The organism is Burkholderia arboris (assembly GCF_902499125.1).
In the GTDB taxonomy this organism is placed as follows: Bacteria; Pseudomonadota; Gammaproteobacteria; order Burkholderiales; family Burkholderiaceae; genus Burkholderia; species Burkholderia arboris.
On record NZ_CABVPX010000041.1, the window covers coordinates 1 to 56,695 of the forward strand.

The window sequence follows — 56,695 nt, forward strand, 5'->3', positions numbered from 1 at the left end:
GGCGGCGCGAATCCGCTGGCGCCGGTGCAAGGCGTGGTGAATCAGGTTACGGGTGCGCTCGGTGGCGGCAACCCGGCTGGAGCACTGACCGGCGCGCTGAATACGGCGACTGGCACGCTGAGTAACGCGCTCGGCACGGCGACGGGTGCGCTGGGTGGTATCGGTGGTGGTTCGAACCCGTTGGCGCCGGTGCAGGGTGTGGTGAATCAAGTCACGGGTGCGCTGGGTGGTATCGGTGGCGGCACGAATCCGCTGGCGCCTGTACAAGGCGTCGTGAATCAGGTCACGGGCGCGCTCGGTGGCGGTAATCCGGCTGGTGCACTGACGGGCGCGCTAGGCACGGTGACGGGCGCACTGGGTGGTATCGGTGGCGGCGCGAATCCGCTGGCGCCGGTGCAAGGCGTGGTGAATCAGGTCACGGGTGCGCTCGGTGGCGGCAACCCGGCCGGTGCGTTGACCGGCGCACTCGGCAGTGTGACGGGCGCACTGGGTGGCATCGGTGGCGGCTCGAACCCGCTCGCGCCGGTCCAGGGCGTCGTGAACGGGCTTATTGGCTCCATCGGCGGCGGCGATCCGGCCGGCGCACTGACCGGTGTCGTCGGCACGGTGACGGGCGCGCTGGGCAACCTCGGCAGCGGCTCGAACCCGCTCGCGCCGGTTCAAGGCGTGGTGAACGGTGTCGCGGGCGCACTTGGCAGCGGCAACCCGGCAGGCGCACTGACGGGGGCTCTCGGCACGGTAACGGGGGCACTGGGTGGTATCGGCGGTGGCGCGAACCCGCTGGCGCCGGTTCAGGGCGTAGTGAATCAGGTGACGGGTGCACTTGGCAGCGGCAACCCGGCAGGCGCACTGACGGGGGCACTCGGCACGGTAACGGGCGCACTGGGTGGCATCGGCGGGGGCTCGAACCCGTTGGCGCCGGTCCAGGGCGTCGTGAACCAGGTCACGGGCGCGCTCGGCGGCGGCAACCCGGCCGGCGCACTGACCGGTGCACTCGGTACGGTGACGGGGGCATTGGGCGGTCTCGGCGGCGGCAACCCGGCCGGCGCACTGACCGGCGCACTCGGTACGGTGACGGGTGCGCTGGGCGGCCTCGGCGGCGGCGCGAACCCGATCACGCCGATCCAGAACGTCGTGAACCAGGTCACGGGCACGCTCGGCAGCGGTAACCCGGCCGGCGCCCTGAGCAACGCGGTCAACACGATCACGGGCGCACTCGGCAACGTCGGCGGTGCAGGGAGCCCGCTCGCGCCGGTGCAAGGCGTCGTCACGCAGCTCGCCGGCACGCTCGGCAACGGCGATCCTGCCGGTGCGCTGACGAACGCGCTGAACTCCGTGACGGGCGCGCTCGGCGGGGCGAACCCGCTGGCGCCGGTGCAGGGCGTCGTGAACCAGGTCGTCGGCACGCTGTCGGGTGCAGGCGGCGGCAGCCCGATCACGCCGATCACGAACCTCGTCAACGGTCTGCAGAACGCGCTGCCGGGCGGCAATCCGGCCGGCGCGCTGACCGGCGCACTCGGTTCGGTGACGGGGGCGCTCGGCAACCTCGGCGGCTCGAACCCGCTGGCGCCGGTGCAAGGCGTCGTGAACCAGGTCGTCGGCGCGCTCGGCGGCAGCAACCCGGCCGGCACGCTGAGCAATGCGGTCGGTACGGCCACGGGCGCACTCGGCAACGCGGTCGGCTCGGTTGCAGGCGCGCTCGGCGCACTGGGCGGCACGAGCCCGCTGGCGCCGGTGCAGGGTGTCGTGAACCAGGTCGTCGGTACGCTCGGCAGCGGCAATCCGGCCGGTGCACTGACGGGCGCGCTGAACTCGGTGACGGGCGCCCTCGGCAATCTCGGCGGCTCCAACCCGCTGGCGCCGGTGCAGGGCGTCGTGAACCAGGTGGTCGGCACGTTGTCGGGCGCGGCGGGCAACAGCCCGATCGCACCGATCACGAACCTCGTGAATGGCCTGACGGGCGGCGGCAATCCGGCCGGCGCACTGACCGGCGCACTCGGTTCGGTGACGGGCGCACTCGGGAACGGGCCGGCGGCACTCGGCCAGGCGGCCGGCGCGCTGTCGGGCGCGGCCGGTTCGACGGCAGCGGCAGGCGGCAGCCTGCTCGGCGCGGGCGCGAACGCGGCCGGCGGCACGGCGGGCGCGGTCGGCTCGCTGCTGACGACGGGCGCCAACTCGACGGCGACGGTCGTCAATGCGGTCGGCACGTCGGTAGGGACGGCGCTCGGTTCCGCGCCGAGCCTGTCGGTGACGCCGCATTCGGGCAACAGCTCGCCGAACAACCCGCTCGCACCGGTGACGACGCTGCTTCAGTCGCTGACGGGCGCACTGCCGAAGTAACCGGCGGGAACGCACGGCGGCGCCGCATCGGCCGCCGTGCGAGAGGGTCGTGCAACACGGGTCGCGCAACGCGGCATGACATCGCTGTCATGCCGCGTTGTCTTTTTCGGGCTTCAGGCTTTCTTTCGTCCCATGAATGACCGCTGCCGATCGCCGCGGCGCAGCATGGAATAACCGGTCCCCGCCGTCCGTTTACATACCGAGTTCCGGCTCGGCCGGCCGGCGGGATAATGGCCGCAACGCAGCCGATCGCACCGTCCGGCCCCGCCGTGCCGTAACACCACGCCAAGGAGAACGGGAATGAAACGGATGCTATTCGCCGTCGCACTGACGGCGGCGATCGTGCGGCCGGCGGCCGCGGAACCGCCCCAGGCCGCCGACGGGAAACTGGTCGACGAAGCGCACATGACGCTGTACGTATTCGATCGCGACGCGCCCGGCAAGAGCGCGTGCGACAGCGCGTGCACGGCCAACTGGCCGCCTGCGCTCGCCGATGCATACGACAAGGCGGCGGGTGCGCTGAGCCTCGTCGCGCGCGACGATGGCAAGAAGCAATGGGCGTATCGCGGGCGTCCGCTGTATCGCTGGAAGATGGACCGCAAGGCCGGCGACGCGGGCGGCGACGGGATCGGCGGCATGTGGCACGTCGCGCGTCCGTGATCGCGCGGCGATGCGCGAGGCATCCCGATGAGCTACGAATCGGATCTGCTGGTGTGGCTGCCGCATCTCACGCGCTATGCGCGTGCGCTGACGGGCGAGCGCGCCTGGGCGGACGATCTCGTGCAGGACACGCTCGAGCGTGCGCTGAACCGGCCGCCGCGCGACGCCGGCAACCTGCGTGCCTGGCTGCTGACGCTGCTGCGGCACCGCTTCATCGACCAGTTGCGGGCACGGCACGAGATCGCGGTCGACGACGCGACGGCGCCGTGGCAGACGATGGCCGCGCCGGCCGGCGAGATCGGCGGGCTGGTGCTGCGCGACGTGCAGCGCGCGCTGTACCGGCTGCCGGTCGAACAGCGCGAGGTGCTGTTGCTCGTTGCGCTTGAAGAGTTGAGCTATCGCGATGCCGCGCAGGTGCTCGGCGTGCCGGTGGGCACGGTGATGTCGCGGCTCGCGCGCGCGCGGGCCCAGATGCGTGCACTGCTGTCGGACGAGCCGTCGGCGCACGGCACGGCCGCGTTACGAGTGATCGGGAAGCCATGATGGACGATTCGCACCAAGCTTCGAACCCGCGGGACGACGATGCGTCGGCTCAGCTGCTGTCCGCGTTGCTGGACGGCGAGCTGTCCGGGCGCGAGCAGCGCGAGATGCTCGAGCGCCTGCAGTCCGATCCGGAGGAGGCCGAACGATTCGCGCATTACCGCGCGCAGCGCGACGCGCTGAAAGCGCTGTTCCCGCTGCCGGGCGCGGCGCCCGCGTTGTTCGTGCAGCGTCGCGCGCCGCGCTGGCGCGCGTTCGCCTATGCATGCTCGGGGCTGGCGGCCGGGCTGCTGATCGGTGTCGCGCTGCATGCGGGCTGGGAGGCGTTCGGCAGCGCCCCGGCGTTCGCCGCGCGCGCGGATGTCGCGTATGCCCTGTACGCCGCCGATCGCGAGCATCCGGTCGAGGTCGGCGCGGGCGATCCCCGGCGTCTTGCCGCATGGCTGTCGGCGCGCGTGGGGCACCCGGTGCGCGCGCCTTCGCTTGAAGAATACGGTTATGCGCTGCTGGGCGGCCGGTTGCTCCCCGGCGAGCACGGGCCGGCTGCGCAGCTCATGTACCAGCGCGCGGACGGCGAGCGCGTGACGTTGTACGTGACGGCGTACGACGCACGGCATCTCGCGCCGCAGGCAATGTCGGCCGATGGCCGCTACACGTATTTCTGGTCGGATCGCGGAATGGGCTACGCGTTGTCGGGCCGAGGCGATGAGCGGCGCCTGCGCGAGCTCGCGATCGAAGCATGCGGCGCGCTCGGCGGCTCGACCGACGCGTGGAAGGGCTGACGCGCGACGCCGGCAGGGAGCAGGCGATGAAGATGACGAAGGGGCTCGTGCTGGCGGCACTCGCGGCGAGTGCGACCCTCGCGCGGGCGGACGGCGATGCGCCGGTGCGCGTGCCGGTCGGCGCCGACGGCGTGCAGCGGGTGGCGATCGTCGGCGGCAGCTATTTCTTCCGCCCGAACCACGTGATCGTGCGCGCGCACGTGCCGGTCGAGCTGACCGTGTCGTCCGAGCCCGGCGTGGTGCCGCACAGCTTCGAGATCGATGCGCCGCAGGCCGGTATTGCGGTGCACACCGAACTCGGCACGACGCCGAAGACGTTTCGTTTCACGCCGGCGCAGCCGGGCCGGTTCGCCTACTATTGCACGCATCGGCTGCTGTTTTTCAGGAGCCATCGCGAGCGCGGGATGGAAGGCGTGCTCGATGTCGAGGCGGCGCCGTGATCGCCGCGTTGCTGGCCGCGAGCCTGATAGGAGCGAGCATGACAGCCGACCCCGTGACCGTCGCCCAGGCGCATTTCGACCATGTCCACTCGTACCGCGCGACGATCCGCTCGTCGGCGCGCGGCGGCGAGCACACCGAAATCCGCTACGCCTACCTGAAACCGGGCTTCGTCCGGATGGATTTCGTGTCGCCGCATCACGGTGCCGTGCTGGCATACGATCCCGGCGACGGCAGGGTGCGGCTGCGCCCGTTCGGCGTGCACGCGCCGCCCGCGCTGACGCTGTCGCCGTCCAATCCGCTCGTGCGCGACCGCAGCGGCCACCGGGTCGACCGGTCGGACGTCGGCGAACTGCTGCGCAACGTTCATGCGCTGCAGCAGGGCGGCGCGACGGTGACCGAAGGCGAGGAGGCCGTCGGCGGCCGGAACGCGCTGCGCGTATCGGTCACCGGCGCGCCTGCGCACGTGGTCGATGGCGTGCATCGCTACCGGCTGTGGCTGGACGCCGAGGACGGCTTTCCGCTGAAGGTCGTCAGCTTCGCCGACGATGACGACGTACCGCTCGAAACCGTGACGCTCGACGACGTGGAGATCGACGTCGCATTTCCCGAGCGTTTCTTCGCGCCCTGACCGACACGCGGGTCTGTTCTCCTGACGTACTTGCCGGAGGCTGCATGGCGGAATACCGGTTCTCGACGACCTGGCACGTGGACGCCCCGCTCGCGGCGGTCTGGGACGCGATCTACCAGGTCGACCGCTGGCCCGACTGGTGGAAGGGGGCCGTGCGCACCGTCGAGCTCGAGCAGGGCGATGCGCGCGGCGTCGATGCGCTGCACCGGTATACGTGGAAGGGCGCCCTGCCGTACCGGCTGACCTTCGACATGCGCGTGCGGCGCGTCGAGCGGCCGCATGCACTCGAAGGCCGCGCGAGCGGTGCGATCGAAGGCGACGGACGCTGGTCGTTCGCTGCCGACGGCCCGCGCACGGTCGTGCGCTACGACTGGCACATCCGCACGCACGTGCGCTGGATGAACTGGCTCGAGCCGCTCGCGCGGCCGCTGTTCCGGTGGAATCACGACGTCGTGATGCGCGAAGGCGCGAAGGGGCTTGCGCGGCGGCTGGGCGCGACCGTCGAGACGGATGGGCGGACCTTCCGGCCGCTGTCGGACGCGGGCTGCGCCGACGCGTGACGACGATGCGCGCCGCTCAGCGCGCGTACGCCATCACCGCACCGTCGACGACGAGCGTGACGCGTTCGCCGACAGCCGGGCACCGGTGTCCCGGCACGCGGATGCGCACGAGCACGTCGCGATCGGCATCGAGGCGCGCGAGCACGTCGGCGTCCTGGCCTGCGAATTGCGCGGCTTCGACGCGCGCCGCATGACCGCGCGCGGCGTCGGCCTGGGTGACCGGCACGAGGCCGATCTGCTCGGGACGCAGCATCGCGTCGGCCGGCCCGTCGGGCAGTGGCGCGACGAGCGGTAACTCGCCGAGCGCACAGGCGATGCGCGCATCGCGCACGCGGCCCGCGAGCAGCACGGCCTGCCCGACGAACGACGCGACGTCGCGCGTGACGGGCTGCCGGTACAGCGTCTGCGGCGCGGCCGTCTGCACGAGCCTGCCTTGCCACATCACCGCCACTTCGTCGCCGAGCGTCATCGCCTCGGGCTGGTCGTGCGTGACGAGCACCGACGTTGCACCGGCCGCGGCGAGTGCGTCCGCCACCGCGCTGCGGGTTTCGTGCCGCAGCGACGTGTCGAGCGCGGAGAACGGTTCGTCGAGGATCACGAGCGACGGCTCGGGCGCCAGCGCCCGCGCGAGGGCGACGCGCTGCTGCTGGCCGCCGGACAGCTGCTGCGGCGCACGGCTCGCGTACGACGCGGGCAATCCGACCATCTCGAGCAGTTCGTCGACGCGGTGATGGCGCCGCCGCGCCGCGCGCGGCAGCCCGAACGCGATGTTGTCGGCCACCGACAGGTGCGGAAACAGCGCGCCTTCCTGCGGCACGTAGCCGATCCGGCGCTGTTCGGGCGGCAGGTGCACGTCGGGCGCGGCGACGCGACGTCCGTCGATCTCGACGGTGCCGCGCTCGGCGCGCTCGAAGCCGCACAGCACGCGCAGCAGCGTCGTCTTGCCGCTGCCGGACGGGCCGAGCAGCGCGAGGCGCGTGCCGCGCCGCACCGTGAGGTCGATGTCGTGCAGGACGGTATGCGATCCGAACGATTTGGACAGGCCGTGGATGCGTAGTTCGCTCATGGGCGGTTCCGGAGAAAAAGAGCGGTGCTCAGTTGCGCACCGACGCGCGGCCGAGCAGCAGGAACAGCAATCCCGACGCGCCGAGCGACAGCGCGATGAGCAGCGCCGCATAAGGCGCCGCGGCCGCGAACGCGAGCGTCGCCGTATCGCTCCACACCTGCGTCGCGAGCGTGCGCGTGCCGATGGGCGAGAGCAGCAGCGTCGCATTGAGTTCCGTGACGACCGAGATGAACACCATCGTCGCGGCCGCGCCGAGACCGGGCGCCGCGAGCGGCAGCACCACGCGCGTGAGCGTCGCGCGCCAGCCAAGGCCGAGCGCGCGCGCGGTTTCCTCGAGCCGGACCTGCACGTGCGACAGCGCCGCGCGCACGCTGACGACCGCGAGCGGCAAGAACAGGATCGCGTATGCGGCGACGAGCGCCGGCGCGCTCTGGTAGAGCGGCTGCAGCAGCCGCACCGTGATCGACACGATCGCGAGTGCGACGACGATGCCGGGCACGCCCTGCACGGTCATCGCGGTGCGTTCGAGGAACGTCGCGACGCGGCCCGGATGACGGACCAGCAGGAACGCGAGCGGCAGCGCGAGCAGCGTCGTGACGGCCGCGGCCGCGAGGCCGTAGCCGGACGAGGCGAGGGTAGCCTGCCACAGCAGCTCGGGCGAGACGTCGGCCGGCGTGACGGCGGCAGCACCTTGTTGCGTGAGCCAGTAGCCGATCATCGCGAGCGGCACGCCGAGCGTCGCGGCCGCGAGCGCAGCGAACGCGCCGGTGACGGGACCGCGCAGCGTGCCGAGCGGATAACGCATCGCGACGCGGCGCGCGGCGCGATGCGTATGGCCGTAGCGCGCATGGCCGCGCGCCCGTGCCTCGATCGCGAGACACAGCAGGCACAGCGCGATCAGCACGCAGCCGAGCAGCGACGCGCCGCCGCCGTCGAACGCGGTGCGGTATTCCGCGTAGATCTCGGTCGTGAACGTGCGAAAGCGCAGCAACTGGAACGCGCCGAATTCGGACAGCACGCCGAGCGCGACGAGCAGCATCCCGCCGCATAGCGCGGGGCGCAATTGCGGCAGCACGACGCGGAAGAACGTCTGCCACGGCGAGCAGCCGAGCGTGCGCGCGCTTTCCTCGAGTGCCGGGTCGAGTTCGCGAAGCGCCGCGGCCACCGGCAGGTAGACGAGCGGGAAATACGCGGAAGTCAGCACGATCAGCGCGCCGAGGAAATCCTGCAGGTCGAGGCTCAGCGACACCCACGCATAGCTCGTGATGAACGGCGGCACCGCGAGCGGGGCGGCGGCGAGCGCGGTCCACAGCGGCCGCGCGGGCAGGTCGGTGCGCTCGATGAACCAGGCGACCGCGGTGCCGAGCAGCGTGCACGCGAGCGTCGCGGCGAGCGTGATCGACAGCGTGTTGACGAGCAGTTCGCCGACGAGCGGGCGCCACAGCAACTCGATCGCGTCGTCGATGCCGAAGGTGGCTGCACGGTACAGCGTGAAGCCGAGCGGCAGCAGGATCGCGAGCGGCCCGCACGCGGCCGCGGCGACGAGCGCGCGCGACGGGCGGCGCCGCGTCGCGGTGCGCTCGCCGTCGCGCGCGGTGCGGGCCGTGCGGGACACGGCGTCGCTCATCGTCAGAGCAGGCCGGCCTGGCGCAGCAGCTTGCCGGCCTGGCTGTCGTCGCCGAGCTGTTCGAACGTCAGCGCCGGCGGGCTCAGTTCGTTGAACGGCTTCAGGATCGGATCGGGGGCGACGCCCGGATGCAGCGGATACTCGAAACTGATGTGGCCGTTCGCCATCAGTTTCTGCGCGCGCTCGCTGACGAGATACGCGACGAACTTCTGCGCTTCGGGCTGGTGCTTCGACGCCTTCAGCACCGCGGCGCCCGACACGTTCACGGCGGCCCCGACGTCGTGGTTGCCGAAGTGGTGGATCGCGCTGCGGGTCGACTTGTCGCCGAGTTCGGCGTGCAGGCGGTCCCAGTAGTAGTTGTTGATGATGCCGGTCAGCACGCCGCCGCGGTTGACGGCCGCGGTCACGCCTTCGTCGTCGTCGAACACTTGCGCGTTGGCCTTCAGGCCCTTCAGCCATTGCAGCGTCGCGGCTTCGCCGTGCAGCGCGAGCACCGCGCTCACGAGCGGCAGGAAGTCCGCATCGCTCGGCGCGACGCCGACCTTGCCTTTCCATTCCGGCTTCGCGAGATCGAGCAGCGACGCGGGCAGTTGCTGCGGCTGGAGCTTCGCGGTGTTGTAGACGAGCACGTTCTCGCGCGCGAGCACGCCGACCCAGTTGCCGTCGGCCGGGTTGAAGCGCGCGGGCACCGCCTGCAGCGCGGCGCCGTCGGTCTTCGCGAGCAGGCCCTTGCGGTCGAGCAGCACGAGCTCCGGCGAATTCTCGGTGAAGTACACGTCGGCCGGCGTGCGGTCGCCTTCCGCGACGATCTGCGCGGCGAGCGCGGGGCCTTCGCCCGAGCGCACCTTCACGGTGATGCCGCTTTGCGCTTCGAAGTCCTTGACGAGCTGGTTGACGACCTGCTCGTGCTGCGCGTTGTACAGCGTGAGCGTCGCGGCATGCGCGCGCGTGGCGTGCAGCGCGCCGGTCAGCATCAGCGCGGCGGCAGCCGCGGCGATCAGGTGCCGCAGCGGGCGGCTAACGGGAAAAGTGTTCATGTCGTCGTCGTGAGTTGCATCCGGACGGGCCGGAGAAAAAGGGGCGTGGCGTCGCGAGGCCGTTACGCTTCGAACAGCGCGGCGCCGATGTACGAACCGGGTTGCGCGCCCGGCGGACACGCGAAGATCGCGCTGCCGACGTGCGTGGTGAACTGGTTCATGATGTCCAGCTTCGCGAGCTTCTCGTTGATCGGGATGAAGCCGCGGCGCGGGTCGCGCTGGTGCGCGACGAACATCAGCCCCGCGTCGTACTCGGTCTGCTGGCGCCACGGCGGCCAGCGCTCGATGTAGAAGTTCGCGCTGTCGTTGTACGAGTACGCGCGGCGCAGGATCTGCGCGCCGTTGTTTACCTGCGGCGATGCGAGACGCGCGTGCGCGTTGTCGGGGATCACCGAATTGCCGTCCTTGTCGACCGCGTCGAGGTCGAGCGCTTCGAATTCCTGCTTGCCGCCGATCGGCGCGCCGCTGTACTTCTTGCGGCCGAACACCTGCTCCTGGAAACCGAGCTCGGTGTTGTCCCAGTGTTCGAGCGTGATGCGGATGCGGCGCACGACCGTGTAGGTGCCGCCGTTCATCCATGCCGGACCTTCGTTGCCGGCCCACACGAATTCGTTCATCGCGGCCGGATCGTCGCGCGACGGGTTCATCGTGCCGTCCTTGAAGCCCATCAGGTTGCGCGGCGTCTCGCCCGGCTTGCCGGACGTGAAGCCGGCCTGGCCCCAGCGCATCTGCACGGCGTTGCCGCCGAGGCGCACGAGCTGGCGCACCGCGTGGAACGCCACTTGCGCGTCGTTCGCGCACGCCTGGATGAACAGGTCGCCGCCCGTCTTCTCCGGAATCAGCTGGTCGCCGTTGAAGCGCGGCAGGTCGACGAGTGCGGCCGGGCGCTGCTTCGCGAGGCCGTAGCGGTCCTTGCCCGCGACCGCGAACAGGCCGGGCCCGAAGCCGAACGTGATCGTCAGCCGCGACGCGCCGATACCGAGCGCATCGCCCGAGTCGGCCGGCGCGACGTCGTCGCCGCCGGTCGCCGGCAGCGGCTGCGCGGTGTCGCCGCGCGTGAGGCGTGCGGCGGCGTCGGTCCAGGTCTTCAGCAGCGCGATCACGTCCGCGCGCCGGGTTGTCGCGAGGTCGAGTGCCGCGAAATACGCGTTGCGCTGCTGCGGCGTCGTGATGCCGCCCTGGTGCTTGCCGTAGAACGGTTCGATGTCGTCGTCGTGCGCGTGCGCACCCGGCGCGACGGCGGGCGCCGCATCGGCCGCGCGGGCGGCCGGCATCGTGCCCGCCGCGAGACCTGCGGCGACGGCTGCGCCGCCGGCCTTCAGGAAGCCGCGGCGCGCGGGGCGCGGCGGCGGGTTCAGATCGTCTGCCATGGTCGGTTCCGTTACTTCGCGAGCATCAGCGTGTTGACGTCGTCCTGGACGTAATAGAAGCCGTCGCCGGCCGGCGTCATCGCGATCCCGAACAGGTCGCCGTTACCGGGCGGCGATTGCGCCTTGTCGGTGTCGATCCAGCGCGCATAGAGCTGCTTGCCGGCGACCGGGTCGATCTCGACGACCTGGCCGTTCAGCGCGTTGGTCGCGAGCAGATGGCCGTTCGGCGCGGTCGCGAGCGCGAGCGGGCGGCGCAGGAAGCCGTCGGCGGTGACCTGGCGGCCGACCCCCGCGCTCGTGTCGCGCGTGAGCGGATCGTCGATCTCGACGATCCGGTTGCCGATCGCATCGGATACGTACAGCTTCTTCTGGTCGCCCGACAGCGCGAGGCCGGTCGGGCCGACCAGGAACACGCCCTTGTCGGCCTGCGCGCCGAGACCGCTCGCGACGACCGTTTCCTGCTTGATGACGGGCGGCTTGCCGGCCGGCACGTCGAGGTCGACGCGCAGCACGGTCGCCTGCTTGTAGACGGGCGGGTTGCCGTCCGCGCCGCCGACGCCGAAGCCGGCCATGCTGACGAACAGCGTCGCGCTGTCGCCGCGGTCGACCACGGCCATGTTGCCCCACGGGTCGTTGATGTTCGCGCTCGACCAGGTCGACGCGATCTTGCCTTGCGGATCGAGCACGATCAGACAGCCGGCGCCTTTCGTCGACGTCGTGCCGTCGTTGCTCGGCGTGCTGCCGACGATCACCCAGCCCGACTTCAGCATCGTCATCGCGGTCGACAGGCCGACGCCGCCCGGGCACGCCTTCAGGTCGCGCGGAATCGTCGCGAACAGGCTCATCTGCTTGGTCGACGGGCGATAGTTGACGATCGTGCTGCCGGTGCCCTGCAGGTTTGCCGCGTTGTTGAAGTTGTCGACGAGCACGTCGCCTGCCTGGATCGAGCCGGCCGATACCGGCGCGACCGCGATCGCGTACGGGTTCTGGTCGCCGTTGTCGGGCACCGTGTTGACGAGCAGCGTGTGACGATGCAGCGTCTCGAGGAAGCCTTGCGGCTCGGCGAACGCGCCGGCGGCGGCCGTCAGCGCGACGGCGGCCAGTGCGCCCGTCGCGAGGCGGCGAAGCGGGGCGGATTGAATCATCTGGATCTCCTGGGGGGCGCGCCGCGCCGGCGGCGCGCGAAAACGGGGGATGTGGGCGGGTGGCGTGCGCGCGGCGCTCAGAACGTGATCGTCGTGCGTGCGCCGAGCACGAAGGTGTTGCGCAGCGGCTGCGTCGCGTCGCTCGGGTTCTGGCCCGCGCCGGCGTTGAACGTGTACTGCGCATCGGCCGCGATCACCCACCACGGGTTGACCTGGTACTGGTAGGTCGCCTCGACGGTCGTCTCGCGGGTGCGCACGCCGTACGGGCCGGCGGCAAAGGTCCGTGCGGCCTGGTCGAGGTCGGTCACGTGGCTGCCGACCTGGATGTACGTGACGGCGAGGCCGACGCTGTCGTTGTCGCGGCCGTCGAACGGCGCCTTCAGCACGATGCCCGCGTTGGCCGCGAAGCTCACCAGGTTACGGTCGCCCGGCGCGCCCATCACGCGCGCGAACACGCCGAGGCTTTTCGCGCCGGTCGGGTCGGGGCGCCAGATCATCTGGTCGGCCACCGCGTAGAAGCTGTAGTCGCCGTGATGCTGTTGCGCGTTGCCGTTCGATGCGGGATCGGCGAGCGACAGCCCGTCGGTGCCGGTGCCCTGGTCCGCGAAGCGGCCGTTGTGATACCAGACGCCGATCTTGTAGGTGCCCGGCAGCCCGTTCGAGTGGCCGGTATCCATTTCGCCGTCGGACGGCTGGTTCAGCGCGTACTGCAGCTCGCCGATGTAGAGCGTGCCGTTGTGCAGGTTGAAGTTCGTGCCGCTCAGGTTGTTCGGGTTGTTGCCGAGCGGATCGCCGTCGAACACGCCCGCGAGCGCGGTGAGCTTCGGCGTGATCTGCGCGCGCACGCGCACGCCGAGGCCCGCGAGCGGATACGCGGGGCCGCCGTTCGGCAGGTCGTACGACGGCAGGGCGGGCCAGCCGAACATCGTGTTGACGAACGTGTTCGCATACGTGCTGACCATGAATTCCTGGTCCAGGCTCTGCTGGCCGATCTTCACGTCGACGCGCTTGTCGAGGAACGACTGCTGGTACCAGAGCTCCCACAGGCGCGTCGTGTCCTGCGCCTCGATGCCGCTTGCGGTGTTGAGCGTGCCGAGATTCCGCGCGCTGAGGTTGCTGCCGTGGATCTGCAGTGCGCTGACGTTGAAGGTGCCGCCGGGCAGGCCGATCGCCTTTTGCGTATCGACCGTCAGCGTCGCCGTCGTCAGCCCGTCGTACGTGCCGCCGCGGTTCAGGCCGCCGCGCAGGTTCGCGAGGTATTCGCTGGTTTCGGTGATCTGCAGCGTCGCGCCGTACTTGCCGAGCCACGGGCGGATGCCGCCCATGTCGCCGAGCAGGCTCTGGCGTGTCCAGATGCCGGTCCACATGTCGGTCGGCTTCGCCTGGATCGCGAGATCGGCCTCGGGCGCTTCGGGTTGCGCGTCGACCGGCGCGGCGGCGAATGCGGCGCTGCTCGTGAACGATGCGCACGCGAACGCGGCCGCACAGGCGGCGGGGCGCATCCGGGCGCGGATGCGGTCTCCATGGAACGATGCAACCTTCATATCAAATCCCGGGTTCTAATTGATTTGGAGTCCTGCTTGTTGGTCGCTGTCCCGACGCTCGGCACCGATCGGCCCGGGCATGAAGAAGAGCGCAACGCGGCGCATCGTAGGAGTGTCAAATGGGAAAGTCAATGTAAACGAGAATGATTCGCATCTAAATTACTGAATGTAATGGGCGGGCTTACGGGTGGGGTCCGACGGGGGTTTTTCAGGAGGAGAAACGTAAATATCGGCGTAATGCAAATGAATGATTCGGTGCGGAGCGATGGAACGCCGGGCAAGGGGGCGCGACGGTCGCCGGGCGGGGGAGCGGACGCGTTGCGGCGGACGGAATCGGCGCCTGCGCAGGTTTTTTGACGTGATGCCGGCGGGGGCAGGAACTCCGTGCTTACCCGGTGTCCAAACGGGGCTGGATGAGATTCGCGGGCTGCGCGGGCCCGTCTTCCGGGCCGGGTAGCGTAGGTAGGGTTTTGTTGTGAAAGGGTTTTTTGTAATTTTCGCGTGTTTTCCCCGCTGCCGCGCCGCGTTGAAAATTCGTCCGGCTCCCCTTCTTGAATTTGTCAAAACCCGTCCATATAATTAGCACTCGCTGCACGAGAGTGCTAACAATTCTCTGCCGGGCGATTTGCCGGGCAGATTCCCTAAGCGTTCTTCAATCTCAGTCAAGAGAGGAGTGAATATGAACCTTCGTCCTTTGCACGATCGCGTGATCGTCAAGCGCCTGGATCAGGAAACCAAGACCGCCTCGGGCATCGTCATCCCCGACGCCGCTGCTGAAAAGCCGGACCAGGGCGAAGTCCTGGCCATCGGCCCGGGCAAGCGTGACGACAAGGGCGCCCCGATCGCACTCGACGTGAAGGTCGGCGATCGCGTCCTGTTCGGCAAGTACGCAGGCCAGACCGTCAAGGTCGACGGCAACGAACTGCTGGTCATGCGCGAAGAAGACATCATGGCCGTGGTCAACGCCAAGTAAGCGTCCTCCGACGGTACATATTCCCAAGAATTCAAGGAGTTAGAAGATGGCAGCTAAAGACGTCGTATTCGGCGATTCCGCCCGTTCGAAGATGGTCGAAGGCGTGAACATTCTCGCCAACGCAGTCAAGGTCACGCTGGGTCCGAAGGGCCGCAACGTGGTGCTCGAGCGCAGCTTCGGCGGCCCGACGGTCACCAAGGACGGTGTGTCGGTCGCGAAGGAAATCGAGCTGAAGGACAAGCTCCAGAACATGGGCGCGCAAATGGTCAAGGAAGTGGCTTCCAAGACCAGCGACAACGCAGGCGACGGCACGACGACGGCAACCGTCCTCGCGCAATCGATCGTTCGCGAAGGCATGAAGTACGTCGCATCGGGCATGAACCCGATGGACCTGAAGCGCGGCATCGACAAGGCAGTCGCAGCGGCTGTCGAAGAGCTGAAGAAGATCAGCAAGCCGTGCACGACGAACAAGGAAATCGCACAGGTCGGCTCGATCTCGGCGAACAGCGACACGTCGATCGGCGATCGCATCGCTGAAGCGATGGACAAGGTCGGCAAGGAAGGCGTCATCACCGTCGAAGACGGCAAGTCGCTGGCCGACGAACTCGACGTCGTCGAAGGCATGCAATTCGACCGCGGCTACCTGTCGCCGTACTTCATCAACAACCCGGAAAAGCAAGTCGCCGTTCTCGACAACCCGTTCGTGCTGCTGCACGACAAGAAGGTGTCGAACATCCGCGATCTGCTGCCGGTGCTCGAGCAAGTCGCGAAGGCTGGCCGTCCGCTGCTGATCATCGCTGAAGACATCGAAGGCGAAGCGCTCGCGACGCTGGTCGTGAACAACATCCGCGGCATCCTGAAGACCGTTGCGGTCAAGGCGCCTGGCTTCGGCGATCGTCGCAAGGCGATGCTGGAAGACATCGCGATCCTGACGGGCGGCCAAGTGATCGCCGAGGAAACCGGCCTGACGCTCGAGAAGGCAACGCTGGCAGAACTGGGCCAGGCGAAGCGCATCGAAGTGGGCAAGGAAAACACGACGATCATCGACGGCGCAGGCGAAGCCGTGAACATCGAAGCACGTGTGAAGCAAGTGCGCGCGCAAATCGAAGAAGCGACGTCGGACTACGACCGTGAAAAGCTGCAAGAGCGCGTGGCCAAGCTGGCCGGCGGCGTTGCAGTGATCAAGGTCGGTGCTGCGACCGAAGTCGAAATGAAGGAAAAGAAGGCACGTGTCGAAGACGCACTGCACGCAACGCGCGCAGCTGTGGAAGAAGGCATCGTGGCAGGTGGCGGCGTTGCGCTGATCCGCGCTCGCACCGCGATCGCGGCCCTGACCGGCGCGAACGCCGACCAGAACGCCGGCATCAAGATCGTGCTGCGTGCAATGGAAGAGCCGCTGCGCCAGATCGTCACGAACGGCGGCGAAGAAGCCAGCGTCGTGGTGGCGGCAGTTGCTGCAGGTACGGGCAACTACGGCTACAACGCGGCAACGGGCGAGTACGTCGACATGGTTGAGGCCGGCGTCGTCGACCCGACCAAGGTCACGCGCACCGCACTGCAGAACGCAGCGTCGGTTGCAGGCCTGCTGCTGACGACGGACGCGGCTGTCGCAGAACTGCCGAAGGAAGACGCACCGATGCCGGGCGGCATGCCGGGCGGCATGGGCGGCATGGGCATGGACATGTAATCGACTTCGGTCGAGGTGTCCGGAGCGCGCAGCGATGCGCGTTCCAGCCAAAAGAAAAGACCCGCAGCGATGCGGGTCTTTTTTTATTTGGCGCGAGGAGTTTGATGCGCGCGGGGCGGCCGGAACGTCGCGCCCGAAGCGGCGCGGCATGTGCGGCGGCGGGGCCGGCCCGCCGCATCGCGCGTCAATGCCGGTGCGACGTCCTCAGTACCGGGTCGGCCTTCACGGCCGGCGGCGTGTCCGAATCGTCGTTGCTGCGCGCCCAGAAGAACCGGTCGGGCAGGTAGGCGCCCATGCCGGGCCGGAACGCGTCGCGCACCGCCTGGTACAGGTATTCCTGCGCCTCGCGGACAGCTTCGGGCGGCTCCTGGCCGTTCGCGAGCAGTGCCGCGATGGCCGCGCCGAGCGTGTCGGTGATGCCCATCAACCGGTGCGGCGAGCGATCCCACATGTCTTCGCGAAGCTGGCCTTCCTCGCCGTACAGCGTGTTGACGAGCCGGTGCGAGCCCGTTTCCGACGACAGGATGTATTCGCAGCCCTGCGACAGCAGGTGCGACACGGCCGCGTCGAGATTCGGCGCCTCGGCATCGCCGTCCGGTTGCGCGAGCGCGATCAGCGTCGCGTGGTCGGCGACCAGCAGCGTGGTTTGCGGCGCCAGCAGGTCGGCGATCGATTCGCGCAGGTCGTCGGCCGCGAGCACGTGCTCGTCGTCGAGCGTGAAATCCGGCGCGAGCACGAGCGGCACGCCGTCGTAGTCGGCGACGACTTCGGCGATCGCGCTCACGACTTCCGCGCGCGTGGCCGCGCCGATCTTGAACGCGGCAACCGGCATGTCTTCGAGCAGCATGCGCGCCTGCGCGGCGACGACGTCGGGGTCGAGGCCGGTCACTTCTTCGCAGGCGGCCGAGTCGCGCACGGTATAGCCCGTCAGGACGGACACGCCGTGACAGCCCATGCTCGCCAGGGTCATCAGATCGGCTTGGAGGCCGGAGCCGCCGGTGGGATCGGACAGGCCGAAGGTGAGGACGATCGGAGGGGCGTTGCTGGACATGTAAAAATGGGGCAAGAGAAAAACGGGAAAGCGACGGAGATGCGGACGGCGAGGCGCGTGGCCGTTTTCGGCCCTGTGTTGCCCGGCAGGCCGCACTTTTCAACCATTATGCGGTGGAATCCGGCCTGCACGATGGATTTTTTAGCGCAGCGCAACGTAGTCGCTGTCCTCCAGCGCGATTGCTAGGCAGTCCGGCCCCGACACGGTACCATCATGGCTCCCGAATTTACCGACTTTTCCCGACGCGGCTAAGATGGAATACAAGAGCTGGATGTGCCTGATTTGTGGCTGGATTTACGACGAAGAAGCCGGGCTGCCGGAAGAGGGCATTGCCCCGGGCACGCGCTGGGAAGACGTCCCGATCAACTGGACGTGCCCTGAATGCGGCGCCCGCAAGGAAGACTTCGAGATGGTCCAGATCTGACCGGACCCCTGGCCCACGGACACCCCGCTCAGGCCTCGCACCGGCCCGGCGCTCGCGCGCCGCGGTTCGCGCGAGCGACTTGACGATGACAGGCGCGCGTGTCCATGACGTCCGATCCGGCGAACGTTCCCCACCCTGACGCACTGCCCAACCCGCGTGGCGGGGCCGTGCGCGCGGCCGACGCATGGCTTGCGGCGGCCGCCGACGCATTCGAGCGGCACGACGATGCGGCTGCGCCGCTTTCCGCGGCCGCGGCCGTGCTGGCGGAGGCCGGCTGGCTGCCGGCCGCGCGTTTCGCCGGGCAACTGGCGGCCGCCGTGCCGCTCGTCGCCGCCGAGCCGACGCCGGCCGGCTGGCGTGCCGCGCTGCGCGATTTCCGCGCGGCCCTCGGGCGCCACAACCTGCGCGAGCTCGCGTGCTCGCCCGTTCTCTTCGAGCATTTCCGTGCATTGCGCGCGCAAAGCGCCGCCGACCTGCGTGCGAGCGCGCCGCTCGATGCGCTCGCGCTCGTCGGCCGCGCGGTGCCGCCGGCCACGCTGCGCGCGTTGCCCGACGCGATGGCGGCCCGGATCCGCGCCCGCTACGAGCAGGCGCTGCTCGGCGTGCTGCGCGCGGAGCACGGTGCACCCGACGCTGCGCTGGACGAGCTCGACGCGATGCAGGTCGCGCTCACCGACGACGGCCCCTACGATTTCTGGCGGCTCGCGGTCGCCTGCCTGCGCGCGCTGCGCGCAAGCGGCGCGCCCGAGCTGAAGCGCTTTCTCGCGCGGACCAATCTGCTGCTCGGCGAGCACGCGCAGGGCCGGCGCAGCGCGCCGCCCGCGCTCGTGCGCGAGACGGTGGCGCTGCTGTGGCGCGATTTCGCGCTGTTCGGCGCTGCGGCAGAGGACGTCGCGCTCGTCGACGTGCTGCACGACTACGGGCTGACGGTCGACTGGCACGTGGCCGGCACGCCCGCGTCCGAAGCGTTGTGGGAGGCCGATGCGGCGCGGGCCGAGCACGATGCGCTCGCCGTCGCGCCGACCCGCGCGCTCGGCGTCGTGACCGTCAACGCGCATGCCTATGAGGATTTCCTGCAGACGGCCGATGCGTCGATGGCCGATCTCGCGGCCGATCCGGCCCGGGCCGATGCAGGCGCGGCCTGGCACGCGTCCGGCGCCGCCTACCGGGTCGGCACGGCCGCGTGCGCGCTCGGGCTCGGCCATGCGGCACTGCTGGCCGACACGCTCGGCCTTGCGTGGCGCCGTGCCGCCCACGGCGTGCCGCTCGCCGACGGCGGCGTCGACGCGCACGGCCACGCGTCCGACATGCTGCGCGCGGCGCTGCTGAAGATCGCGGCCGGCGTCGCGCCGCCGGACCTTACCGCGGCGTCCGAAGCGCTCGGCACGGCGCTCGGCCGGACCTGACGAACAAGGGGACGGGCACATGGCGGCGCCCCTTGTCGCGCGGGCCTGCAACACGCTGCCGACAGCGCCCGCGCGCGTGTTAGAGTGCCGTGTGATCCGCGCGCGCCGTTGCCAGCGTGGCGCGGCGTTGCTTGTTGATCGCGGCCCGGTCAGGTCGCGGCGTCTTTGCTAAAATTCAAACCATGTCAAAGCCTTCCGATCGCATCAATCTCACCAACCAGTTCCTGATCGCCATGCCCAACATGGCCGATCCGACGTTCTCGGGAACGGTGGTCTATCTTTGCGATCACAGCGAGCGCGGTGCGCTCGGCCTCGTCATCAATCGTCCTACCGATATCGATCTCGAATCGCTGTTCAACCGCATCGACCTGAAGCTCGACATCGAGCCGCTGCTGCACATTCCCGTGTACTTCGGCGGCCCGGTCCAGACCGAGCGCGGCTTCGTGCTGCACGAGCCGGTGGAAGGCGCGAGCTACAACTCGTCGATGTCCGTCGACGGCGGGCTGGAGATGACGACGTCGAAGGACGTGCTCGAGGCGGTCGCGACGGGCACCGGCCCGAAGCGCTTCCTGCTGACGCTCGGCCATGCCGGGTGGGGCGCAGGGCAGCTCGAGGAAGAAATTTCCCGCAACGGCTGGCTCACCGTGGCCGCCGATCCGCGCATCGTGTTCGACACGCCGGCCGAAGAGCGTTTCGAAGCCGCACTCGGCCTGCTCGGCGTCAGTTCGTCGATGCTGTCCGGCGAAGCAGGGCACGCATGAGTGGCGCGAGCGCGCGCGATGCGACGCTCCTGGCGTTCGACTACGGCGAAAAACGGATCGGCGTCGCGGTCGGCAACGCGTTGACGCGCTCGGCCCGTGCGCTCGTCGTGATCCAGAATCTGAACCGCGAACACCGCTTCAAGGCGGTCGGCGACCTGCTGGCCGAATGGCGGCCGGACGCGCTCGTCGTCGGCCTGCCGATGCATCCTGATGGCACGCCGCACGACATGACGCAGCAGGCGAAGCGCTTCGGCAACCAGCTGAACGGCCGCTTCGGGCTGCCGGTCACGTGGGTCGACGAGCGCTATTCGTCGGTCGAGGCCGAGGCCGGGCTGCGCGAGCGCAACGTGCGCGGCCGTGCCCGCGCGGAGATGCTCGATGCCGAGGCCGCACGCGTCATCCTTCAACAGTATCTCGATCAATTGTCCGACCATGAGCACCATTGATGCCGAGGCGCTTTACCGCGTCCTGCTCGACCAGATTCGCGCCGCGTACGGCACGGCGTTCGCCGAACCGGGCGGCCCGCGCCTCGCCGGCATTCACAGCGGCGGCGCATGGCTGGCCGAGCGTCTCGCGCGCGATCTTGGCGCACCGGCGTTCGGCGTCGTGAACGTCGCGCTGCACCGCGACGACTACGCGAAGAAGGGGTTGCACAGCCAGGCCAGCCCGACGTCGCTGCCGTTCGACGTCGACGGCGCGCGCATCGTGCTCGTCGACGACGTGCTGTACACCGGGCGCACCGTGCGCGCGGCGCTCAACGAACTGTTCGACTACGGCCGTCCGGCCGCGGTCGAACTCGCGGTGCTCGCCGATCGCGGCGGCCGCGAACTGCCGGTCGCCGCCCGCTTCGCGGGCGGTACGCTCGACGTGCCGGCCGGCACGACGCTCGTGCTCGCGCGCGACGACGCGCAGTTCACGCTGAGCGTCGATCCGCACGGCGCCTGAACGACACGCGAACCGTATCCCGGGCCGCTGGTTTGCACCGCGGCCCGTTTGCATAGTTGGAATCACGCATACCATGACCACCGACACCACTGGCCGCACCGGCAATCCCGCTGCGGCCGCGAGCCCCGACCGGTTCCGCTACGGTTTCCTGAAGGGCAACCCGCAGCTCACGAAAAACGGCGAGCTGAAGCACCTGCTGTCGATCGAGGGCCTGCCGCGCTCGATCGTCAATCACATCCTCGATACGGCCGAGCAGTTCGTCAGCGTGACGGACCGTGAAGTGAAGAAAGTGCCGCTGCTGCGCGGCAAGTCCGTGTTCAACCTGTTCTTCGAGAACTCGACGCGCACGCGCACGACCTTCGAGATCGCCGCGACGCGCCTGTCGGCCGACGTGCTGAACCTGAACATCAACGCGTCGTCGACGAGCAAGGGCGAATCGCTGCTCGACACGATCAACAACCTGTCGGCGATGCATGCCGACCTGTTCGTCGTGCGCCACGCATCGAGCGGCGCGCCGTACCTGATCGCCGAGCACTGCGCGCCGCACGTGCACGTGATCAACGCCGGCGACGGCCGCCATGCGCACCCGACGCAGGGCCTGCTCGACATGTACACGATCCGTCACTACAAGCGCGACTTCACGAAGCTGCGCGTGGCGATCGTCGGCGACATCCTGCATTCGCGCGTCGCGCGTTCCGACATTCACGCGCTCACCACGCTCGGCGTGCCGGAAGTGCGCGCGATCGGCCCGCGCACGCTGCTGCCGGGCGGGCTCGAGCAGATGGGCGTGAAGGTGTTTCACAACCTCGACGAAGGGCTGAAGGGCGTCGACGTGATCATCATGCTGCGCCTGCAGAACGAGCGGATGAGCGGCGCGCTGCTGCCGTCCGCGCAGGAATACTTCAAGACGTGGGGCCTGACGCCCGAGCGCCTCGCGCTCGCCGCGCCCGACGCGATCGTGATGCACCCGGGCCCGATGAACCGCGGCGTCGAGATCGATTCGCAGGTCGCCGACGGCCCGCAGTCGGTGATCCTCAACCAGGTCACGTTCGGCATCGCCGTGCGGATGGCGGTGATGGGCATCGTCGCCGGCAACAGCGACTGAGCCCGCTTTCGCGCATCCTTATTCACGCAAACAACGCATTCACTGACAGCGCATGAAGATTCATATCAAAGGCGGCACGCTGATCGATCCGGTCGCCGGCACCGAGCGGCAGGCCGACGTATTCGTCGCGGCCGGCAAGATCGTCTCGATCGCCGAGGACCGCAAGGCGCCGGCCGATTTCAACGCCGCGAAGACCATCGACGCAACGGGCCTGATCGTCGCGCCCGGCCTCGTCGACCTGTGCGCGCGGCTGCGCGAGCCCGGCTACGAACACAAGGCGACGCTCGCGTCCGAGATGGCCGCGGCCGTCGCGGGCGGCGTCACGACGCTCGTGTGTCCGCCGGATACCGACCCCGTGCTCGACGAGCCGGGCCTCGTCGAGATGCTCAAGTTCCGTGCGCGCAACCTGCACCAGGCGAACGTGCACCCGCTGGGCGCACTGACGGTCGGCCTCAAGGGTGAAGTGATCACCGAGATGGTCGCGCTGACCGAGTCCGGCTGCGTCGGCTTCACGCATGCGAACGTGCCGGTGCGCGACACGCAGGTGCTGCTGCGCGCGCTGCAGTACGCGAGTACCTACGGCTACACGACGTGGCTGCGTCCGCTCGACGCGTTCATCGGCCGCGGCGGTGTCGCCGCGAGCGGTGCGCTCGCGTCGCGGCTCGGTCTGTCCGGCGTGCCGGTCGCGGCCGAGACGATCGCGCTGCACACGATCTTCGAACTGATGCGCGTGACCGGCGCGCGGGTGCACCTCGCGCGTCTGTCGTCCGCGGCCGGCCTCGCGCTTGTGCGCGAGGCGAAGGCCGAAGGGCTGCCGGTGACCTGCGACGTCGGCGTGAACCATCTGCATCTGATCGACGTCGACATCGGCTACTTCGATTCGCAGTTCCGGCTCGATCCGCCGCTGCGCAGCGAGCGCGATCGCGAAGCGATCCGCGTGGCGCTCGCCGACGGCACGATCGATGCGATCTGCTCCGACCACACGCCGGTCGACGACGACGAGAAACTGCTGCCGTTCGGTGAAGCGACGCCCGGCGCGACGGGGCTCGAGCTGCTGCTGTCGCTGACGCTGAAGTGGGCGGACGAGACGCGTACGCCGCTCGCGCAGGCGCTGCGCCGCATCACGTCCGCGCCGGCCGATGTGCTGCAGTTGCCGGCAGGCCGCCTGGCCGAGGGCGGCGCGGCCGATCTGTGCGTGTTCGACCCGCGCGGACACTGGCGCGTCGAGCCGCGTGCGCTGAAGAGCCAGGGCCACAACTCGCCGTTCCTCGGTTACGAACTGCCGGCTACCGTGCGCGCGACGCTCGTGGCCGGGCAGGTCGCGTTCGAGCGCCACTGAACCACGCCGGACCTTCGCCATGACCGCCATTCGCAAGCTGCGTCTCGTCATTCACCTGTTGCGCGGCATGGCGACCGTCGCGCTGCGTTTTTCGCACGTCACGCCCGCGCGCCGCGCCGAGATGACGCGCCGCTGGTCGCTCAAGATGCTGCGGATCTGCGGGATGCGCCTCGTCGTCCACAACGACGGCGCGCGGCTCGACGCGAGCGCGCTCGTGGTCGGCAATCACGTGTCGTGGCTCGACATCTATGCGGTCAACGCGTGGCGGCCGACGCCGTTCGTGTCGAAGGCCGAGGTGCGGCAGTGGCCGGTGGTCGGCTGGCTCGCCGAGAAGCTCGACACCGTGTTCCTGCAGCGCGAGAAGCGCACCGAGGCGATGCGGATCATGCACGAGATGGCCGAGCGCCTGCGCAACGGCGGGCTGATGTGCGTGTTTCCGGAAGGGACGACGTCCGACGGCCAGGCGCTGCTGCCGTTCCACGCGAACCTGTTCCAGGCCGCGGTATCGGCCGGCTGCGCGGTGCAGCCGATCTGCCTGATGTACGAGGACGCGCAGCGGCGGCAGTCGGTCGCGCCGGCCTACACGGGCGAGCTGTCGCTCGGCAAGTCGCTCGACATGGTGCTGCGCGGCGGCCCGCTCGTCGCGCACCTGTACGTGTGCGAGCCGATCGCGCCGGGCGGCGACCGGCGGACCACGTCCGCGGCGGCGCGCGACGCGATCGCGGCGGCGCTCGCGACGCTGCAGGAGAGGGTTGGCAAGCCGTCGGCCGAGTCGCTCGCGGAGCTGCAGAAGCATGCGTATCCGGCAACCGAGCTTGGTGCCGGCGGGGCAGGCGAGGCGGCAGCCGACGAGCCCGTGCCGGGGCGCGAGGGCTGACACGCCGCCGGTTCACGCGAACGGGCGTGCCGTCACTCGCCGCCCGGCGAGCGGCATGCTTCGCATTGCACCTGCGTGACCGTGCGTTGCGCCGGATCGGCCGTCAGCCGTACGGCCGACAACTGGTTTCCCCATACGCATCCCGAATCGAGCGCGACCAGGTTCTCGCGCAGCATCAGGCCGAGTGCGGCCCAGTGTCCGAACACGACCGTCACGTCCTCCGTGCGGCGCCCCGGCACGTCGAACCACGGCAGGTAGCCGGGCGGCGCGCTGTCGGGGCCGCCGTTCGCCTTGAATTCCATTGCGCCGTCGGGCGTGCAGAAGCGCACGCGTGTGAACGCGTTGAATGCGACGCGCATCCGGTCGCGCTTCTTGAGATCGGGGCTCCATTGATTGGGCTCGTTGCCGTACAGCTTCTGCAGCGTGTCGCGCCAGTCGGGCGCGCGCAGCGCGCGCTGCAGCTCGTCCGCGAGTTCGAGCGCGAGCGTGGTATCCCATTGCGGCAACACGCCCGCGTGCACGAGCAGCATCCCGTGCTCCGCATGCACGAACGGGCGGTGGCGGACCCAGTCGAGCAGCGCGTCGGCGTCCGGCGCGTCGAGGATTTCGCCGATGGTGTCGCCCGGGCGCTCGGTGCGCAGGCCGGCCGAAACCGCGAGCAGGTGGAGGTCGTGATTGCCGAGCACGACGGTTGCGCGCGGGCCGAGGTCGACGAGCGCGCGCAGCGCGGCGAGCGAGCCCGGCCCGCGGTTGACGACGTCGCCGGCGAACCACAGCGGCGTACCGGCGGGCGCCGAAAGCTTTGCGTACAGCGCCTGGAAAGCGGAATGACAGCCCTGGAGGTCGCCGATGGCGATGGGGGTCGGAAGCATGAGGGTCGGATCGTGACGAATCGGGATGAACTGAGAAAAAAATCGCATAAACACACGCGCGACGCAACAGTCGTTCCCCGTCGGAGCACGTGCGGGGCATGCGATTTTTCGTGACGCAAAGGGCCGGGGCGCTGTATCAAGTTGTTAGCAGCATGGAGTTGGCGCCGACTGGATTCCTATAATTGTCATTTTCGCTCCGAAATTAACATCTCGTGGCTTTGCCGGTCATGGCGACCGGTTAAAATGCCGGGCCTGATCGGCCGAGACTTGGCCACTGTGACATGACAGGGAGTGCGATGCGCGTCTGCCAGGCGCGCCGCACATTATTACTAGAGGAAGTTTCATGATCCTGGTTACCGGCGGCGCGGGTTTTATCGGTGCCAATTTCGTACTCGACTGGGTGGCGGCTTCCGGTGAGGCCGTGCTCAATGTCGACAAGCTGACCTATGCGGGCAACCTGCGTACGCTGGCGCCGCTGGACGGGAATCCGGATCATGTGTTCGCCCGGGTCGACATCTGCGATCGCGCGGCACTCGATGCGCTGTTCGCCGCGCACAAGCCGCGCGCCGTGATCCACTTCGCCGCCGAAAGCCACGTCGACCGCTCGATCCACGGGCCGGCCGATTTCGTGCAGACCAACGTCGTCGGCACGTTCACGCTGCTCGAGGCGGCACGCATGCACTGGAACGGCCTGAACGAGACGGACAAGGCGGCCTTCCGCTTCCTGCACGTGTCGACCGACGAGGTGTTCGGGTCGCTGTCCGCGACCGATCCGCAATTCTCGGAGACGACCGCGTACGCGCCGAACAGCCCCTATTCGGCGACGAAGGCCGGCTCCGATCACCTGGTGCGTGCGTATCACCATACGTACGGCCTGCCGACGCTCACGACGAACTGCTCGAACAATTACGGCCCGTACCAGTTCCCGGAGAAGCTGATTCCGCTGATGATCGCGAATGCGCTCGCGGGCAAGCCGCTGCCGGTCTACGGCGATGGCCAGAACGTGCGCGACTGGCTGTACGTCGGCGACCACTGCAGTGCGATCCGCGAAGTGCTCGCGCGCGGCGTGCCGGGCGAGACGTACAACATCGGCGGCTGGAACGAGAAGAAGAACCTCGACGTCGTGCATACGCTGTGCGATCTGCTCGACGCGGCGCGGCCGAAGGCGGCGGGTTCGTATCGCGAGCAGATCACCTACGTGACGGACCGTCCGGGCCACGACCGCCGTTACGCGATCGATGCGCGCAAGCTCGAGCGCGAGCTCGGCTGGAAGCCTGCAGAGACGTTCGAGACGGGGCTCGCGAAGACCGTGCGCTGGTACCTCGACAACCAGGCATGGGTGGACGACGTCGCATCGGGCGATTACCGCAAGTGGGTCGAAACCAACTACGCGCAACGCACGTGAGGGTCTGATCGATGGCACGTAAAGGCATTATCCTCGCCGGCGGCTCGGGCACGCGGCTCTATCCGATTACCTACTCGGTGTCGAAGCAGCTGCTCCCGGTGTACGACAAGCCGATGATTTACTACCCGCTTTCGACGCTGATGCTCGCGGGCATTCGCGACGTGCTGATCATTTCGACGCCGGCGGATACGCCGCGCTTCCAGGCGTTGCTGGGCGACGGCTCGAAGTGGGGGATGAACCTGCAGTACGCGGTCCAGCCGTCGCCGGACGGGCTCGCGCAGGCGTTCATCATCGGGCGTGACTTCATCGGCAACGATCCGAGCGCGCTCGTGCTCGGCGACAACATCTTCCACGGCAACGATCTCGCCAAGCAGCTGCTAGCGGCCAACGCGCGCACCGAAAGCGCGACCGTGTTCGCCTATCACGTGCAGGATCCGGAGCGCTACGGCATCGTCGAATTCGACGACCAGATGCGCGCGCTGTCGATCGAGGAGAAGCCGCTCCAGCCGCGCTCGCGCTACGCCGTGACCGGCCTCTATTTCTACGACAACGACGTGTGCGACATTGCGGCCGACATCAAGCCGTCGGCGCGCGGCGAACTGGAAATTACCGACGTCAATTCCCGTTATCTCGCGGCCGGCAAGCTGCAGGTGGAGATCATGGGGCGCGGCTATGCGTGGCTCGATACGGGCACGCACGATTCGCTGATGGAGGCCGCGGCTTTCATCGCAACCTTGCAGAAACGTCAGGGTCTCGTGGTCGCGTGTCCGGAGGAAATTGCATACCGACTGGGCTGGATCGATGCCGAGCGCCTGCTGGAGCTTGCAGCGCCGCTCGCCAAGAACGGGTACGGGCAATATCTGAAGAACCTACTGACGGAAAAGATCCTATGGCAATCACGGTAACTTCCACGGCAATTCCAGACGTCAAGCTGATCGAACCCAGGGTCTTCGGCGACGCTCGCGGGTACTTCTTCGAGAGCTTCAATCAGCGGGAATTCCGTGAGCAGGTTGCGGATGTCGAGTTCGTTCAGGACAACGAGTCGCGCTCGGGCAAATCGGTGCTGCGCGGGATGCACTATCAGATCAGCCATGCGCAGGGCAAGCTGGTCCGCGTCGTCGAAGGCGACGTGTTCGACGTCGCCGTCGATCTGCGCCGTTCGTCGCCGACCTTCGGCAAATGGGTCGGCAGCGTGCTGTCGGCGGAAAACCACCTGCAGATGTGGGTGCCCGCCGGATTTGCGCACGGCTTTCTGGTGATGTCCGAGACGGCGACGTTCCAGTACAAGACGACCGATTTCTGGTATCCCGAATTCGAGCGCGTGCTGCTGTGGAACGATGCGCAGGTCGGCATCGACTGGCCGCTCGACGGCGATCCGATGGTCGCGCCGAAGGATCTCGCCGGCACCGTGCTGGCGGATCTGGAGACCTACGCATGAAGATTCTCGTGACGGGGGCGAACGGGCAGGTCGGATGGGAGCTCGTCCGCGCGCTGCAGCCGCTGGGTGAGGTGGTCGCCGCGACGCGTCACGCCGTCGATCTCGGCGACGCGGCTGCCGTCGGCGCGTATGTCGACGCGCTCGCGCCCGATCTCGTGGTCAACGCGGCCGCCTATACGGCGGTGGATCGCGCCGAGGACGAGCCCGACGCTGCGTTCGCGATCAATCGCGACGCGGTGGCCGTGCTCGCGCAGGCCGCCCGCAAGCGCGGCGCATTGCTGATCCATTTCTCGACCGACTATGTGTTCGACGGAAGCAAGCGGACGCCGTATGCCGAAAGCGACGCCGTGTGCCCGCTGAACGTCTACGGCGCGAGCAAGCTGGCCGGGGAACAGGCGATCGCCGCAGCCGGCGGCGACTGGCTCGTGTTCCGCACGTCGTGGGTGTATGCGTCGCGCGGGCAGAATTTTCTGCGCACGATGCTCCGGCTCGGCGCGAGTCGCGAGACGCTGTCCGTCGTCAGCGACCAGTTCGGCGCGCCGACGAGCGCGCGCATGATTGCCGACCTGACCGCGCACGCGGCGGCGAAAGCGCTTGCCGAGCGGCGGGCGGGATCGTTCGCGAGCGGCCTGTATCACATGACGGCGCAGGGCGAGACGACGTGGCACGCGTTTGCCGAAGCCATTTTCGCCGGCGCCAGACGCCTGTCCCCGCAGGTCGACCTGTCGATCCGCGAGGTGACGCCGATCCCCGCGGCCGACTATCCGGCGAAGACCGCGCGTCCGGCCTTTTCGGTGCTCGACAACACGCGGTTCGACGAGCGTTTCGGATTGCATCGGCCGCAGTGGTCGGACGGGCTTGCGCTTGTCCTCGCGGAACTGTTCGATGCCTGATGCCGCCCGGCCCGGGCGGCGCACATCCCAATTCATGCCGCGTCGTGCGTGCGGCATGACCTAGCTAGAGATTGTCATGCGGGAACTCATTCAACCATCACTCCCCATCTGGCGGCATCGCCGCCTGATCCTCCAAATGGCGCGCCGCGAAGTGGTCGGCCGCTATCGCGGCTCGGTGCTCGGCCTGCTGTGGTCGTTCTTCAACCCGCTGCTGCTGCTGACCGTCTACACGTTCGTGTTCAGCGTGATCTTCAAGGCGCGCTGGAACACCGGATCCGATTCGAAGACCGAATTCGCCGTCGTGCTGTTCGTCGGGATGATCATGTTCCAGGTGTTCTCGGAAGCCGTGAACCGTGCGCCGTCGCTCATCATCAGTAACGCGAACTACGTGAAGAAGGTCGTGTTCCCGCTCGAGGTGCTGCCGGTCGTCGCGTTGCTCGTCGCGTTGTTCCATGCCGGGATCAGCTTCTGCGTGCTGGTGCTCGCGATGCTCGTGCTGGGTTTCCCCGTGCACGCGACGATCGTGTATTTCCCGCTGATCGTGTTGCCGTTCATCCTGTTTACCCTCGGCGTCTGCTGGTTCCTGGCGTCGCTGGGCGTGTTCATCCAGGACATCGGCCAGTCGATCGGGCTCGTAACGACGGTGCTGATGTTCCTGACGCCGGTGTTCTACCCGGTGAGCTCGTTGCCGGCCCATTACCAGCGTATCGTCGGGATGAATCCGCTCGCGTTCGTCATCGAGCAAAGCCGCAACGTCGTCATCTTTGGGACCGTGCCGAGCTGGACCGGTGTGTTGTTGATGATGGTCGTCAGTGTCGTCGTCGCGGCGCTGGGCTACCAATGGTTTAATCGCACGAGGAAAGGATTCGCAGATGTCCTCTGATCTCGCAGTCAGCGTGAAGGACCTGAGCAAGGTCTTTCATATTTACGATAGCCCGCGCGCGCGCCTGTTGCAGATGCTGTTCGGCGCCCGCAAGCAGTACTACCGGGAATTCTGGGCGCTGCGCGACATCTCGTTCGACATCGCACGTGGCGAGACGATCGGGATCGTCGGTCACAACGGCTCCGGAAAATCCACGCTGCTGCAGGTGATCTCGGGGACACTCTCGCCGAGCGCCGGCCACGTCGAAACGAACGGCAAGGTCGCCGCGCTGCTCGAGCTCGGGTCGGGCTTCAACCCCGAATTCACCGGCCGCGAGAACGTGATGCTGTACGGCCAGATTCTCGGGATGAGCGAAGAGGAGCTGGAAGAGAAGTATCCGGCGATCGTCGAATTCTCCGAGATCGGCGATTTCGTCAACCAGCCGTTGAAGACCTATTCGTCGGGCATGTACGTGCGCCTGGCATTCTCGGTCGCGATCCACGTCAATCCGGACATCCTGATCGTCGATGAAGCACTGTCGGTCGGCGACGCGTTGTTCCAGGCAAAGTGCATGGCCGTGATGAAGAAGCTGATGGATCGCGGCACGACGCTGCTGTTCGTCAGCCACGATCCGGGCTCGGTGAAGGCGCTGTGCAACCGCGCGATCCTGCTCGATCACGGCAACATGCTGGCCGTCGGCTCGACGGACCATGTGATCGAATCGTATTACTCGTCCTACGTCCGCAAGAAGCAGCACGTGATCGAGGACGCCGATGCGCCGGCGGCGCAGATCGCCGAACTCGACGCCGGCCTCAACGACGGTGCGGACGAGTTCCAGAAGCAGGCGGCGTTCCAGCGGATCCGCAACGGCCGCGCGAGCTTCGTCAACGTGCAGTTGCTGAACGAACAGGGCCGCGCGACGCGCCAGGTCACGTACGGCGACACCGTGACGCTGCGCATGGTCGTGAGCATCGAGGAAGATTTGCCGCTGCTCGCGTTCGGCTATCACCTGCGCGACAAGAACGGCTTCGATATCGCGTACTCGGACACCGGTCTCGAGCATGCGCATTTGTACGACCTGCACGCGGGCGAAGTTCACGTGGTCGACTGGACGTTCAAGGTGTCGCTGCGCGGCGGCGATTACAGCATCAGCGCGGCGACGTCGGTGCCGACGGACCTGAGCATCGGCCAGGTCGACACGTGCGATCATGTGCCGATCGCCGTGCAGTTCAACGTCTCGCGCGGCACCTACCTGCCGCTGTATGGCGCCGTGCATTTCGACAACAAGGTCCAGACGCGGCTGTTGTCGAAGACGGTGGCCTGACGCAGCGTTGGCCGGCAGTGGATCCGGCGCCGGGGCCGGCGTGCGGATCCGCACGAGGAATCAATCAGGAGCGCCCTATGAGACAAAAGCCGGATGGTTTCGCCAATCCGATCTATGTGACGAGACCGATGTTGCCGCCGCTCGGCGAGTTCACGTCGCAGCTGGAAGACATCTGGGACAGCGCGTGGCTGACGAACGGCGGGGCGAAGCACGTCGCGCTGGAAGCCGCGCTCGCGAAGCGGCTCGGCGCCCGGCATTTCTCGCTGTTCAACAACGGGACGAGCGCGCTGCTCGTCGCCTGCCAGGCGCTGCGGCTCGCCGGTGAAGTCATCACGACGCCGTTCACGTTTCCCGCGACGCCGCATGTGCTGCACTGGAACAACGTGACGCCGGTGTTCTGCGACATCGACGAGGACACGCTGACCATCGATCCGGCCGTGGCCGAAGCGCTGATCACGCCGCGCACGACGGGCGTGCTCGGCGTGCACGTCTACGGGATGCCGTGCGACGTGAAGGCGTTCGAGCGCATTCGCGAGCAGTACGGCGTCAAGGTGCTCTACGACGGCGCGCACGCGTTCGGCACGGAAATCGACGGCAAGCCGGTGGCCGAGTTCGGCGACGCGACGATGTACAGCTTCCATGCGACGAAGCTGTTTCATTCGGCCGAGGGCGGCGGGCTGGCGATGGCGGACGAAGCGATGAAGCGGCGCGTCGATCTGCTGAAGAATTTCGGCATCTTGAACGAAACCGAAGTCATCATGCCGGGCACCAACGGCAAGATGAACGAAGTGCAGGCGGCACTGGGCCTCGTCAATCTCGCCCATTACGATGCGGAGCATGCCGCGCGGCAACGCGTGGCGCAGGTTTACCTGAGCCGCCTGGACGAGATTCCCGGCATCACGTGCTTCCGGCTGCCGCCGAACGTCGGCCACAGCATGCAGTATTTCATCGTGCGCGTGAACCCGCAGGCATGCGGCGTGTCGCGCGACCAGTTGTACGACACGCTGAAGCAGTTCAACGTGTTTTCGCGGCGCTATTTCTACCCGCTTTGCAGCGAGCACAATTGCTACCGCGCGCTGCCGAGCGCTGATCCGGGTCGCCTGCCGGTTGCGACGCGCGTGTCCCGCGAAGTGCTGGCGTTGCCGTTATACGGCGAGCTTGGGGAAGACGGGGCGAATCGCATCGTCGACATCATTCAATACATCTGCAATGGCAAACAATAATTATTCGACCGGGGAATCGCGGCCGCGTGTCAGCGTTCTCACGACGTCTTACAACTACGGCAGATTCATCGGGGAGACGATTCGGTCGGTGCTGTCCCAGACGTACGCGTCATGGGAACTGATCATTGTCGACGACTGTTCGACCGACGATTCCTGGGAGGTCATCCAGCAGTTCGACGACCCGCGGATTCGCGCGGTGCGCCAGGAGCGGAACCAGGGCGCGTGCGCGGCGTACAACACGGCGCTGCGTCTCGCGTCCGGCGAATTCATCGCGAGCCTGGATTCCGACGACGTGTTCGTGCCCGAAAAGCTGGCGGTGCAGGTGGCGTTCCTGGATGCACATCCGGACGTCGACATCTGCGGCAGCTTCATGGCGGAGATCGATGCATCGAGCCAGCCGGTCGATGCCGACAAGTGCTTTTATGCGCCGTGGTTCAATCAGGATCTCGACCTGAATGCACCCGACAGCTGGGTGTGGGAGAACCACCTGTGCCATTCGACCGTGCTGGTCAGGAAGTCCACGCACGACCGTATCGGCTTGTTCCGGGAGGATCTGACTTACTCGCCGGACTGGGATTTCTGGCTGCGTTCGCTCGCCGGCGGCGCGCGGTTCCATGTGATGAAGGACGCGCTCCTGCTGTATCGTGCGCACGGCGGCAACATCACGCATCGCAATCGCGATGCGCTGATGTGGGAGTATGCGGACATCTCCGGCGGTGTCGTGCATCCGTACCTCGAGCGGATCGGGCGCTTCGACCTGCTCCGCAAGAGCATGGAGTCGTTCGTCGGCCGCTTCTTCGAAATCGACGGCGACTGGCGGCGGTTTCTCGAGCTGATCGAGATGCTGCGCGTGTACGACCGTCACGAGGACACGTTCAGGATTCCGCCGCATCTGTTCTTCAATGCCGAACTGACCGCGTTCGTGACGAGACTCGCATCCGGCTGGTCGCCGCAGACGTTTGCCGCGGTTCGCGAGCGGCTGTCGAGGCCGGAGGGCGAGTACGCAGGTTCGGCGCCCGCGGTGGACGCGCAGGCGTCCGGCGACGCCGCGACGTTTCAACTGCTGATTCGCGTCGAACGCGACCGCGCGCTTGCCGAACTGGATCAGGCGCGTACCGAGCGCGAGCGCATCGCCGCGGAACTCGAACACGCGAGGGCCGAGTTGCGCGCCGCGGCCGAGCGGGAAGGGCGGCTAGCCGCCAGCCTGGCCGACGCGCAGACGGAACTCGATCGTGTCAGGGGCACCATCTGGGGCAAGGCGGATAATCTGTACCGGCGCCTGAGCCGATAGCCCGTGCACCAGCGAATGATTCAAGATATCTAACCATGCCGCGATACCAGCATCTTCTGTACTTTGCCCAACGCGTCTACCATCGCCTGCCGGTGAGCCAGGAGGCGAAGTGGCGCGTTCGCAAGGCCATTTCGCCGGTTATCACGTCGTTGCGTCAGGGCAAGTCGATTCGTCAGGCGTTGCGCTCGGCGGTCCGGCGCGAAAAGTTGCTCGACCATGCGCGCGAGTCGCGCCTGCAGCACCTGCTGCTCGACCTCGCGCAGCGGGGCGTGCGTAACGTCAGCCATGTCATTGCAGTGCCGTTCCTCGGAACGGGCGGCGCGGAGAACGTCGCGCTCAATTTCTCGAAAGCGTTGCGCGAGATCCATCCCGATCGGCAGATCCTGATCGTCGTCGCCGATCGCGACCTGGTCGACGAGCGCGTCGCGCGGATCGAAGGCGTGCATGTGGTCGTCCTGCGCGATTTCACGGGCGACGATTCGTACGCGCTGAAGCAGGCGCTCCTGTACGACATGCTGCTGGCGATCCGGCCCGCCGTGTTCCACAACATCAACAGCGAAGTCGCGTGGAACGCGGTCATCTCGCAGGGGGGCCGGCTCAAGGAAGTCACGCGCCTGTTCGCCAGCATTTTTGCGTTCCAGTTCGCGGAGGACGGCAAGAGCAAGATTGGCTACGCGGCCTATTTCCTGCAGCCGGGGCTGCCGGCGCTGACCGCGCTGCTGTCCGACAACCAGCGCTTCGTGACCGATGCGCGCGCCGAATACAACCTCGGGCAGCAGGGCGACAAGCTGCATGCGGTGTACAACCCCAGCCGGATGGCGACCGACGGATGGAAGGCCCGGGCGCTCGCGCGTATCGCGAGCCGCGGGCAGGATCTGGCGGGGCAGCGCCCGGCATTTCTGTGGGCCGGGCGGCTCGACAAGGAGAAGCGTGTCGACCTGCTGCTGGCGCTCGTGCAGGCATGCCCGCACATCGACTTCTACGTCTATGGCCAGGCGGTCGTGAACGTCAGCGAGCAGCTGCCCGATCTCGCGAATCTGCATCTGATGGGGCCGTTCACGTCCCCGGAAGAACTCGTGCGCGAACGTGCGTACACGGGCTTCATCTTCACGTCGAAGTGGGAAGGCATGCCGAACATCCTGCTCGAGATCGGGACGCTGGGTGTGCCGGTCATCGCCCCGACGGTGGGCGGTGTGGGCGAGCTGATATCGGATTCGACCGGATATCCGCTGTCCGAGAAGCCGGAGGTTGCGGATTATCGCGCGGCGATGGAGTCCGTCATTTCGAATTCGCAGGAAGCCGAAGCGCGCGCCCGCGCGCTCGTCGAGCTGATCGACGGGCGCCATACGTGGCAGCGGTTCGTCGAGCATGTCAAGGAGTTGGAAGGTTATGGGAGCTGACCGGAAAGAGTCGGGCGTTGACGACTCGCGTGATCCGTCGTTGCCGCTCGTATCGGTGGTAATCCCCTGTTTCAATCAGGCGCAGTATCTGAACGAGTCGATTTCGTCGGTCCTCGACGCGTATCGCGGGCCGCTGGAAATCATCGTCGTCGACGACGGCAGCACGGCACCCCGGACCGATATCCATCTGCGTGCGGCGCAAGCGCTGTCGCCCGCGGTGCGGGTGATTGCGCAGCAGAATGCGGGGCTTTCGGGCGCGCGCAACACGGGGATCGCGGCCGCGGCCGGCGAATTCGTGCAGTTGCTGGATGCGGACGACCTCATCGTTCCGCCGAAGCTCGACCTGCAGGTGGCGCATTTCCAGGTGGCGAATGCGCTCGACGTATCGGTGTCCAACTTCCTGTTGTGCGACGACACCCGCTCGGTCTTTTCGAAGAACGACGAAGCGATCGCGCACTCGGCGCTCGGCCTGTCCGATTTTCTGTACAAATGGGAGCGCGGCTTCGCGATTCCGATTCACTGCGCGCTGTTTCGCCGGACCGTGCTGATGGACGCGCCGTTCGACACGTCCGCGCGCGCGAAGGAAGACTGGCTGTTCTGGTGCGGCCTGAGTGCGCGCGGCGCACGCATGGCCTACCTCAACGCGCACAATGCGATTTACCGGCAGCATGCGCAAAGCATGCGCCGATCGTACGTGAAGATGGGCAAGAGCTGGCTGCATGCAGCCGCCAAGATCGACGCGATGGTGTCCGCGCGCGAACCGGCGTTCTTCGAATCGGCGGTCGACTGGTTCGAGAATTTCTATCGGAAGCATCCGGCGTACGTCGAGGAAATCGCGCAGTTGCGCGGCCACGCGCATGCAACCGGATCGGGGGCCGCCGCGTCGCCGGCCGCTCCCGCCGATCTGCACGCGCAGAAGCTTGCCCGACTGCAGGCCGCCATCGCGAAGATGCCGACGTCGGCGGCACCGCTGATCAGCGTCGTGATCCCGGCATACAACCACTTCGACTACATCGACGGCTGCCTGCTGTCCGTGATCGAACAGCAGGGCGTCGCATTCGAGATCATCTGCGTCGACGACTGCTCTCCCGATGCGCGCACGACCGCGCTGCTGCGTGGGCTGCAGGGCACTCACCCGAACGTGCGGATCGTCCTCAACAGCGAAAACAAGGGTATTTCGCGCACGCAGAACGAAGCGGTCGAACAGGCGGCCGGGGAATACGTCGCGTTCGTCGATTGCGACGACACGCTGGCGCCCGGCGCGCTGTCCCGTGTCGCCCAGGTATTGACGCAGGGGCAGCCATGCGACTACCTGTTCACCGACCGGTTCGACATCGACGAAAGCGGTGACGAGATCCGGCGCGCGGACTACGGCGGCTATCCGGCCATTGCGTTCAGGAACGATGCGAGCATCAAGGACGACCTGCTCGACGGCATGGTCGCATCGCATCTGAAGGTGATCCGGCGCCGTGCGTATCTGCAGTCCGGCGGGTCGGTCGATGCCTATTCCGGCATCCAGGACTGGGAGCTGGCGCTGAAGATCGCGGAGTTCGGCAGCTTCCATTACCTCCACGAGCCGCTCTATCGGCACCGGATCCATACACGCTCCGTCACGTCATCGGATAGCGTCGGTCAGTTCAGGCGAACCAATATCGTCCGGCGGCAGTTTGCCGGCAGGTGGCTTTGCGACGGACGCGACCGAACCGGGCCGGTCACGCATTTTTCGAGCGACGCGAAGTCGATGCCGTCGATCGCGCAACTGAAGGAAGCGTGGCGGCAGGGGCAGCGATGCGAGATGGTCGTCACGGCGGATGCGCCGCCGCCGGTGCTCAATTTCCTGCGGGAGTTCAATTCGTACTTCGACCGCATCGTGTGGACGAGCGCCGAAACCTATGCGGGCCTGCTCGGGTATGTGGAGCCCGGCGTGATGGTGGCGCACGGGCAGGCGCCGCACGACTGACCGGAGCAGGGCGCGCGCGTTGCACGCGCGCCCGGTCTGACGGTTTGCCCGGCGCGGTGCCGGGCCCCGTGGTTACTTCCCCGTGAACGGCCGCATGATTGCCCGCAGCAGCGGGCCCAGCACCGGAATCCGGTGCAGGCGCAGATACGCGCGATAGACGATGAAAATGCGCGCGCGCTGAAACGCGACCCACTGGTTCGCGTATTGCCGCAGTTCGACCGACTCGCTGCGGAGGACGTCGGCTTCGCGAGCGTGGACGAGCAGCTTTGCGCGTGCGTCCGCGAGCTCGCGCCTCAGGCGACGCAGTTCTTCCTGGTTTTCCGCGGATGACGCGGCTTGGCCGGCAGGCGCCTGGGCAGGCGGGTGGGACTCTTGATGGGAGGCATTCATACCGAATATCCGCTGAATGTTCGCGACGTACTGTGCGTCGCCGTGCTTGTCGTGAACGTAGTCGGACGCGCGCTTCGACAGCGCGCCGAGCAGACCGGGTTGGGCGTACAGGCGCTCGATGGCTTCGCGATACGCGTCGACGGCTTCGTCGAGGTCGTTCGATGCCTCGATGAGGAGGCCGGTCTCGCCGTCGAGCACGGCTTCGCCGATACCGCCGATGTTCGGCGCGATGACCGGGAGCCCCGAGCCCATCGCTTCGAGAATGACGTTCGGCAATCCGTCGAACCACGACGTATAGACGAGCGCGTCGTACTCGTGCAGCGGAAGATCCGCGAACGCCGAAAACGGCCCCTTGTAGCTTGCACCGGCCAGGTCGACTTCGAACCCCGGCGTAATACCGCCGTACAGGTCGAGCGTGATGCCGGTGCCGCTCTGCGCGAAGTACTTCGACAGCGCGACGGCCAGTTGCGGCCGCTTCTGGCCATCCAGCCGCGATGCCCACAGCAGGCGGCGGCGCGGCGTCGCGTGGAGCGTCGGTTCCTTGACGCCGTGCAGCAGCGCGGGAAGGTTGTTCCAGCGGGACGCGCTGGCGCCGAAGATGAATTCGTCGTCGACGACCGTTTGGCCGTTGTCGGTGACGATTCGCGTGATGTGCTGGATGTTGTTCGTCAGGAACTCGACCGCGCCGCCGGAGATGATCGATACGTCGTTTTCGTAGACGCGCGTGTCGCAGAACCGGTAGTACGTGACGTCACGCCCGCTGAACTGCGCGAAATGACGGCTCAGCATGCGGTGGGAAAACACGCATGCGCGAACGTGCAGCCGGGCATCGGGTGCCGCGGCGCGAATCAGGCGCGCGGTGATGCGATCGCGCTGGCGGTCGTCGAGCTTCTGGCCGAGCACCGCGATGTCGACGAAGATCGCCGCGTCGGGCAGCCGCGACAGCCACGCGTGCTTCTCCATCGGCTCGCCGGACAGCACGAGGATGCGCTTCGACGCGCCGCATGCCAGCAGGCCGTTCATCACGTCGAGGATGTAGCGCTCCGCGCCGCCGGCGGGCAGGAACGGGATCAGGAACACGTCCGTGATCGGGCCGGCGTCGCGAATGGCCTCGCACATCTCGTAGTAGACCGCGGACGGCTCGGGCGTCGACCACATCGCGCTCGTCTGGCTGCCGTGCCGCAGCGACAGCGTGTCGACGGCCGGGTCGATCCGGTTGGCCGCCTCGGTCATGTCGGACAGCAGCCGGCTGCCGAGGAACTTCTGCTTGACGTCGTACCACGGCGGCAGCATGCGTTCGCCGGCGCGATACGCGCGATAGTCGTCCGCGAACACGCGCAGGTAAACGGCCGGGTCGAACAGGTCGGTATCCGGTGTTTCGAGCTCGACGCTCTGGTTGCGCGCGGCCGCCATGATGCTCTGCTGGCGCTGGCGATAGTAAAGCACGGAGTCGGGGATGTAGTGCGCCTTCATCCCGAGCGCGATCGCGCTCGCATTGAAGTGCCAGTCCTCGAATGCGTGGCCGCGTTGCGTGTCGCAGTGAACGTACTTGAGGCGCTCGAACGTGGAGCGATGGAAGAACACGCGCGACACGTACGGATGGATGTCCGCCAGCAGGAACGGCATCAGGTCCGCTTCGCCGTATTCGGTAATGAAGTACATCGAACCGAATGCGATCAGGTACTGCGGGAACAGCAGCGCATCGTTGCCGTAGCGCTTGGCCGCAGCCAGTGCTTCGACGAAGAAGTTGAACGAGACGAGATCGTCGGCATCGGCCGTGGCGAAATACTCGCCTTGCGCGATCTCGCAACCGGAGTTTCTGCTCAGACCCAGCGAGCGGTTCGACACCTCGATCGTCTGGACTCCGTCGAAACTGGAGAGGTCAGCCGATGCGATGACGGAGCGGGTCGCTTCGTTCGGGTTATCGAGGACGACGACAATTTCCAGGGTGATACCGCGGGCTCTTGCGAAGTCTGACGCTTCAGCCAGGGACCGGAGCGTCCGGTTGATGATGCCGCCCTCATTGTGAGCGTTGAGAATCACCGAAATATCAAACATAGGGTGCAGCTGGCGGGATGCGTATCGAGGTGACGCATTATATACAGAAGCATTTGGCGTTTCGGCGCCGCGCGGCGCCGGCCGGAGCGGGGCAACGAGCCCCTGTCTTGCGGCCCTTTTTCCCGCCGGGATGCCCGTGGCGCCCGCCGCCACGGCATAATTGCTACAAATGGCAATCCCGGTTGCGTGTGCAGGCATGGCTGCGCACACTCGCGGATTCCCCTCGCGCCAAATGTTAACGATAGTCAGCACGTGACATCTCATCCGCAAGCATCCTTTCGCTCTCCGCATTCCGTCGACGAAGTCCTGTCGATTTCCATCGTGACGTACCACCCGGACGAGGCGCTTCTCGCGCGCACGTTCTCCAGTCTCCGCGCGGCATGTGCGCGCCTTCAGGCCGTGCGCGGCGGCAGCGCGATCAGCGTGTGCGTGGTCGATAACGGCGGCTTGCCGGACCTCGCGGCGGAGCGCGCCGCGTTCGAGCAGGCCGGTATCGGGTACGGCGTGCTGTCGGGTCACGGCAACGTCGGCTACGGACGCGGGCACAACCTCGCGATCGAAGCGGCGCGCAGCCGCTATCACCTGATCCTGAACCCCGATATCGACCTCGAGCAGGATGCGCTCGCGCAGGCACTCGAGTTTCTCGATACGCATCCCGAAGCTGGCCTGCTGACGCCGCGCATCGGCGATGATTCGGGCCGGATCCAGTATCTGTGCCGCCGCTATCCGGCGCTGGTGGATCTCCTGGTCAGGGGCTTCCTGCCGTCGGCCCTGCGCCCGCCGTTCGAGCGTCGGCTGGCCCGCTACGAGATGCGCGACCGCATCAACGAAACGGATGTCGTGTGGGATCCGCCGATCGTCAGCGGCTGTTTCATGCTGTTCCGTACCGACGTGCTCGCGCGCCTGCAGGGCTTCGATCCGCGCTATTTCCTGTACTTCGAGGATTACGACCTCAGCTTGCGGACCGGCCAGTGCGCGCGCACCGTCTACGTGCCGCTGGCGCGCGTGATCCACCACGGCGGCGGCGCGTCCCGCAAGGGTTCCGCGCACATCCGCATGTTCGCGGCGTCGGCGTTCAAGTTCTACAACCGCTTCGGCTGGAGGCTCTGGTGACCCGCCTCGTCGTGACGGGCGCGAACGGCTTCGTCGGCCGCGCGGTCTGCCGGCTGGCGCTCGCGGCGGGCCATACGGTCACGGCGCTGGTGCGCCGTCCCGGCGGGTGCGTCGACGGGGTTCGCGAATGGGTGCACGATGCACCGGATTTCGCCGGGCTGGTCGACGCGTGGCCGGCCGATCTCGAAGCCGACTGCGTGATTCACCTGGCTGCGCGCGTTCACGTGATGCGCGACGAGTCGCCCGATCCGGATGCCGCATTCGAGGCGACCAACGTCGCGGGGACGCTGCGCGTGGCCGAGGCGGCGCGCGCGCACGGCGCCCGCCGCTTCGTGTTCGCCAGCAGCATCAAGGCGGTCGGCGAGGGCGATCGCGGCGTGCCGCTCGCGGAAGACGCCGTGCCTGTGCCGCTGGATCCCTATGGGCGTTCGAAATGGCGCGCGGAACAGGCGCTCGCGCAATTCGGGTTGCGCGCGGGTATCGACGTGGTCGTCGTCCGTCCGCCGCTCGTCTACGGTCCCGGCGTGCGCGCGAACTTCCTGCGGATGATGGATGCCGTGTCGCGAGGGCTGCCGCTCCCGCTGGGTGCAATAGCGGCGCGTCGCAGCCTCGTCTACGTCGACAATCTCGCGGACGCGCTGCTGCGCTGCGCGATCGACCCGCGGGCCGCGGGCGAATGCTTTCATGTCGCCGACGACGATGCGCCGTCGGTCGCCGGATTGCTGCGGATGGTCGGTGCTGCGCTCGGCCGGCCGGCGCGGCTGTTCCCGGTACCCGTCGCGCTGCTGCGCGCACTCGGCAGGCTGACCGGCCGCAGCGCCGCCGTCGAGCGCCTGACCGGCAGCCTGCAGCTCGATGCCGGCCGCATGAAGCGCGTGCTGGACTGGCAACCGCCCCATACGACGCGGCAGGGCCTCGAAGCGACCGCCGCGTGGTATCGTTCGCGCGACAGACAGAAATAGACAATATGCATCCCGCGATTACCACGTGGCTCACGGCGACCGGAGTGGCTCTGGCCGCCGCCGTCGCCTCGACGCTCATCCTGCGGACGCTGCTCGCCACGGGGCTGGCCTGGCGACTCGCGACCGATATTCCGAACGACCGTTCGCTGCATACGCTGCCGACCCCGCGCGTCGGCGGCTGGGGCATCGTGCCCGTGTCCGTGATCGCGATCCTGTGGCTTGCGCCGTCGATGTGGCTGGTGGCGGTGGCCGCCGCCGGGCTGGCCGCGCTGTCGCAGCTCGACGACCGGCGCGGGTTGCCGGCGCGGGTCCGGTTCGCCGCGCACCTTGCCGCGGTCGTCGCGCTGATCGCCGTCTATCCGGCCGCCGCGCCGTGGTGGCTCCTTGCCGGCGTCGGTTTCGGGATGATCTGGCTGACCAATCTGTACAACTTCATGGACGGCGCGGACGGTCTCGCCGGCGGCATGGCGCTGTTCGGCTTCGGCGCCTATGCGGCCGCCGCGCTGGCCGGTGCGCAGCCGGCGCCGGATCTCGTCGTGGGCGGCACGGCGATTGCGGGCGCCGCGTTCGGCTTTCTGCTGCTGAATTTCCATCCGGCGAAGCTGTTTCTCGGCGACGCGGGCTCGATTCCGCTCGGGTTCATGGCGGGCGCGCTCGGCTACTGGGGCTGGCGCGGCGGGGTCTGGCCGATCTGGTTTCCGGCGATGGTGTTCTCGCCCTTTATTGCCGATGCATCTGTAACACTTGCGAGACGTTTGTTACGCGGGGAAAAGTTCTGGCAGGCGCACCGGGAGCATTACTATCAGCGAATGGTGCGCTCCGGCACGGGCCATCGGCGCACCGCCATTTACTGGTACCTCGTGATGCTCGCGGGCATAATCACAGGCCTGTGGGCATTGGACCGCCCGGCCATGCAGCAGTGGGGGCTGTTGGCCGCCTGGTATGGCGTGCTGGCGTGTATTGGCTGCGCGATCGACGTGCGCTGGCGCCGGGTCGGTACGGTCACCGAAAACAAATCTTGAGGTCTCCCGCCGATGTTGCGATCCAAAGCATCTTGGCTGTCACTGAGTGCTTTCCTGTTCGACCTGCTGGCGGTACTTGCCGCCTGGCTGTTCGCCTATCTCGTCCGCTTCAACGGTAGCGTTCCGCCCGATTTCCTCGGCGGCGCGCTGATGGCGCTGACGTGGGTGCTGCCCGTGTACGCGCTGATGTTCCACGTGTTCGGCCTGTATCGCGGGCTGTGGGTGTTTGCGAGCCTGCCCGACCTGATGCGCATTGCGAAGGCAGTGGGCGGCGGCGGCGTGATCGTGATGATCGGCGCGGTAATGTTCCAGCCGGTGCCGATCATTCCGCGCTCGGTGCTGCTCGTGTCGCCGCTGATGCTGTTCCTGGCGATGGGCGGCGCGCGCGCGCTGTATCGCGCGACCAAGGAGTATTACCTGTACGGCGGGCTCGTCGGGAAGGGCAAGCCGGTGCTGGTGCTCGGCGCGGGCACGGCCGGCGCGAGCCTCGCGCGCGAACTGTCGCGCTCCGGCGAGTGGCGTCTCGTCGGTCTGCTCGATGACGACGTCACCAAGCAGGGCCGGGAGGTCTACGGTTACAAGGTGCTGGGCTCGTTCAACGACCTCAAGCACTGGACCGACGCGATGAAGGTCGAATACGCGATCATCGCGATTCCGTCGGCGTCGGTCGAGGTGCAGCGCCGCGTCGCGACGCTGTGCGTGCGGGCCGGCGTGAAGGCGATGGTGCTGCCTTCGCTGACCGCGCTGATGCCGGGGCAGGGCTTCCTGTCGCAGGTACGGAACATCGATCTCGAGGATCTGCTCGGCCGCGACGCCGTGACGATCGACACGCCGCACGTCGAGGCGCTGCTGCGTGGCCGTGTCGTGATGGTGACGGGCGCGGGTGGCTCGATCGGCTCCGAGCTGTGCCGGCAGATCCTGCGCTTCGCGCCGGCGCAACTCGTCGCGTTCGACCTGTCCGAATACGCGATGTACCGGCTGACCGAGGAGCTGCGCGAGCGCTTCCCCGATCTGCCGGTCCTGCCGATCATCGGCGATGCGAAAGATTCGCTGCTGCTCGACCAGGTGATGTCGCGCCACGCACCGCACATCGTGTTCCACGCGGCCGCCTACAAGCACGTGCCGCTGATGGAGGAGCACAACGCGTGGCAGGCGCTGCGCAACAACGTGCTCGGCACCTATCGCGTGGCACGTGCGGCGATCCGCCACGACGTGCGTCACTTCGTGCTGATCTCGACCGACAAGGCCGTCAATCCGACCAACGTGATGGGCGCGAGCAAGCGCCTGGCCGAAATGGCCTGCCAGGCGTTGCAGCAGACGAGCGGGCGCACGCAGTTCGAGACGGTGCGCTTCGGCAACGTGCTCGGCAGCGCCGGCAGCGTGATTCCGAAGTTCCAGCAGCAGATCGCGAAGGGCGGCCCGGTGACGGTCACGCACCCGGAGATCACGCGCTTCTTCATGACGATCCCGGAAGCGTCGCAGCTCGTGCTGCAGGCATCGAGCATGGGGCATGGCGGCGAGATCTTCATTCTCGACATGGGCGAACCGGTGAAGATCGTCGATCTCGCGTGCGACCTGATCCGCCTGTACGGTTTCTCGGAAGAACAGATCCGCATCGAGTTCACCGGGCTGCGGCCGGGCGAGAAGCTCTACGAGGAATTGCTCGCGGACGACGAGGCGACGACGCGCACGCCGCATCCGAAGCTGCGGATCGCACGTGCGCGCGAAACGCCGGACAATTTCCTCGACGAGTTGCTGCCGTGGCTGATGCAGCATCGCGTGCTGCCCGACGACGAAGTGCGGCGCGACCTGCGGCGCTGGGTGCCCGAGTATCAGACGGCCACCGTGCCGGCCCTGAAGAGCGTGCGGGTCGCGTCGAACCGCTGACGGCCGTGCCGCGGCGGCGCGGCCACCCGCGGCCGCTGTTTCGCCCAAAAGAAAAGCGCCCCGCGGGGCGCTTTTTTCATGCCGGGTCGTGAGCGGCCCAGGTGTTCAGCGGCTGTGCCGGTGCTTGCGCACCACCATCCACCGCGGCGCGCGGAACCGCACGATGCTGATGTACAGCCACACGTAGGTCAGCGCGAACAGCACGACGAACACGAACAGGTGCACGGTGTGCCGCCAGAACAGCGTCGCCGGGATCACCGCGACGAGGCACAGCAGCCACAGGTACGGCGACGTCAGCGAATTGCGGCGCGTCAGGTCGTGCGCGTGCTTCGTGCCGACGGCCCAGCGCATCAGCCGCTTGTACACGAGCATGTGCAGGTGCACGCCGTCCGGAATGCCGGGCGACATGCCGCGGATGAATTTCTTCCGGTAGATCGAGAAGCAGGTCTCGAAGATCGGATACATGAACAGCAGCACGGGGTACCACGCCGATACCTCGCGGTTGCGCATCACGAGCATGATCGCGAGTTCCGCGAGCATGAAGCCGATGAAATACGCGCCGCCGTCGCCGAGGAAGATCAGCCCGGCCGGGAAATTCCACAGGAAGAAGCCGAGTACGGCGCCCATCATGATGATCGACGCGGACATCACGACCGGGTCGCGGACCTGGAACGCCACGTACGCGAGCGACGCGAACATCATGAAGCTGACCATCGACGCGAGGCCGTTGAAGCCGTCGATGATGTTGATCGCATTCGCGAGCGCCGCGACCGCGAGCACGGTGACGAATGCCGAAATGGCGACGTAGCCGAGCAGGAAGTCGAGCGGCGGCACGCTGATGCGCGTGACCGCGATGTTCATCAGCCAGAATGCAAGCGCGGCCGCGCCCATCGTGCAGAGCAGCCGCGCGCGCGGCGACACGCGTTTGGTCAGGTCCTCGACGAGGCCGGACAGGAACGCCGGCATCCCGCAGGCCACGATGCCGAGAATGCTGCCGGCAATCGTCGGGTAGCGTTCCGTGAGCAGCAGCGCCGACGCGACGACGCCTGCGAGGATCCCGATGCCCCCGACCCGCGGCACGGGCCGCACGTGGAATTTCTGCACGCCGGCCAGGTCGCTGTCGATCGAGAATTTCTCGTGAAGGTGCGCGTAGCGCACGATGAACAGCGTGACGAGCAGGGAGACGATGAAGCCGGACGCGAAGCTGAGCATGGGATCGCTCGAAAAATGGACAGCGGATTATACAAAACCGCGCGGGTTCCCCTCCTGCCATCGCCAGTGGTCGGCACACATTTCTTCAATACCGAGCGCGGCACGCCAGCCGATGATGTCGGCCGCGGCCTGCGGGTTCGCGTAACACTCGCCGATGTCGCCCGGGCGGCGTGCGACGAGCTCGTACGGCACCGGGCGGCCCGACGCCTTCTCGAACGCGCGCACGACTTCCAGCACGCTGTAGCCCTGGCCGGTGCCGAGGTTCACGACGAAGCTCGCGTCGCGCTTCGTCAGCGCGTCGAGCGCGGCGATGTGCCCCTTCGCGAGATCGACGACGTGGATGTAGTCGCGTACGCCCGTGCCGTCCGGCGTCGGGTAGTCGGAGCCGAACACGCGCAGCTTTTCCAGCTTGCCGACCGCGACCTGCGCGACATACGGCATCAGGTTGTTCGGGATGCCGGCCGGATCCTCGCCGATCAGCCCGCTCGCATGTGCGCCGACCGGGTTGAAATAGCGCAGCGTGGCGATCCGCCACGTCGGGTCCGAGACTTCGAGATCGCGCAGGATCTGCTCGGCGATCAGCTTCGACTGGCCGTACGGGTTCGTCGCGGACAGCGGGAACGATTCGTCGATCGGCGAGCGCTCGGGTACGCCGTACACGGTCGCGGACGAGCTGAACACGAACTGCTTGACGTTGCGCTCGCGCATGACCTTGAGCACGGCGAGCAGGCCGCCGATGTTGTTCTGGTAGTACTCGAGCGGCTTCTCGACCGATTCGCCGACGGCCTTGAGCGCCGCGAAGTGAATCGTGCCGGTGATCGGGTGCGCGTCGAACACCTTCGCGAGCGCGGCTTCGTCGCACACGTCGACCTGGTGGAACGCGGGCGTCTTGCCCGTGATCTGCGTGATGCGCCGCACGGACTCGGACTTGCTGTTGACGAGGTTGTCGACGATCACGACGTCGTAGCCGTTGCCGAGCAGCTCGACGGTCGTATGCGAGCCGATATAGCCCGCTCCGCCGGTGACGAGGATGGTGCCTTTAGCGGTCATTGCTGATGCGCTCCTTCAGAGGGTGATACCGGTTAACGAATGGATGGTACGCCGGTAGCGTTCGACGACTTGCTGTTCGTCGAATTCCGCCGTGACCTTCTGCCGGCCGCGTGCGCCCATCGCGTCGCGTCCGGCCGTTCCGAGTTCGATCATGCGGAGCAGTTGCTCCGCGAGGCTTGCGCTGTCGCGCACGCGGCACAGGAAGCCGGTTTCGCCGTCGGCGACGACGTCGCGGCAGCCCGGCACGTCGGTCGCGACGATCGGGCGGCCCATCGCCGACGCTTCCATCAGCGTGCGCGGCACGCCTTCGCGATACGACGGCAGCACGACGCAGTCGGCCGCCGCGATGTGCGGGCGTACGTCGTGCGCCTCGCCGAGATATTCGATGACGCCTTCGCGGACCCACGCGTCGACATCCGCGCGGCCGATCGCGCTCGGATTGTCGACGCCGAGCGGCCCGAGCAGCTGGAAGCGCGCGTCCGGGACGCGGGCCCGCACGAGGCGCGCGGCCTCGACGTATTCGCGCACGCCCTTGTCCCACAGCAGCCGGCCGATCAGGATGAAGACGGGGGCGTCGCCGGCGGGCAGCGGCACCGGCGAGAACTGTTCGAGATCGACGCCTTCGCCGTGCAGCAGCCGCGCGCGATCGGGGTGCGCGAGCAACTGCTCGTCGGTGAAGGTCGCGAGATCGTCGCGGTTCAGGAACCACACTTCGCGCGGGAAGCGGAACGCGAACCGGTACAGGCGCTTCGCGACGCTCGCCGCGCGGCTCTTCTGGATGAACACGTAGCCGAGGCCCGTCGTCACCGCGATCGACGGCACGCGCGCGAGCCACGCGGCAACCGAGCCGTAGATGTTCGGCTTGATCGTGTAATGGAACACGAGATCGGGCTTCAGCGCGCGGTAATGGCGCGCCAGCGCGGCGAGCGTGCCGAGATCCTCGCGCGGGCTCGTGCCCTTCGACGCGACCGCGAGCGCCACGTAGCGGCAGCCCATCTGCTCGAGCAAGGGCACCGTGCGGTCGTGCGGCGCGATCACGACGACCTCGGCGCCGCGCGCGACGAGCGCACGGATCAGCCCGTGGCGATAGGTATGGATCGCCCAGGCCGTGTTGCAGACGAGCGCAATGCGCAGCGGGGAGGTGGCGGACATGAAAAAAAGAAAAAATAAAGCGTCGAAAATGCCGGAAACGCGTCAGGCGGACGGCCGCGCGGCGAACAGCGTCTGCTTGATCCGCTGCAGCGTACGGTACGGCGTCACGAAATGCAGCAGGTTCTTGGCGAGGCCGGCCCAGTCGTACGGGTTCAGCGCGTTGAAGTGGCGCAGCAGCAGCGTGAGCGTCGATACCAGCTGGCGCCGGCGTTTGGTCGCGCTGATCCCGCCCTCGTTAAGCTCGTAATACAGGCCGAGTTCCGGCAGGTTCGCGCAATCGTAGCGTTGCATTAACCGCAAAAAAAGATCGAGATCCTCGGCCGCACGGTATTTCGCGCGATAGTTGCCCACTTCGCGCACGGCGTCGATGCGCAGCATGACCGACGGATGCACGAGCGGCGAGCGCAGGAAGCGCGTGCGGCGCAGCGTGCGCGGATCGGCGGGCGGCGTCAGCATGAAGCGCGGCTCGCCGGCGCGCGACACGACCTGCGTCCACATGCCGACGCAGGCCACGTTCGGGTGGGCGCCGAGAAACGCGCGCTCCTTCGCGAGGCGCTGCGGCGCGGAAAGGTCGCCGGCATCGATGCGTGCCGCATAGCGGAAGCCGCGGGCCGCGAGCGCGTCGATGCCGGCCGCGAGCGCGCGTTCGATGCCGCCGTTCTGCGGCATGCGCAGCACGTCGATCGACAGGCCCGGCAGGTCGGGCGCGACGATCGGCGGCGTGCTGCCATCGTCGACGATCAGCACGTGGACGGGCGCATCCTCGCGAAACGACGCGAGGGTCCGGACGACGTCGTCGTGCCCGTTGTAGGCCGGCATCAGCACGGCCACGTCGTCGAGCGGGGGCGGGCAATCAGGGGACGTCATGTTCGCAGCTTGAAACGGATGTAATAAAAGTTGACGGCGGCGGCGGCCAGGTAGCCGGCCGCCAGCCCGACGAGCGCGCCGTACAGGCCGAGCCGCGGGATCGCGAACAGGTTGACGAGCGCGGCGATCGCCAGCGCGAGCAGCCATTTCGACAGCAACACGAATTTTGCTTGATATTTGAGAACGATAAGATTGCCTATCGCCTCGATGCCGGCCGGCACGGACAGCCAGACGGCCCAGCGGAAGATGTCGACCGATGCCTCGTAGCCGTGGCCGAACACCTTGCCGACGATCAGCGGGGCGGCCGCGTCGAGCACGAGCGCGCCGGCCGTCATCAGGCAGGCCGTCATCGCGATCAGCCGGACGATGTTGCGGCGCAGCCGCGCGACGTCCTGCACGCGGTAGACGAAGGCGGGCGCGATCGTCTGCGCGAGCATCAGCGCGAGCGTGATCCAGTTCTCGTTGAGCTGCTGCGCGGCCGAATAGCGGCCGAGATCGGCGAACGACACGTGGCGCTCGAGCATCAGGCGGTCGAGCTTCAGGAACAGGTACATGCAGATGAGGCCGAGCCAGAACACGGTGCCGGCCGTCGCAAAGTGCCTGAACAACGGCTTGTCGAGCGTCCAGCCGAGCGTGCCGCCGTTGCGATGCCGGTAGTACAGCAGCAGCGCGAAGCCGATTGCGGCGGCCTCGAGCGCCCACAGCCACGCGAAGCGTGCGGGGCCGGCCGCCGCGCGGACCAGCAGCCACACGAGCAGCGCCTTGGCGAGCGCGGTGATCATGCTGGCGACGAGCTGCGGCTTGCTGTAGGTCATGCTCTGCAGCCACGCGTTGATCACGCCGACGAACGGCTCGCGGAACACCATCGTGACCGCCAGGCCCGCGAGCATCGCGCCGACCAGCGGGTCGAACGCGCCCGCGGCGATCGCGATCCAGGTCGCGGCGAGCGCGGCGGCCGACACGGCGATGCGCAGCGCGAACGCGCTGCCGAGCACCGCGCCGAGCTGGGCGGGCGGGCGCTGGACGATGGTCGGGACGAGGATTTCCGCGCCGCACACCCAGGTGAGCGGCGCCAGTACCAGGAGAAGCGTATTCGCATACTGCCATTTGCCGAACACATCTGGCCCGAAATAACGGGCCAGCAGGCCGCTGATCGCGATCGCGACGCCGATCTGCGTGAGCCGTTCGAGCCCCAGCCAGACGAGGTTCGCGACGGCCTTCGCGACGTCCGGGTTGCCGAAGCGCTTCAGCATGCGCTGGGGCGGCACGCGCGGGGGGCGGCCGGAGGCTGCGGGTTGGCGGCGGCGGGACGGCTAGGCATTAAAATGGGCGACATGCGCGTCATCAAAACCCGCGATTATAAGTGGGATCGCGGCCGCTCCAGCCGTTCCGCTCCGTGTTCCGCCGGCAGGCATGTATCATGCGCGGCACCGGCGAGAGGCAGCCACGCAGGCCTGACAATTTTCCATGCACGCAACTGAGAGAGAAGTGAATCGATGATCTCCCAATCCATCTTCAAGGCATATGACATTCGTGGCGTGGTCGGCAAGACACTCGACGTCGACACCGCGCGCGGGATCGGCCGGGCATTCGGCAGCGAAGTGCGTGCACAGGGCGGCGACGCGGTCGTCGTCGCGCGCGACGGCCGTCTGTCCGGGCCGGAACTCGTCGGTGCGCTGGCCGACGGCCTGCGTGCGGCGGGCGTCGACGTCGTCGACGTCGGGATGGTGCCCACGCCGGTCGGTTATTTCGCGGCGAACGTGCCGCTGGCGCTGAAGGGCGGCGAGCGCCGCGTCGATTCGTGCATCGTCGTCACGGGCAGCCACAACCCGCCCGACTACAACGGCTTCAAGATGGTGCTGCGCGGCGCCGCGATCTACGGCGAGCAGATCCAGGCGCTGTACCGCCGCATTGTCGACGAGCGCTTCGAGTCGGGCAGCGGCACCTATGAGGAGATCGACGTCGCCGATCAGTACATCGCGCGCATCGTCGGCGACGTGAAGCTCGCGCGGCCGCTGAAGCTCGTCGTCGACGCCGGCAACGGCGTCGCCGGCCCGCTCGCGACGCGCCTGTTCAAGGCGCTCGGCTGCGAACTCGTCGAGCGCTTCACCGACATCGACGGCACGTTCCCGAACCACCACCCCGATCCCGCGCACCCGGAAAACCTGCAGGACGTGATCCAGGCGCTGAAGGACACCGATGCCGAGCTCGGCTTCGCGTTCGACGGCGATGGCGACCGCCTCGGCGTCGTCACGAAGGACGGCCAGATCATCTATCCGGACCGCCAGCTGATGCTGTTCGCGGAAGAGGTGCTGTCGCGCAACCCGGGCGCGCAGATCATTTACGACGTGAAGTGCACGCGCCACCTCGCGCAGTGGATCAAGTCGAAGGGCGGCGAGCCGCTGATGTGGAAGACGGGCCACTCGCTCGTGAAGGCGAAGCTGCGCGAGACGGGTGCGCCGCTCGCCGGTGAAATGAGCGGCCACGTGTTCTTCAAGGATCGCTGGTACGGCTTCGACGACGGCCTCTACACGGGGGCGCGCCTGCTCGAGATCCTCACGAAGACGGCCGATCCGAGCGCGCTGCTCAACGGGCTGCCGGACGCGATGAGCACGCCCGAGCTGCAGCTGTGGCTCGACGAGGGCGAGAACTTCCGCCTGATCGACAAGCTGCAGAAAGAGGCGAAGTTCGACGGCGCCGAGGAAGTCGTGACGATCGACGGCCTGCGCGTCGAGTACCCGGACGGCTTCGGCCTCGCGCGTTCGTCGAACACCACGCCGGTTGTCGTGATGCGCTTCGAATCCGAGACGAAGGAAGGGCTCAGGCGCATCCAGGAAGACTTCCGCCGCGTGCTGACGGCCGCGAAGCCGGACGTCAAGCTGCCGTTCTGAGCGCCGGCGGCCTGCGGGCCGCCAGCGGCGCCGCGGCCGGGTCATCGGCCGCGATCCTCCCGAAAAGCGGCGCACGCCACGGGCGTGCGGCCGCTTTTTGTCTGTCCGGCCCGCCGGGCGAGATAAAATCCCCCCTTTATGCTTGTCGCCGGCTGCCAGCCGGCGTTTTTTCAGCGTGCAAAAGATCCTGATCGTGCGCGTGTCGTCGCTGGGCGACGTCGTGCACAACATGCCGGTGATCGCCGATATCCGGCGCCGCCACCCCGATGCGCAGATCGACTGGCTCGTCGAGGAAAGCTTCGTCGACCTCGTGCGGCTCGTCGACGGCGTGCGCAACGTGCTGCCGTTCTCGCTGCGCCGCTGGCGCAAGAAGCCGCTGTCGGGCGCCACGTGGCGCGAGATCCGCGCGTTCCGCCAGCGCCTCGCGGCCGAGCAGTACGACCTCGTGATCGACTGCCAGGGCCTCATCAAGACGGCCTGGGTCGCAAGCTGGGCGCGCGGCCCGCTCGTCGGGCTCGGCAACCGTACCGACGGCGCCGGCTATGAATGGCCGGTGCGCTTCTTCTATCGCAAGCGCGTGCCGATCGCGCCGCGCACGCACGTCGTCGAGCGCTCGCGGCAGCTCGTCGCGTCGGCGCTGGGCGATCCGGCGCCGACGCCGGCCGATCCGGTCGACTTCGGCCTCGACACGCGCGCGGCGGCACTCGCGGTGGCCGCGCTCGGCCTGAACCTGCCGGTGCCGTACGTCGTGTTCGTCCATGCGACGTCGCGCGCCGACAAGCAGTGGCCGGACGCCGCGTGGATCGAGCTCGGCCAGGCGCTCGTGCGGCGCGGCGCATCGCTCGTGCTGCCGTGGGGCAACGACGCGGAGCGCGCGACCAGCGAGCGGCTCGCGAAGGAGTTCGGTGCGGCGGCGATCGTGCCGCCGAAGCTGTCGTTGCCGGCCGTGGTCGGTCTGATCGACGGCGCGGCCGCGACCGTCGGGGTTGATACAGGTCTGGTTCACATCGCGGCCGCGCTGAAGCGTCCGACGGTCGAACTGTACAATTTCGCGACGGCCTGGCGGACCGGCGGCTACTGGTCGCCGAACGTCGTCAATCTCGGCACGGCGGGGCAGCCCCCGTCGATCGCGCAGGTGAAGTCGGCGCTCGCGGGCTTCGGTCTCCTGTAACGCTGTCACTCACGCGAACCGATCATGAGCGAATCCCAGATCATCGAAGTCCCGTCCGCCGACTGGAGCGGACACAACCTGTCGGCGCCGCGCGAGCAACTGCTCGCCGCGGTCGAGGAAGGCAAGGTGCTGTATTTCCCGCATCTGCGCTTCGCGATCGAAGGCGGCGAGGAAGCGTTGCTCGATCCGGCGCTCGCCGATCCGAAACGCAAGAACATCAGCCTCGCGCCGAACGGCGGCGCGCTCGCCGGCGTGCTCGGCGACAGCGTCACGCAATCGGCCGTGCGCGCGCTCGTCGCGCGCTTCCAGCAGCAGGCCGGCTCGCTCGTCGACGGCCTCTTTCCCGAATACCGCGGCAAGCTGCGCGTCGCGCCGACGAGCCTGCGGCTGATGCAGGTCGAGACGCGCCAGACGTCGTGGCGCAAGGACGACAGCCGGCTGCACGTCGACGCGTTCCCGTCGCGGCCGAATTACGGCGAGCGGATCCTGCGCGTGTTCACGAACGTGAACCCGGCCGGCGTGCCGCGCGTATGGCGTGTCGGCGAGCCGTTCGAGGACGTTGCGAAGCGCTTCCTGCCGTCGATCAGGCCGCAACTGCCGGGCGCCGCGTGGCTGCTGAACCTGCTGCACGTGACGAAGTCGCCGCGCAGCGCGTACGACCACCTGATGCTGAACCTGCACGACAGCATGAAGGCCGATCTCGACTACCAGAAGACGAGCCCGCAGGAGACGATGCCGTTTCCGCCGGGTTGCGTGTGGATATGTTTCTCGGATCAGACTTCGCACGCTGTGATGTCGGGCCAGTTCATGCTCGAACAGACGTTCTTCCTGCCGGTCGATGCGATGGTCCGCCGCGAATGCGCGCCGCTCGGCATTCTCGAGCGCCTGAAGGGCAGGGCGCTGGTTTGAGCGCGCCCCTGCTTCGACGCAACACGAGGGCCGCGGCATGCTGAGGGTGATCTATCGCGCGCTGTGGTGGCTCGTCGCGCCGGCCGCGGTCATCCGGCTCTACGTGCGCTCGCGCAAGGAGCGCGGCTATCGCGAACACATCGGCGAACGCTTCGGCCACGTGACCGGCCGCTCGCGCGACGACCGCACGCCGCTGATCTGGGTGCATGCGGTGTCGGTCGGCGAGACACGCGCCGCGCAGCCGCTGATCGACGCGCTGATGCACGCGCGCCCCGATGCGCGCATCCTGCTCACGCACATGACGCCGAGCGGCCGCGCGACCGGCGAACAGATCTTCGGCGATCGCGTGCTGCGCTGCTACCTGCCCTACGACATGCCGGGCGCGGTGCGGCGCTTCCTGCGTGCCTGGCGGCCGACGCTCGGCCTCGTGATGGAAACCGAGGTGTGGCCGACGCTGATCGACGAATGCCGTCGCGCGGATGTGCCGCTCGTGCTGACCAATGCACGGATGTCCGCGCGTTCGTTCCGGCGCGCGGCGAAGTTCGGCGCGGCGACGCGCGACGTGTTCGGCGGGTTCTCGCGCGTGCTCGCGCAGAGCCCGGCCGATGCGGAGCGGCTCACGTCGCTCGGCGCGCGCAACGTGACCGTGCTCGGCAACCTGAAGTTCGACATGACGACGCCGCCGGAACTCGCGGCGCGCGGCCATGCGTGGCGCGACGCGATCGGCACGCGGCCCGTGTGGGTGGCCGCCAGCACGCGCGAGAACGAAGAAGCGCTGGTGCTGCAGGCGTTCGCGGAAATGCGCACGCCCGGCGCGCTGCTGGTGCTCGTGCCGCGTCATCCGCAGCGTTTCGCCGAAGTCGAGGCGCTCGTCGCGCGCGGCGGGCTCAAGTCCGTGCGCCGCTCGGTGTGGGCCGCCGACGCGGCCGCGCTCGCGGCCGGCCAGCCGGCCGCCGAACCGCTGCCGGACGACGTGACGGTGCTGCTCGGCGATTCGATGGGCGAACTCGGCGCGTATTACGCGGCCGCCGACATCGCATTCATCGGCGGCAGCCTGCTGCCGCTCGGCGGCCAGAACCTGATCGAAGCGTGCGCGGTCGGCGTGCCGGTGCTGATCGGCCCGCACGTGTTCAACTTCACGCAGGCGACCGCCGACGCGGTCGCGGCCGGCGCGGCGATGCAGGTTGCGGATCCGCTCGATCTCGCGCACGTGCTCGACGCGCTGTTCGCCGACAAGGCGCGGCGTATCGCGATGGGGGCGGCCGGTGCGGCCTTCGCATCGCGTCACCGCGGCGCGACCGCGCGCACGGTCGACGTGCTCGCGGCGCTGCTGCCGCCTGCCGAACGCGGCGAGCGCATGCTGCAGGACGCGCAGGACACGTCCGACGACGAATAGACGGCGGGCGGCGCAATGCCGCCCATGCGCGGCGGCGACGTGTGCCGCCGCCACGCCGCTCAGACCGTCAGCAATCCCTTCTTCTCGATGAATGCGATCACGTCCGCGACGCCTTCGAGTGCCTTCAGGTTCGTCATCACGTAAGGCCGCTCGCCGCGCATCTTCCGCGTGTCGGACGCCATCACGTCGAGGTTCGCACCGACCAGCGGGGCGAGGTCGGTCTTGTTGATCACGAGCAGGTCGGACTTCGTGATGCCGGGGCCGCCCTTGCGCGGAATCTTCTCGCCGCCCGCGACGTCGATCACGTAGATCGTCAGGTCCGACAGCTCGGGGCTGAAGGTTGCCGCGAGATTGTCGCCGCCCGATTCGATGAACACGATGTCGGCGTCCGGAAAGCGCGCCAGCATCCGGTCGACGGCTTCGAGGTTGATCGAGGCATCCTCGCGGATCGCCGTGTGCGGGCAGCCGCCCGTCTCGACGCCCATGATGCGTTCTTCGGGCAGCGCGCCGGCCACCGTCAGCAGCCGCTGGTCTTCCTTCGTGTAGATGTCGTTCGTGATCGCGACGAGGTCGTACCGGTCGCGCATCGCCTTGCACAGCATTTCGAGCAGCGTGGTCTTGCCGGAGCCGACGGGGCCGCCGATGCCGACGCGCAGCGGCGGCAGTTTCTTCGTGCGGCGGGCGGAGGAGGGGGCAGGTGCGTTCATGGTCGGGCGATGGGGTTCAGGAGCGGAACAACCGCGAGTACTGGGTTTCGTGCCGCGCGGACAGGATGCCGAGCTGCGGCGCGAACGTGTTGATGGCGTCGGGCGGCGTCGCGAGCGCGCGGCGCGCGGCCGCGTCGATCGCGCCGCGCAGCGCGACGATGATGCGCTGCCCGGCGAGCTGGCCGAGCGGCACGGCCTTCAGCGCGGCGGACGTCTGGTTCTCGACCCAGCCGAATGCGTACGCGGCGAGCGTCGCGTCGGCGCTGGCATCGTGCATGGCGGCCGCGTAGGCGAATGCGGTCGGCAGCGCGACCGGCGAGATCGACGCGAGCGTCGCGCGGCGCGCGGCATCGCCCCATTCGAGCGAGGCGCACAGCTGCGCGAGCGACCAGCCCATCTGTTCGGTTTCGCGGCGCAGTTCGGCCGATTCGCGGCTCGCGATGAACCAGGCGTTTTCGGCGGCAAGCGCGGACGTGTCGTGCGCGTGCCAGCGTGCGAGCTGGTGCGCGAGAAACGGCAACTCGCCGTGCGCAAGCACATCGGTCAGGCCGCTGGCGATCCAGTCGCGCGCGGAATCGGCGTCGTGGATCAGGTTCGCGTCGAGCGCGGCTTCAAGGCCCTGCGAATAGCTGTACGCACCGATCGGCAGTGCCGGCGACGCGAGGTGCAGCAGCGCGACGAGTTCAGTGGTGGTCATGGCCGTGGCCGTGCGTGCATCCGGAACCATGCTGATGATCGTGATCGTGATCGTGATCGTGCGAATGCGAGTGGCCGTGATGGTCGCCGAATACCTGCTGCGCGAGCGCGTAATCCTCGGCGAACGTCGCGTCATGCCCGTGCTTGTGGCCGCCGCCATACGCGCCGGCTTCCGGCTGGAACGGCGCGTGCGCTTCTTCGACCTGCGTGCCGAGCCGGCGCAGCATGTCGGCGAG

Annotated in this window: 52 protein-coding genes (1 of these 52 cut by a window edge); 35 read left to right on the forward strand and 17 right to left on the reverse strand. The window is 67.8% G+C overall.

Going from position 1 to position 56,695, the window contains the following annotated elements:
* The 7 genes from BLA15945_RS33405 to BLA15945_RS33435 all read left to right on the forward strand — a co-directional run.
* Nucleotides 1-2,340, forward strand: a 2,340-nt coding sequence (locus tag BLA15945_RS33405; protein WP_174994364.1) for a beta strand repeat-containing protein, incomplete at its 5' end; no start/stop codon positions are given.
* Between the two features lie 300 nt (nt 2,341-2,640).
* Nucleotides 2,641-3,000: a COG4315 family predicted lipoprotein gene (locus BLA15945_RS33410; RefSeq protein ID WP_059235830.1), complete on the forward strand. Its 360-nt coding sequence runs from the start codon at nt 2,641-2,643 to the stop codon at nt 2,998-3,000.
* 27 nt (nt 3,001-3,027) lie between these two features.
* Nucleotides 3,028-3,543 carry a sigma-70 family RNA polymerase sigma factor gene (locus BLA15945_RS33415; protein WP_059235828.1) on the forward strand — a complete coding sequence of 172 codons (516 nt, stop codon included), beginning with the start codon at nt 3,028-3,030 and terminating at the stop codon, nt 3,541-3,543.
* Complete coding sequence (locus tag BLA15945_RS33420) at nt 3,540-4,322, forward strand: anti-sigma factor family protein (RefSeq protein ID WP_174994365.1); 783 nt, start codon at nt 3,540-3,542, stop codon at nt 4,320-4,322. The genes BLA15945_RS33415 and BLA15945_RS33420 overlap by 4 nt, the downstream gene beginning before the upstream one ends.
* Before the next feature lie 26 nt (nt 4,323-4,348).
* Nucleotides 4,349-4,762 (forward strand): cupredoxin domain-containing protein, encoded by a 414-nt coding sequence (locus tag BLA15945_RS33425; RefSeq protein WP_059236880.1) that lies wholly within the window; start codon nt 4,349-4,351, stop codon nt 4,760-4,762.
* Nucleotides 4,759-5,391: a LolA family protein gene (locus BLA15945_RS33430; protein ID WP_059235824.1), complete on the forward strand. Its 633-nt coding sequence runs from the start codon at nt 4,759-4,761 to the stop codon at nt 5,389-5,391. The genes BLA15945_RS33425 and BLA15945_RS33430 overlap by 4 nt, the downstream gene beginning before the upstream one ends.
* A 44-nt stretch (nt 5,392-5,435) precedes the next feature.
* Nucleotides 5,436-5,951, forward strand: coding sequence for an SRPBCC family protein (locus tag BLA15945_RS33435; RefSeq protein ID WP_059235822.1), 516 nt, complete (start codon nt 5,436-5,438; stop codon nt 5,949-5,951).
* Between the two features lie 16 nt (nt 5,952-5,967).
* On the opposite strand, the gene BLA15945_RS33440 is transcribed toward BLA15945_RS33435, so the two are convergent.
* The 6 genes from BLA15945_RS33440 to BLA15945_RS33465 all read right to left on the reverse strand — a co-directional run bounded on the left by BLA15945_RS33440 (nt 5,968) and on the right by BLA15945_RS33465 (nt 13,740).
* Nucleotides 5,968-7,017, reverse strand: coding sequence for an ABC transporter ATP-binding protein (locus tag BLA15945_RS33440; RefSeq protein WP_174994366.1), 1,050 nt, complete (start codon nt 7,015-7,017; stop codon nt 5,968-5,970).
* Between the two features lie 28 nt (nt 7,018-7,045).
* The gene (locus BLA15945_RS33445; protein ID WP_174994367.1) at nt 7,046-8,644 is read right to left on the reverse strand and encodes an ABC transporter permease; all 1,599 of its coding nucleotides are present in this window, start codon (nt 8,642-8,644) and stop codon (nt 7,046-7,048) included.
* Between the two features lie 2 nt (nt 8,645-8,646).
* Nucleotides 8,647-9,681, reverse strand: a complete 1,035-nt coding sequence (locus tag BLA15945_RS33450) for an iron ABC transporter substrate-binding protein (protein WP_059235816.1) — start codon at nt 9,679-9,681, stop codon at nt 8,647-8,649.
* Nucleotides 9,682-9,743: 62 nt separating this feature from the next.
* Nucleotides 9,744-11,051 (reverse strand): iron uptake transporter deferrochelatase/peroxidase subunit, encoded by a 1,308-nt coding sequence (gene efeB / locus BLA15945_RS33455; RefSeq protein WP_059235814.1) that lies wholly within the window; start codon nt 11,049-11,051, stop codon nt 9,744-9,746.
* An 11-nt stretch (nt 11,052-11,062) separates the two neighbouring features.
* The gene (locus BLA15945_RS33460; RefSeq protein ID WP_174994368.1) at nt 11,063-12,196 is read right to left on the reverse strand and encodes a hypothetical protein; all 1,134 of its coding nucleotides are present in this window, start codon (nt 12,194-12,196) and stop codon (nt 11,063-11,065) included.
* 77 nt (nt 12,197-12,273) lie between these two features.
* Nucleotides 12,274-13,740 (reverse strand): carbohydrate porin, encoded by a 1,467-nt coding sequence (locus tag BLA15945_RS33465; RefSeq protein WP_174994369.1) that lies wholly within the window; start codon nt 13,738-13,740, stop codon nt 12,274-12,276.
* A 679-nt stretch (nt 13,741-14,419) separates the two neighbouring features.
* Here BLA15945_RS33465 and BLA15945_RS33470 point away from each other — a divergent pair.
* Complete coding sequence (locus tag BLA15945_RS33470) at nt 14,420-14,713, forward strand: co-chaperone GroES (protein WP_059235800.1); 294 nt, start codon at nt 14,420-14,422, stop codon at nt 14,711-14,713.
* Between the two features lie 46 nt (nt 14,714-14,759).
* Nucleotides 14,760-16,400, forward strand: coding sequence for a chaperonin GroEL (groL, locus tag BLA15945_RS33475; RefSeq protein WP_011351137.1), 1,641 nt, complete (start codon nt 14,760-14,762; stop codon nt 16,398-16,400).
* Between the two features lie 184 nt (nt 16,401-16,584).
* On the opposite strand, the gene BLA15945_RS33480 is transcribed toward groL, so the two are convergent.
* Nucleotides 16,585-17,451: a hydroxymethylpyrimidine/phosphomethylpyrimidine kinase gene (locus BLA15945_RS33480; RefSeq protein ID WP_059235797.1), complete on the reverse strand. Its 867-nt coding sequence runs from the start codon at nt 17,449-17,451 to the stop codon at nt 16,585-16,587.
* Between the two features lie 253 nt (nt 17,452-17,704).
* On the opposite strand from BLA15945_RS33480, the gene BLA15945_RS33485 reads away from it, so the two are divergent.
* From BLA15945_RS33485 to BLA15945_RS33520, 8 genes are all read left to right on the forward strand, one after another.
* A complete protein-coding gene (locus BLA15945_RS33485; protein WP_004186709.1) occupies nt 17,705-17,875 on the forward strand; it encodes a rubredoxin in 171 nt (56 codons plus the stop codon).
* Nucleotides 17,876-17,979: 104 nt separating this feature from the next.
* The gene (locus BLA15945_RS33490; RefSeq protein WP_059235796.1) at nt 17,980-19,281 is read left to right on the forward strand and encodes a hypothetical protein; all 1,302 of its coding nucleotides are present in this window, start codon (nt 17,980-17,982) and stop codon (nt 19,279-19,281) included.
* A gap of 182 nt (nt 19,282-19,463) precedes the next feature.
* A complete protein-coding gene (locus tag BLA15945_RS33495; protein ID WP_006491354.1) occupies nt 19,464-20,042 on the forward strand; it encodes a YqgE/AlgH family protein in 579 nt (192 codons plus the stop codon).
* The gene (gene ruvX / locus BLA15945_RS33500; protein WP_011351144.1) at nt 20,039-20,488 is read left to right on the forward strand and encodes a Holliday junction resolvase RuvX; all 450 of its coding nucleotides are present in this window, start codon (nt 20,039-20,041) and stop codon (nt 20,486-20,488) included. Before BLA15945_RS33495 ends, ruvX begins: the two co-directional genes overlap by 4 nt.
* Nucleotides 20,475-20,987 carry a bifunctional pyr operon transcriptional regulator/uracil phosphoribosyltransferase PyrR gene (gene pyrR / locus BLA15945_RS33505; RefSeq protein ID WP_059235792.1) on the forward strand — a complete coding sequence of 171 codons (513 nt, stop codon included), beginning with the start codon at nt 20,475-20,477 and terminating at the stop codon, nt 20,985-20,987. Before ruvX ends, pyrR begins: the two co-directional genes overlap by 14 nt.
* Before the next feature lie 73 nt (nt 20,988-21,060).
* Nucleotides 21,061-22,092, forward strand: coding sequence for an aspartate carbamoyltransferase catalytic subunit (locus BLA15945_RS33510; protein ID WP_006476735.1), 1,032 nt, complete (start codon nt 21,061-21,063; stop codon nt 22,090-22,092).
* A 52-nt stretch (nt 22,093-22,144) separates the two neighbouring features.
* Nucleotides 22,145-23,431 (forward strand): dihydroorotase, encoded by a 1,287-nt coding sequence (locus tag BLA15945_RS33515; RefSeq protein WP_174994370.1) that lies wholly within the window; start codon nt 22,145-22,147, stop codon nt 23,429-23,431.
* A 19-nt stretch (nt 23,432-23,450) separates the two neighbouring features.
* Entirely contained in the window at nt 23,451-24,308 is an 858-nt protein-coding gene (locus BLA15945_RS33520; RefSeq protein ID WP_059235787.1) for a lysophospholipid acyltransferase family protein, read from the forward strand.
* A gap of 32 nt (nt 24,309-24,340) precedes the next feature.
* Here the strand turns inward: BLA15945_RS33520 and BLA15945_RS33525 are convergent, their stop codons facing one another.
* A complete protein-coding gene (locus tag BLA15945_RS33525) occupies nt 24,341-25,180 on the reverse strand; it encodes a symmetrical bis(5'-nucleosyl)-tetraphosphatase (protein ID WP_174994371.1) in 840 nt (279 codons plus the stop codon).
* A 343-nt stretch (nt 25,181-25,523) separates the two neighbouring features.
* On the opposite strand from BLA15945_RS33525, the gene rfbB reads away from it, so the two are divergent.
* The 10 genes from rfbB (at nt 25,524) to BLA15945_RS33575 (ending at nt 36,976) form a co-directional block, all read left to right on the forward strand.
* On the forward strand, nt 25,524-26,585 hold the full coding sequence (rfbB, locus tag BLA15945_RS33530) for a dTDP-glucose 4,6-dehydratase (protein ID WP_059235783.1): 1,062 nt from the start codon (nt 25,524-25,526) through the stop codon (nt 26,583-26,585).
* A gap of 11 nt (nt 26,586-26,596) precedes the next feature.
* On the forward strand, nt 26,597-27,490 hold the full coding sequence (gene rfbA, locus BLA15945_RS33535) for a glucose-1-phosphate thymidylyltransferase RfbA (RefSeq protein ID WP_174994372.1): 894 nt from the start codon (nt 26,597-26,599) through the stop codon (nt 27,488-27,490).
* Nucleotides 27,475-28,023, forward strand: a complete 549-nt coding sequence (gene rfbC / locus BLA15945_RS33540; RefSeq protein ID WP_174994373.1) for a dTDP-4-dehydrorhamnose 3,5-epimerase — start codon at nt 27,475-27,477, stop codon at nt 28,021-28,023. Before rfbA ends, rfbC begins: the two co-directional genes overlap by 16 nt.
* Entirely contained in the window at nt 28,020-28,916 is an 897-nt protein-coding gene (rfbD, locus tag BLA15945_RS33545) for a dTDP-4-dehydrorhamnose reductase (RefSeq protein WP_174994374.1), read from the forward strand. The genes rfbC and rfbD overlap by 4 nt, the downstream gene beginning before the upstream one ends.
* Nucleotides 28,917-28,992: 76 nt before the next feature.
* Nucleotides 28,993-29,799: an ABC transporter permease gene (locus BLA15945_RS33550; protein ID WP_059235775.1), complete on the forward strand. Its 807-nt coding sequence runs from the start codon at nt 28,993-28,995 to the stop codon at nt 29,797-29,799.
* Entirely contained in the window at nt 29,789-31,102 is a 1,314-nt protein-coding gene (locus tag BLA15945_RS33555; RefSeq protein ID WP_059235773.1) for an ABC transporter ATP-binding protein, read from the forward strand. The genes BLA15945_RS33550 and BLA15945_RS33555 overlap by 11 nt, the downstream gene beginning before the upstream one ends.
* 77 nt (nt 31,103-31,179) lie before the next feature.
* The gene (locus BLA15945_RS33560) at nt 31,180-32,325 is read left to right on the forward strand and encodes a DegT/DnrJ/EryC1/StrS family aminotransferase (RefSeq protein ID WP_059235771.1); all 1,146 of its coding nucleotides are present in this window, start codon (nt 31,180-31,182) and stop codon (nt 32,323-32,325) included.
* The gene (locus BLA15945_RS33565) at nt 32,312-33,616 is read left to right on the forward strand and encodes a glycosyltransferase (RefSeq protein ID WP_174994387.1); all 1,305 of its coding nucleotides are present in this window, start codon (nt 32,312-32,314) and stop codon (nt 33,614-33,616) included. The genes BLA15945_RS33560 and BLA15945_RS33565 overlap by 14 nt, the downstream gene beginning before the upstream one ends.
* Before the next feature lie 35 nt (nt 33,617-33,651).
* Nucleotides 33,652-35,016 (forward strand): glycosyltransferase family 4 protein, encoded by a 1,365-nt coding sequence (locus BLA15945_RS33570; RefSeq protein WP_059235767.1) that lies wholly within the window; start codon nt 33,652-33,654, stop codon nt 35,014-35,016.
* Nucleotides 35,017-35,071: 55 nt separating this feature from the next.
* The gene (locus BLA15945_RS33575) at nt 35,072-36,976 is read left to right on the forward strand and encodes a glycosyltransferase family 2 protein (protein WP_233464355.1); all 1,905 of its coding nucleotides are present in this window, start codon (nt 35,072-35,074) and stop codon (nt 36,974-36,976) included.
* Between the two features lie 72 nt (nt 36,977-37,048).
* On the opposite strand, the gene BLA15945_RS33580 is transcribed toward BLA15945_RS33575, so the two are convergent.
* Nucleotides 37,049-39,622, reverse strand: coding sequence for a glycosyltransferase (locus tag BLA15945_RS33580; protein ID WP_174994376.1), 2,574 nt, complete (start codon nt 39,620-39,622; stop codon nt 37,049-37,051).
* A 123-nt stretch (nt 39,623-39,745) separates the two neighbouring features.
* Here BLA15945_RS33580 and BLA15945_RS33585 point away from each other — a divergent pair, with 123 nt between their 5' ends.
* The 4 genes from BLA15945_RS33585 to BLA15945_RS33600 are packed head-to-tail and all read left to right on the forward strand — an operon-like array spanning nt 39,746 to nt 44,408.
* Nucleotides 39,746-40,537, forward strand: a complete 792-nt coding sequence (locus BLA15945_RS33585; protein WP_233464356.1) for a glycosyltransferase family 2 protein — start codon at nt 39,746-39,748, stop codon at nt 40,535-40,537.
* A complete protein-coding gene (locus BLA15945_RS33590) occupies nt 40,534-41,499 on the forward strand; it encodes a UDP-glucose 4-epimerase family protein (RefSeq protein ID WP_174994378.1) in 966 nt (321 codons plus the stop codon). The genes BLA15945_RS33585 and BLA15945_RS33590 overlap by 4 nt, the downstream gene beginning before the upstream one ends.
* A gap of 5 nt (nt 41,500-41,504) precedes the next feature.
* On the forward strand, nt 41,505-42,521 hold the full coding sequence (locus BLA15945_RS33595) for an MraY family glycosyltransferase (protein ID WP_174994388.1): 1,017 nt from the start codon (nt 41,505-41,507) through the stop codon (nt 42,519-42,521).
* Nucleotides 42,522-42,533: 12 nt separating this feature from the next.
* Entirely contained in the window at nt 42,534-44,408 is a 1,875-nt protein-coding gene (locus tag BLA15945_RS33600) for a polysaccharide biosynthesis protein (protein WP_059235754.1), read from the forward strand.
* A gap of 105 nt (nt 44,409-44,513) precedes the next feature.
* On the opposite strand, the gene BLA15945_RS33605 is transcribed toward BLA15945_RS33600, so the two are convergent.
* Genes BLA15945_RS33605 through BLA15945_RS33625 form a run of 5 tightly spaced genes read right to left on the reverse strand, consistent with a single transcriptional unit; the run spans nt 44,514 to nt 49,942 of the window.
* Nucleotides 44,514-45,620 carry an MraY family glycosyltransferase gene (locus BLA15945_RS33605; RefSeq protein ID WP_059235752.1) on the reverse strand — a complete coding sequence of 369 codons (1,107 nt, stop codon included), beginning with the start codon at nt 45,618-45,620 and terminating at the stop codon, nt 44,514-44,516.
* A gap of 27 nt (nt 45,621-45,647) precedes the next feature.
* Nucleotides 45,648-46,670, reverse strand: a complete 1,023-nt coding sequence (gene galE, locus BLA15945_RS33610; RefSeq protein WP_059235750.1) for a UDP-glucose 4-epimerase GalE — start codon at nt 46,668-46,670, stop codon at nt 45,648-45,650.
* 15 nt (nt 46,671-46,685) lie between these two features.
* The gene (locus BLA15945_RS33615) at nt 46,686-47,822 is read right to left on the reverse strand and encodes a glycosyltransferase family 4 protein (RefSeq protein WP_059235748.1); all 1,137 of its coding nucleotides are present in this window, start codon (nt 47,820-47,822) and stop codon (nt 46,686-46,688) included.
* Nucleotides 47,823-47,864: 42 nt separating this feature from the next.
* Nucleotides 47,865-48,689, reverse strand: coding sequence for a glycosyltransferase (locus BLA15945_RS33620; protein ID WP_059235745.1), 825 nt, complete (start codon nt 48,687-48,689; stop codon nt 47,865-47,867).
* Complete coding sequence (locus tag BLA15945_RS33625) at nt 48,686-49,942, reverse strand: lipopolysaccharide biosynthesis protein (RefSeq protein ID WP_059235743.1); 1,257 nt, start codon at nt 49,940-49,942, stop codon at nt 48,686-48,688. Before BLA15945_RS33625 ends, BLA15945_RS33620 begins: the two co-directional genes overlap by 4 nt.
* 243 nt (nt 49,943-50,185) lie before the next feature.
* Between BLA15945_RS33625 and BLA15945_RS33630 the strand changes: the two genes are divergently transcribed.
* From BLA15945_RS33630 to waaA, 4 genes are all read left to right on the forward strand, one after another.
* Complete coding sequence (locus BLA15945_RS33630) at nt 50,186-51,580, forward strand: phosphomannomutase/phosphoglucomutase (protein ID WP_059235741.1); 1,395 nt, start codon at nt 50,186-50,188, stop codon at nt 51,578-51,580.
* A 175-nt stretch (nt 51,581-51,755) separates the two neighbouring features.
* Entirely contained in the window at nt 51,756-52,751 is a 996-nt protein-coding gene (gene waaC / locus BLA15945_RS33635; RefSeq protein WP_174994379.1) for a lipopolysaccharide heptosyltransferase I, read from the forward strand.
* A gap of 24 nt (nt 52,752-52,775) precedes the next feature.
* Nucleotides 52,776-53,660, forward strand: coding sequence for a Kdo hydroxylase family protein (locus tag BLA15945_RS33640; protein ID WP_059235739.1), 885 nt, complete (start codon nt 52,776-52,778; stop codon nt 53,658-53,660).
* Nucleotides 53,661-53,697: 37 nt separating this feature from the next.
* Entirely contained in the window at nt 53,698-55,056 is a 1,359-nt protein-coding gene (waaA, locus tag BLA15945_RS33645; protein ID WP_059235737.1) for a lipid IV(A) 3-deoxy-D-manno-octulosonic acid transferase, read from the forward strand.
* 59 nt (nt 55,057-55,115) lie between these two features.
* Here waaA and ureG read toward each other — a convergent pair whose 3' ends face one another.
* The 3 genes in view from ureG to ureE are tightly spaced (at most 16 nt apart) and all read right to left on the reverse strand, a layout consistent with a single transcriptional unit that may run on beyond the window.
* Nucleotides 55,116-55,763, reverse strand: a complete 648-nt coding sequence (gene ureG, locus BLA15945_RS33650) for an urease accessory protein UreG (RefSeq protein ID WP_059235735.1) — start codon at nt 55,761-55,763, stop codon at nt 55,116-55,118.
* Nucleotides 55,764-55,779: 16 nt separating this feature from the next.
* Nucleotides 55,780-56,460 carry an urease accessory protein UreF gene (locus tag BLA15945_RS33655; protein ID WP_174994380.1) on the reverse strand — a complete coding sequence of 227 codons (681 nt, stop codon included), beginning with the start codon at nt 56,458-56,460 and terminating at the stop codon, nt 55,780-55,782.
* On the reverse strand, nt 56,447-56,695 hold the final stretch of the coding sequence (gene ureE / locus BLA15945_RS33660) for an urease accessory protein UreE (protein ID WP_174994381.1). The gene runs 357 nt beyond the window's last position; 249 of the gene's 606 nt are visible here — the last part of the coding sequence; its start codon lies beyond the right edge, outside the window — the gene reads right to left on this strand; it ends in the stop codon at nt 56,447-56,449. The genes BLA15945_RS33655 and ureE overlap by 14 nt, the downstream gene beginning before the upstream one ends.

Bases quoted from the DNA above. Each gene is read 5' to 3' on its own strand.
- BLA15945_RS33410 (WP_059235830.1), top strand. From the start codon at position 2,641: ATGAAACGGATGCTATTCGCCGTCGCACTGACGGCGGCGATCGTGCGG.
- BLA15945_RS33415 (WP_059235828.1), top strand. From the start codon at position 3,028: ATGAGCTACGAATCGGATCTGCTGGTGTGGCTGCCGCATCTCACGCGC.
- BLA15945_RS33420 (WP_174994365.1), top strand. From the start codon at position 3,540: ATGATGGACGATTCGCACCAAGCTTCGAACCCGCGGGACGACGATGCG.
- BLA15945_RS33425 (WP_059236880.1), top strand. From the start codon at position 4,349: ATGAAGATGACGAAGGGGCTCGTGCTGGCGGCACTCGCGGCGAGTGCG.
- BLA15945_RS33435 (WP_059235822.1), top strand. From the start codon at position 5,436: ATGGCGGAATACCGGTTCTCGACGACCTGGCACGTGGACGCCCCGCTC.
- BLA15945_RS33440 (WP_174994366.1), bottom strand. From the start codon at position 7,017: ATGAGCGAACTACGCATCCACGGCCTGTCCAAATCGTTCGGATCGCAT.
- BLA15945_RS33445 (WP_174994367.1), bottom strand. From the start codon at position 8,644: ATGAGCGACGCCGTGTCCCGCACGGCCCGCACCGCGCGCGACGGCGAG.
- BLA15945_RS33450 (WP_059235816.1), bottom strand. From the start codon at position 9,681: ATGAACACTTTTCCCGTTAGCCGCCCGCTGCGGCACCTGATCGCCGCG.
- efeB (WP_059235814.1), bottom strand. From the start codon at position 11,051: ATGGCAGACGATCTGAACCCGCCGCCGCGCCCCGCGCGCCGCGGCTTC.
- BLA15945_RS33460 (WP_174994368.1), bottom strand. From the start codon at position 12,196: ATGATTCAATCCGCCCCGCTTCGCCGCCTCGCGACGGGCGCACTGGCC.
- BLA15945_RS33465 (WP_174994369.1), bottom strand. From the start codon at position 13,740: ATGAAGGTTGCATCGTTCCATGGAGACCGCATCCGCGCCCGGATGCGC.
- BLA15945_RS33470 (WP_059235800.1), top strand. From the start codon at position 14,420: ATGAACCTTCGTCCTTTGCACGATCGCGTGATCGTCAAGCGCCTGGAT.
- groL (WP_011351137.1), top strand. From the start codon at position 14,760: ATGGCAGCTAAAGACGTCGTATTCGGCGATTCCGCCCGTTCGAAGATG.
- BLA15945_RS33480 (WP_059235797.1), bottom strand. From the start codon at position 17,451: ATGTCCAGCAACGCCCCTCCGATCGTCCTCACCTTCGGCCTGTCCGAT.
- BLA15945_RS33485 (WP_004186709.1), top strand. From the start codon at position 17,705: ATGGAATACAAGAGCTGGATGTGCCTGATTTGTGGCTGGATTTACGAC.
- BLA15945_RS33490 (WP_059235796.1), top strand. From the start codon at position 17,980: ATGACGTCCGATCCGGCGAACGTTCCCCACCCTGACGCACTGCCCAAC.
- BLA15945_RS33495 (WP_006491354.1), top strand. From the start codon at position 19,464: ATGTCAAAGCCTTCCGATCGCATCAATCTCACCAACCAGTTCCTGATC.
- ruvX (WP_011351144.1), top strand. From the start codon at position 20,039: ATGAGTGGCGCGAGCGCGCGCGATGCGACGCTCCTGGCGTTCGACTAC.
- pyrR (WP_059235792.1), top strand. From the start codon at position 20,475: ATGAGCACCATTGATGCCGAGGCGCTTTACCGCGTCCTGCTCGACCAG.
- BLA15945_RS33510 (WP_006476735.1), top strand. From the start codon at position 21,061: ATGACCACCGACACCACTGGCCGCACCGGCAATCCCGCTGCGGCCGCG.
- BLA15945_RS33515 (WP_174994370.1), top strand. From the start codon at position 22,145: ATGAAGATTCATATCAAAGGCGGCACGCTGATCGATCCGGTCGCCGGC.
- BLA15945_RS33520 (WP_059235787.1), top strand. From the start codon at position 23,451: ATGACCGCCATTCGCAAGCTGCGTCTCGTCATTCACCTGTTGCGCGGC.
- BLA15945_RS33525 (WP_174994371.1), bottom strand. From the start codon at position 25,180: ATGCTTCCGACCCCCATCGCCATCGGCGACCTCCAGGGCTGTCATTCC.
- rfbB (WP_059235783.1), top strand. From the start codon at position 25,524: ATGATCCTGGTTACCGGCGGCGCGGGTTTTATCGGTGCCAATTTCGTA.
- rfbA (WP_174994372.1), top strand. From the start codon at position 26,597: ATGGCACGTAAAGGCATTATCCTCGCCGGCGGCTCGGGCACGCGGCTC.
- rfbC (WP_174994373.1), top strand. From the start codon at position 27,475: ATGGCAATCACGGTAACTTCCACGGCAATTCCAGACGTCAAGCTGATC.
- rfbD (WP_174994374.1), top strand. From the start codon at position 28,020: ATGAAGATTCTCGTGACGGGGGCGAACGGGCAGGTCGGATGGGAGCTC.
- BLA15945_RS33550 (WP_059235775.1), top strand. From the start codon at position 28,993: ATGCGGGAACTCATTCAACCATCACTCCCCATCTGGCGGCATCGCCGC.
- BLA15945_RS33555 (WP_059235773.1), top strand. From the start codon at position 29,789: ATGTCCTCTGATCTCGCAGTCAGCGTGAAGGACCTGAGCAAGGTCTTT.
- BLA15945_RS33560 (WP_059235771.1), top strand. From the start codon at position 31,180: ATGAGACAAAAGCCGGATGGTTTCGCCAATCCGATCTATGTGACGAGA.
- BLA15945_RS33565 (WP_174994387.1), top strand. From the start codon at position 32,312: ATGGCAAACAATAATTATTCGACCGGGGAATCGCGGCCGCGTGTCAGC.
- BLA15945_RS33570 (WP_059235767.1), top strand. From the start codon at position 33,652: ATGCCGCGATACCAGCATCTTCTGTACTTTGCCCAACGCGTCTACCAT.
- BLA15945_RS33580 (WP_174994376.1), bottom strand. From the start codon at position 39,622: ATGCCTGCACACGCAACCGGGATTGCCATTTGTAGCAATTATGCCGTG.
- BLA15945_RS33595 (WP_174994388.1), top strand. From the start codon at position 41,505: ATGCATCCCGCGATTACCACGTGGCTCACGGCGACCGGAGTGGCTCTG.
- BLA15945_RS33600 (WP_059235754.1), top strand. From the start codon at position 42,534: ATGTTGCGATCCAAAGCATCTTGGCTGTCACTGAGTGCTTTCCTGTTC.
- BLA15945_RS33605 (WP_059235752.1), bottom strand. From the start codon at position 45,620: ATGCTCAGCTTCGCGTCCGGCTTCATCGTCTCCCTGCTCGTCACGCTG.
- galE (WP_059235750.1), bottom strand. From the start codon at position 46,670: ATGACCGCTAAAGGCACCATCCTCGTCACCGGCGGAGCGGGCTATATC.
- BLA15945_RS33615 (WP_059235748.1), bottom strand. From the start codon at position 47,822: ATGTCCGCCACCTCCCCGCTGCGCATTGCGCTCGTCTGCAACACGGCC.
- BLA15945_RS33620 (WP_059235745.1), bottom strand. From the start codon at position 48,689: ATGACGTCCCCTGATTGCCCGCCCCCGCTCGACGACGTGGCCGTGCTG.
- BLA15945_RS33625 (WP_059235743.1), bottom strand. From the start codon at position 49,942: ATGCTGAAGCGCTTCGGCAACCCGGACGTCGCGAAGGCCGTCGCGAAC.
- BLA15945_RS33630 (WP_059235741.1), top strand. From the start codon at position 50,186: ATGATCTCCCAATCCATCTTCAAGGCATATGACATTCGTGGCGTGGTC.
- BLA15945_RS33640 (WP_059235739.1), top strand. From the start codon at position 52,776: ATGAGCGAATCCCAGATCATCGAAGTCCCGTCCGCCGACTGGAGCGGA.
- waaA (WP_059235737.1), top strand. From the start codon at position 53,698: ATGCTGAGGGTGATCTATCGCGCGCTGTGGTGGCTCGTCGCGCCGGCC.
- ureG (WP_059235735.1), bottom strand. From the start codon at position 55,763: ATGAACGCACCTGCCCCCTCCTCCGCCCGCCGCACGAAGAAACTGCCG.
- BLA15945_RS33655 (WP_174994380.1), bottom strand. From the start codon at position 56,460: ATGACCACCACTGAACTCGTCGCGCTGCTGCACCTCGCGTCGCCGGCA.